Annotated in this window: 43 protein-coding genes and 1 tRNA gene; 20 read left to right on the forward strand and 24 right to left on the reverse strand. The window is 61.8% G+C overall.

Annotated features, from left to right (window positions below; all coding sequences use genetic code 11):
• Nucleotides 1-126: 126 nt before the first annotated feature.
• Nucleotides 127-1,365, reverse strand: a complete 1,239-nt coding sequence (locus tag GX444_17030; GenBank protein NLH50286.1) for an aldehyde dehydrogenase family protein — start codon at nucleotides 1,363-1,365, stop codon at nucleotides 127-129.
• A 191-nt stretch (nucleotides 1,366-1,556) separates the two neighbouring features.
• Between GX444_17030 and GX444_17035 the strand changes: the two genes are divergently transcribed.
• Nucleotides 1,557-2,903: a hypothetical protein gene (locus tag GX444_17035; GenBank protein ID NLH50287.1), complete on the forward strand. Its 1,347-nt coding sequence runs from the start codon at nucleotides 1,557-1,559 to the stop codon at nucleotides 2,901-2,903.
• 64 nt (nucleotides 2,904-2,967) lie between these two features.
• Here the strand turns inward: GX444_17035 and GX444_17040 are convergent, their stop codons facing one another.
• The 3 genes from GX444_17040 to GX444_17050 form a co-directional block, all read right to left on the reverse strand.
• Nucleotides 2,968-3,672: a hypothetical protein gene (locus tag GX444_17040; protein NLH50288.1), complete on the reverse strand. Its 705-nt coding sequence runs from the start codon at nucleotides 3,670-3,672 to the stop codon at nucleotides 2,968-2,970.
• A gap of 129 nt (nucleotides 3,673-3,801) precedes the next feature.
• Nucleotides 3,802-5,892, reverse strand: coding sequence for a S9 family peptidase (locus GX444_17045; protein ID NLH50289.1), 2,091 nt, complete (start codon nucleotides 5,890-5,892; stop codon nucleotides 3,802-3,804).
• A gap of 120 nt (nucleotides 5,893-6,012) precedes the next feature.
• Nucleotides 6,013-6,537 (reverse strand): hypothetical protein, encoded by a 525-nt coding sequence (locus GX444_17050; protein NLH50290.1) that lies wholly within the window; start codon nucleotides 6,535-6,537, stop codon nucleotides 6,013-6,015.
• 123 nt (nucleotides 6,538-6,660) lie between these two features.
• Here GX444_17050 and dinB point away from each other — a divergent pair, with 123 nt between their 5' ends.
• Nucleotides 6,661-7,842 carry a DNA polymerase IV gene (dinB, locus tag GX444_17055; protein ID NLH50291.1) on the forward strand — a complete coding sequence of 394 codons (1,182 nt, stop codon included), beginning with the start codon at nucleotides 6,661-6,663 and terminating at the stop codon, nucleotides 7,840-7,842.
• Nucleotides 7,843-8,211: 369 nt separating this feature from the next.
• On the opposite strand, the gene GX444_17060 is transcribed toward dinB, so the two are convergent.
• Complete coding sequence (locus GX444_17060) at nucleotides 8,212-8,715, reverse strand: flavodoxin (GenBank protein ID NLH50292.1); 504 nt, start codon at nucleotides 8,713-8,715, stop codon at nucleotides 8,212-8,214.
• Between the two features lie 365 nt (nucleotides 8,716-9,080).
• Between GX444_17060 and GX444_17065 the strand changes: the two genes are divergently transcribed.
• The 7 genes from GX444_17065 to GX444_17095 all read left to right on the forward strand — a co-directional run bounded on the left by GX444_17065 (nucleotide 9,081) and on the right by GX444_17095 (nucleotide 17,109).
• Complete coding sequence (locus tag GX444_17065) at nucleotides 9,081-9,725, forward strand: TetR/AcrR family transcriptional regulator (GenBank protein NLH50293.1); 645 nt, start codon at nucleotides 9,081-9,083, stop codon at nucleotides 9,723-9,725.
• Between the two features lie 159 nt (nucleotides 9,726-9,884).
• Nucleotides 9,885-11,129, forward strand: a complete 1,245-nt coding sequence (locus GX444_17070) for a cysteine desulfurase (protein ID NLH50294.1) — start codon at nucleotides 9,885-9,887, stop codon at nucleotides 11,127-11,129.
• 10 nt (nucleotides 11,130-11,139) lie between these two features.
• On the forward strand, nucleotides 11,140-11,589 hold the full coding sequence (locus GX444_17075; protein NLH50295.1) for an Rrf2 family transcriptional regulator: 450 nt from the start codon (nucleotides 11,140-11,142) through the stop codon (nucleotides 11,587-11,589).
• 39 nt (nucleotides 11,590-11,628) lie between these two features.
• The gene (gene nifU, locus GX444_17080; protein ID NLH50296.1) at nucleotides 11,629-12,285 is read left to right on the forward strand and encodes a Fe-S cluster assembly scaffold protein NifU; all 657 of its coding nucleotides are present in this window, start codon (nucleotides 11,629-11,631) and stop codon (nucleotides 12,283-12,285) included.
• A gap of 145 nt (nucleotides 12,286-12,430) precedes the next feature.
• Complete coding sequence (locus GX444_17085) at nucleotides 12,431-12,898, forward strand: hypothetical protein (protein ID NLH50297.1); 468 nt, start codon at nucleotides 12,431-12,433, stop codon at nucleotides 12,896-12,898.
• A 42-nt stretch (nucleotides 12,899-12,940) separates the two neighbouring features.
• Nucleotides 12,941-15,472 carry a TIGR03960 family B12-binding radical SAM protein gene (locus GX444_17090; protein ID NLH50298.1) on the forward strand — a complete coding sequence of 844 codons (2,532 nt, stop codon included), beginning with the start codon at nucleotides 12,941-12,943 and terminating at the stop codon, nucleotides 15,470-15,472.
• Nucleotides 15,473-15,531: 59 nt separating this feature from the next.
• Nucleotides 15,532-17,109 (forward strand): Rne/Rng family ribonuclease, encoded by a 1,578-nt coding sequence (locus tag GX444_17095; protein NLH50299.1) that lies wholly within the window; start codon nucleotides 15,532-15,534, stop codon nucleotides 17,107-17,109.
• Nucleotides 17,110-17,145: 36 nt separating this feature from the next.
• On the opposite strand, the gene ptsP is transcribed toward GX444_17095, so the two are convergent.
• The 11 genes from ptsP to lptC all read right to left on the reverse strand — a co-directional run bounded on the left by ptsP (nucleotide 17,146) and on the right by lptC (nucleotide 25,837).
• Nucleotides 17,146-18,933, reverse strand: a complete 1,788-nt coding sequence (gene ptsP / locus GX444_17100; GenBank protein ID NLH50300.1) for a phosphoenolpyruvate--protein phosphotransferase — start codon at nucleotides 18,931-18,933, stop codon at nucleotides 17,146-17,148.
• Between the two features lie 5 nt (nucleotides 18,934-18,938).
• Entirely contained in the window at nucleotides 18,939-19,208 is a 270-nt protein-coding gene (locus tag GX444_17105) for an HPr family phosphocarrier protein (protein ID NLH50301.1), read from the reverse strand.
• Nucleotides 19,209-19,212: 4 nt separating this feature from the next.
• On the reverse strand, nucleotides 19,213-19,617 hold the full coding sequence (locus GX444_17110; protein NLH50302.1) for a PTS sugar transporter subunit IIA: 405 nt from the start codon (nucleotides 19,615-19,617) through the stop codon (nucleotides 19,213-19,215).
• Nucleotides 19,618-19,631: 14 nt separating this feature from the next.
• Nucleotides 19,632-20,498, reverse strand: coding sequence for an RNase adapter RapZ (gene rapZ, locus GX444_17115; protein NLH50303.1), 867 nt, complete (start codon nucleotides 20,496-20,498; stop codon nucleotides 19,632-19,634).
• Complete coding sequence (gene hprK / locus GX444_17120; protein NLH50304.1) at nucleotides 20,495-21,454, reverse strand: HPr(Ser) kinase/phosphatase; 960 nt, start codon at nucleotides 21,452-21,454, stop codon at nucleotides 20,495-20,497. Before hprK ends, rapZ begins: the two co-directional genes overlap by 4 nt.
• A 123-nt stretch (nucleotides 21,455-21,577) precedes the next feature.
• Complete coding sequence (locus tag GX444_17125) at nucleotides 21,578-21,913, reverse strand: PTS sugar transporter subunit IIA (GenBank protein ID NLH50305.1); 336 nt, start codon at nucleotides 21,911-21,913, stop codon at nucleotides 21,578-21,580.
• A 5-nt stretch (nucleotides 21,914-21,918) separates the two neighbouring features.
• Complete coding sequence (gene raiA / locus GX444_17130) at nucleotides 21,919-22,476, reverse strand: ribosome-associated translation inhibitor RaiA (GenBank protein NLH50306.1); 558 nt, start codon at nucleotides 22,474-22,476, stop codon at nucleotides 21,919-21,921.
• A 21-nt stretch (nucleotides 22,477-22,497) separates the two neighbouring features.
• On the reverse strand, nucleotides 22,498-23,928 hold the full coding sequence (gene rpoN, locus GX444_17135) for an RNA polymerase factor sigma-54 (GenBank protein ID NLH50307.1): 1,431 nt from the start codon (nucleotides 23,926-23,928) through the stop codon (nucleotides 22,498-22,500).
• 17 nt (nucleotides 23,929-23,945) lie between these two features.
• Nucleotides 23,946-24,677, reverse strand: a complete 732-nt coding sequence (gene lptB / locus GX444_17140) for an LPS export ABC transporter ATP-binding protein (protein ID NLH50308.1) — start codon at nucleotides 24,675-24,677, stop codon at nucleotides 23,946-23,948.
• Nucleotides 24,678-24,680: 3 nt separating this feature from the next.
• Complete coding sequence (locus GX444_17145) at nucleotides 24,681-25,283, reverse strand: hypothetical protein (GenBank protein NLH50309.1); 603 nt, start codon at nucleotides 25,281-25,283, stop codon at nucleotides 24,681-24,683.
• Nucleotides 25,280-25,837 (reverse strand): LPS export ABC transporter periplasmic protein LptC, encoded by a 558-nt coding sequence (gene lptC, locus GX444_17150; protein NLH50310.1) that lies wholly within the window; start codon nucleotides 25,835-25,837, stop codon nucleotides 25,280-25,282. The genes GX444_17145 and lptC overlap by 4 nt, the downstream gene beginning before the upstream one ends.
• A gap of 150 nt (nucleotides 25,838-25,987) precedes the next feature.
• On the opposite strand from lptC, the gene GX444_17155 reads away from it, so the two are divergent.
• The 9 genes from GX444_17155 to GX444_17195 all read left to right on the forward strand — a co-directional run bounded on the left by GX444_17155 (nucleotide 25,988) and on the right by GX444_17195 (nucleotide 37,746).
• Nucleotides 25,988-28,054, forward strand: coding sequence for a hypothetical protein (locus GX444_17155; protein ID NLH50311.1), 2,067 nt, complete (start codon nucleotides 25,988-25,990; stop codon nucleotides 28,052-28,054).
• 10 nt (nucleotides 28,055-28,064) lie between these two features.
• A complete protein-coding gene (locus tag GX444_17160; GenBank protein NLH50312.1) occupies nucleotides 28,065-29,558 on the forward strand; it encodes a glycosyltransferase family 39 protein in 1,494 nt (497 codons plus the stop codon).
• On the forward strand, nucleotides 29,555-31,012 hold the full coding sequence (locus tag GX444_17165; GenBank protein ID NLH50313.1) for a hypothetical protein: 1,458 nt from the start codon (nucleotides 29,555-29,557) through the stop codon (nucleotides 31,010-31,012). The genes GX444_17160 and GX444_17165 overlap by 4 nt, the downstream gene beginning before the upstream one ends.
• Nucleotides 31,009-32,010, forward strand: a complete 1,002-nt coding sequence (locus GX444_17170; GenBank protein NLH50314.1) for an SGNH/GDSL hydrolase family protein — start codon at nucleotides 31,009-31,011, stop codon at nucleotides 32,008-32,010. Before GX444_17165 ends, GX444_17170 begins: the two co-directional genes overlap by 4 nt.
• Nucleotides 32,011-32,122: 112 nt before the next feature.
• Complete coding sequence (locus GX444_17175) at nucleotides 32,123-33,283, forward strand: methionine adenosyltransferase (GenBank protein ID NLH50315.1); 1,161 nt, start codon at nucleotides 32,123-32,125, stop codon at nucleotides 33,281-33,283.
• An 80-nt stretch (nucleotides 33,284-33,363) separates the two neighbouring features.
• The gene (locus GX444_17180) at nucleotides 33,364-34,620 is read left to right on the forward strand and encodes an adenosylhomocysteinase (GenBank protein ID NLH50316.1); all 1,257 of its coding nucleotides are present in this window, start codon (nucleotides 33,364-33,366) and stop codon (nucleotides 34,618-34,620) included.
• A 32-nt stretch (nucleotides 34,621-34,652) separates the two neighbouring features.
• Nucleotides 34,653-35,573, forward strand: a complete 921-nt coding sequence (locus GX444_17185) for a prenyltransferase (protein ID NLH50317.1) — start codon at nucleotides 34,653-34,655, stop codon at nucleotides 35,571-35,573.
• Nucleotides 35,570-36,679: an NAD(P)/FAD-dependent oxidoreductase gene (locus GX444_17190; protein NLH50318.1), complete on the forward strand. Its 1,110-nt coding sequence runs from the start codon at nucleotides 35,570-35,572 to the stop codon at nucleotides 36,677-36,679. Before GX444_17185 ends, GX444_17190 begins: the two co-directional genes overlap by 4 nt.
• Nucleotides 36,679-37,746, forward strand: a complete 1,068-nt coding sequence (locus tag GX444_17195; protein ID NLH50319.1) for a hypothetical protein — start codon at nucleotides 36,679-36,681, stop codon at nucleotides 37,744-37,746. The genes GX444_17190 and GX444_17195 overlap by 1 nt, the downstream gene beginning before the upstream one ends.
• A 10-nt stretch (nucleotides 37,747-37,756) precedes the next feature.
• On the opposite strand, the gene GX444_17200 is transcribed toward GX444_17195, so the two are convergent.
• From GX444_17200 to GX444_17230, 7 genes are all read right to left on the reverse strand, one after another.
• The gene (locus GX444_17200) at nucleotides 37,757-38,752 is read right to left on the reverse strand and encodes a beta-ketoacyl-ACP synthase 3 (GenBank protein NLH50320.1); all 996 of its coding nucleotides are present in this window, start codon (nucleotides 38,750-38,752) and stop codon (nucleotides 37,757-37,759) included.
• Between the two features lie 11 nt (nucleotides 38,753-38,763).
• The gene (gene galT / locus GX444_17205; GenBank protein ID NLH50321.1) at nucleotides 38,764-39,756 is read right to left on the reverse strand and encodes a galactose-1-phosphate uridylyltransferase; all 993 of its coding nucleotides are present in this window, start codon (nucleotides 39,754-39,756) and stop codon (nucleotides 38,764-38,766) included.
• Between the two features lie 108 nt (nucleotides 39,757-39,864).
• Nucleotides 39,865-41,985, reverse strand: coding sequence for a DUF1926 domain-containing protein (locus GX444_17210; protein ID NLH50322.1), 2,121 nt, complete (start codon nucleotides 41,983-41,985; stop codon nucleotides 39,865-39,867).
• A 1-nt stretch (nucleotide 41,986) separates the two neighbouring features.
• A complete protein-coding gene (locus GX444_17215) occupies nucleotides 41,987-44,155 on the reverse strand; it encodes a hypothetical protein (GenBank protein ID NLH50323.1) in 2,169 nt (722 codons plus the stop codon).
• Nucleotides 44,152-45,402 carry a glucose-1-phosphate adenylyltransferase gene (gene glgC / locus GX444_17220; protein ID NLH50324.1) on the reverse strand — a complete coding sequence of 417 codons (1,251 nt, stop codon included), beginning with the start codon at nucleotides 45,400-45,402 and terminating at the stop codon, nucleotides 44,152-44,154. Before glgC ends, GX444_17215 begins: the two co-directional genes overlap by 4 nt.
• A 5-nt stretch (nucleotides 45,403-45,407) precedes the next feature.
• Nucleotides 45,408-46,379, reverse strand: a complete 972-nt coding sequence (locus GX444_17225) for an ROK family glucokinase (protein NLH50325.1) — start codon at nucleotides 46,377-46,379, stop codon at nucleotides 45,408-45,410.
• Complete coding sequence (locus GX444_17230; protein ID NLH50326.1) at nucleotides 46,376-46,903, reverse strand: hypoxanthine phosphoribosyltransferase; 528 nt, start codon at nucleotides 46,901-46,903, stop codon at nucleotides 46,376-46,378. Before GX444_17230 ends, GX444_17225 begins: the two co-directional genes overlap by 4 nt.
• Nucleotides 46,904-47,208: 305 nt before the next feature.
• On the opposite strand from GX444_17230, the gene GX444_17235 reads away from it, so the two are divergent.
• Together GX444_17235 and GX444_17240 are read left to right on the forward strand one after the other, a co-directional pair.
• Nucleotides 47,209-48,552 carry a hypothetical protein gene (locus GX444_17235; GenBank protein ID NLH50327.1) on the forward strand — a complete coding sequence of 448 codons (1,344 nt, stop codon included), beginning with the start codon at nucleotides 47,209-47,211 and terminating at the stop codon, nucleotides 48,550-48,552.
• A gap of 51 nt (nucleotides 48,553-48,603) precedes the next feature.
• A complete protein-coding gene (locus GX444_17240) occupies nucleotides 48,604-50,181 on the forward strand; it encodes a hypothetical protein (GenBank protein ID NLH50328.1) in 1,578 nt (525 codons plus the stop codon).
• 64 nt (nucleotides 50,182-50,245) lie between these two features.
• Here the strand turns inward: GX444_17240 and GX444_17245 are convergent.
• A tRNA-Trp gene (locus GX444_17245) sits at nucleotides 50,246-50,318 on the reverse strand.
• Nucleotides 50,319-50,518: the final 200 nt, after the last annotated feature.

A 50,518-nucleotide genomic window follows, 5' to 3' on the forward strand; every position in this document is an offset into this window, starting at 1 on the left:
AAAGCCCGATGCAAAACGGAAAATCGAAAGGGAACAACCAACTGGACGTGGGTCTATCAGGCCTCGGCTCCGAACTCTACGTAACCAAGGGGACATTTTTGCTGCACAGTTGAGGGGACATATTGCCTAAGTATAAACACCGGCTTCCAGCTCACCGGCGATCCGGCGCGCCTTGGCCTGGTTTTGCGTCCACAGCGAGGCGCCCAAGCCGTATGGCGAGGCGTTCGCGAGACGGACGGCTTCCGCGTCGGTCTCGACGACGAGCACCGGCGCGACCGGGCCGAAGGTTTCCTCGGCCGCGACCGGCATTTCGGGGCGGACCTGGGTCAACAGGGTGACCGGATAAAAATAGCCGCGCCCGGCGGGGATTTCGCCGCCCAGTTCAAGCCGCGCGCCGGCGGTCACCGAACGCGTGATCTGGTCGTGCAGCAGAAAACGCAAATCGCCCCGCGCCAACGGGCCGATCGCGGTTGTCTCGTCCAGCGGATCGCCCACCTTCAGTTGCCGCAATTGCGCCTTGAACAGCTGCAGGAACGGTTTGGCGACGGTTTCCAAAACGATGAATCGCTTGGCGGCGATGCAGCTCTGGCCGGCGTTGATCGTCCGCGCCTGCGCACCCGCCGCGGCGGCCCGTTCGAGGTCCGCGTCGTCCAGGACGATGAACGGATCGCTGCCCCCCAACTCCAGCACTGATTTTTTCAAGGCCGCGCCGGCCGCGGCGGCCACGCGACGGCCGGCCGTTTCGCTGCCGGTCAGCGTCACCGCGGCGACCGCCGGATGGGCGATCAGCGTTTCGGCCGTGGCGGCGGAAATGAGCAGGTTGGTGAAAACGCCGTCCGGAAAACGGCAATCCCGAAACAGGTCCTCGATCGCCATCGCGCATTGGGGCACGTTGGAGGCATGTTTGAGCAACGCCGCGTTGCCGGCCAGCAGCGCCGGCGCCGCGAACCGGAAGATCTGCCAGAACGGGAAATTCCACGGCATGATCGCCAGGACAATACCCAGCGGGTCGTAACGGACGTAACTTTCGGCGGCATCGGTCGCGACCGCCCGCGTTGGCAGGAATTCCGCCCCGTGCGCGGCGTAGAATTCGCAGACCCAGGCGCACTTTTCGATTTCGGCCCGCGCTTGCGCGATCGGCTTGCCCATTTCGAGCGTCATCAGCGCGCCCAACCGTTGGGCGTCCTGGCGCAGCCGCGCGGCCAGGCCCCGCAGCAGGGCGGCGCGCTTGACGAAACCCAGCCCGGCCCAGGCCGGAAACGCCCGTTGGGCGCGCGCCAGCCGTTGCTCGATTTCCGCCGGCGAAAGTTCCGCGAAAGTTCTGATCAACTGGCCGTTGGACGGATTGGTGCTGGCGATGGTCATCGAACCGTTTCCTCTCGAATGAATCGGGAATTAACATAGCACCGTCGGCGCGGAAGAAAACCGACGAAATGGATTTTTTCCGATCTTTCGCCGGCGGAAAATAGTTTGCGCCGGGTCTCTTTTTCAACACGGACGGTTGGTCTAGAATCACCGCCTGATTTTTTGTCTTTCAACAGCGAAGGTGAACCTACATGAATATCGGTCCGAACGATCCGTGCCCGTGCGGGTCGGGAAAAAAGTACAAGAATTGTTGCGCCGGCAAGGTCAAGGTGTTGCCGATCCGGCCGATCCCGCGGATCGTGCCGTCCGACGAACGTTGCGTCATTCCGGCGACGGCGAGCGGTAAGGCTTGCCGCGAGGTTTTTACCCGTTTGTGGAAATGGCTCGACGCCGCGGAAAACCAGGCCGAATGGCGGGAAATCTATCAGGACATCCCCGGATTTCTGGATGAGGATTCGGCCGCCGGCGATCCGGTCGGCGATATCCGGCACGATTGGCTGCTCTTTTTCTATCACGATCGCAACGGCCGGAGTTTTGCCGACAAATTCCTCGGCCAATTCGGGTCCGGGCTGACCGCCGAGGAGCGGGCGATTCTCCTGGCGCTGGCGGCCGAGCCGATCCGCCTGGTCGAATTCCGGGCAATCCGGCCGAATGGCGAGGCCCTGATCAGCGACATTTTTTCCGAAGAGGAATTCACGGTGCGGTTCGAAGGCGAACCGGGCCGGTTCCGCAAGTGGGAGCTGCGGCTGGTCCACCTGTGCGTGTTTGCGGACCGGATCGAATTCCTGGCCTGGGAACCGGTCGATCGTTTGTCGCGCGATGTCGTGCTGGACACCATCGAGGATTATCTCTTCGAGCTCGAAAGCGAGGATCCGCACGCCGATCACGTCGATGCGATTCACGAGTATTTCCCGGAAGTGCTGGCCGCGGTTGCCGATGGTTTTCAGGCCCCGGGCCCCGAGGAAGCGGACGAAGCCGCGCTCGACGGGGATCTGATTCTCTATCAAGCTTACTACCAAATGACCGCGGAAGGTGAAATCCGGCGGCTGCTGGCGGAACAGCGCGATTTTTGCCCGGACGAGGAAACCGAAAACGGCTTTTTATGGCTGGAGCGCCCCAAGGCGAAGGGCGCGAAGAGCGCGGAACCGCGCATCCTGGGCCGTGTCGTTTTCGAGGAGGAGGGACTGATCCTGGAAGCACCGTCGCGCGAGGATCTGGTCAAGGGCAAGAAGATGCTGGACAAGACCTTCGGCGATCGCCTCCGCCATGTCGAGGATTCCGAAATGGACCTCAATGAGCTGTTGCAAGAGGACGGCGCGGAACCCGATTTCGAGGATATGAAGCAGTACCTGGCCTCCTGGGTCGATGCGCCCATGGAGGAATTGGACGGCATGTCGCCGCGCGTCGCCGCCCGCGATCCCGAATTGATCGGCGTTTTGCGGGAATATTTGAAAGACCTCGAATACGCGGCCGAGAACCAATCGGATATCGTCGCCGACATCGAGCGGATTCGCCGGGAATTGAATCTCGCGGAGTAAGCCCGGATAAAAAAACCGCCCGCTTTTTCGGCGGGCGGTTTTTCGTTTAACCATCCGGAAGAATTTATTTCGCGTTCGGGAACGCTTTCTTCACTTCTTCCATCTTCACGCGCTTGCCGGTGTTGTCGGCGTTTTCGTTGCGCATTTTCATCATGGCGAGGGTCTTTTTGGCCACCCACCAACGGGTCAACGAGGTGCCTTCGACGATGTTGTAAACGCCGGCGTCGATGTCGTTGCCCTGGACCTGAATTTTCTCGGAGCCTTCGTTCTTGTAGGTGACTTTCACGACCTTCATCTCTTTGAAGCAGAAGATTTTGAATTCTTTGGCCTGCTTTTCGGGCACGTTGTTCAGAATTTCCTGCTCGTCATAGCTGAAATAGTCGAAATCGCCCTTTTTCAACATGATCTTGTTGGCGCCGTCCATGATCTCGTAGCCGCCTTCAACCGGTTTGCCGGTGACGGTCTTGCCTTCGACCTTCATTGTGAAGGAGTGCATCGGCTGGTTGGTCGAACGGACGAATTCCATTTCGACGGTCTTGTTGCCTTTTTTCTCGAACAGGGTGCGGGTGGTTTTGATCGCCGTGGTGCCGTCGACGGTCACCTTGGTGTTTACGTCGTGCTGCCAGCCGGTCGCTTCGCCGGCCTTGTTGCTGTACAGCCACCACCAATTGCCGCCGTCCAGTTCCGAGAGCGGGCCCGCGAACGCCAGGGTGGCAAAACCCAAAACCATCGCGAACGCCATTACCATCGTCAATTTGGACAAACGCATGAATTTCCTCCTTCTTGCTTTTGTGTTGTCGGTACGGATAACAGGTACCGCAAGTTTTTCGGAAAGAGCCAATAGACTAATCGTTTTCACCGTAATTTCAACATCCCTCGGCGACGAGGGCGAGTCGACCTAATTTCCGCCCCCTGGCGGGTTCAAACCCTCGATCAATCCCGGCACCTGCGCCGCACCTTCCGGCACGGCGATGCTCGAACCGGCGAAATCCTTGCCGATCGGCTCGGCGCGGCCGCCCAGGCATCCGGCGAGAAACAGTTCGGTCACCGCGAAAAACGACAGCCGGTTTTCCGGCCGGGCGAAACCGTGTCCTTCATCCGAATAGAGCACGTAGGTCACCGGGATATTGCTCAGCTTCATCGCCTTGACGATCTGGTCCGACTCCGCCTGCTTGACGCGCGGGTCGTTGGCGCCCTGGCCGATCAAAAGCGGCCGGCGGATCTGGTCGGCATGCGTCAGCGGCGAACGCGACGCGAGAAAGAGCACGCCTTCGTCGGTGCGCGGATCACCGACGCGCGTGTAGAAAACGTCGAGCATCGGCTTCCAGTAGGGTGGGATCGATTCCAGCAGCGTCTCCAGGTTGGACGGCCCGACGATGTCGACGCCGCAGGCGAACGCCTCGGGAGTCAGGGTCATACCCGCCAATGTGGCGTAACCGCCGTAACTGCCGCCCATGATCGCGACCTTGGCCGGATCGGCGATGCCCGCCTGGACGGCCCAGGCTACGGCGTCCATGAGGTCGGTCTGCATCTTGCCGCCCCATTCCTTGTTGCCCGCGTTGATGAAGTTCTTCCCGAATCCCGTCGAACCGCGGAAGTTTACGTCCAGCACCGCGTAACCGCGATTCGCCAGCCATTGGTGCATGGAGTTCAGACCCCACGACGTGCGCGACCAGGGGCCGCCGTGAACGTACAACACCAGCGGCAGCGGCGCCGCCGGCCGGGCGTCGCCGTCCGGGTCCGATTCTTGCGGCAGCGTCAGGTAGCTGACCAGCGACAGGCCGTCGCGCGCCGGAATGCTGACCGGATGCATCTTGACCAGCGGCAGATGTTCCAGGGCTTGCAGATTGGTAAAGAGAAATTTCGCCCGGCGGGCGCGATGATCGTAAAGGTAATAGCGCACCGGCCCGTCGTCCTTGACGTACGCCACGATCCAGCGGGCGTCGTCGACGGTGCGGTCGGTTACTTCCACGTCGCCGTCGTCGAGGCCGCGCAGGTATTCCAGGTCGGGGGCGATGGCCTGGTCCAGAGTCCGCCAGTGCTTGCGCTCGAAATTCGCGGCGACGGCCTGTACGGTTTTCTCGGTGGGATGGACCAGCGCGTCGCTGATGTCGGCGCGCGGATCCTCGGCCAGCAATTTCCGTTCGCCCGAGGCGACGTTCTGCCAGTACAACGCGGCGGTGTCGCGCTGGCGGCTGTCGAGCAGGTAAATGCCCGCGGTGGTTTTGTCGAAGCCGACCAGGTGGGTGGTCATCGCGTCGTCCGCCCCGATTTGCAGATACGGCTGCCACTGGCCGTCATCGGCCAATTTCAGGTATTCGAGTCCGCCGTCGGGGGTGATGCGGTCGGCGAAGCGGATGCGGTAATCGTCGTCGGTGACGAAATCGGCGAAACCGGGGTTTTGCATCGCCAGGGACAATTCGCCGGTCAGCAGATCGACGCGGTAGAGGTCGTGATATTCCGGCACGCGATTGTTGAGCGCGATCAGGATCGACGTCGGGAATTTCGGGCTGACGGCCTGGATGTCCGCGCGCACGCCGGGGTAGGGCGTCAGGTCGCGGTCGGAACCGTCGCGCAGATCCACGACGTGGACGCGCCAGTTTTCGTCGCCGTCCTTGTCTTGCAGATAGAGAACGTGCTCGTTGGTGTAGGCCCAGAAATAGTTGCGGATGCCGCGCTTTTTATCGCTCGTCACCGGCTTGGCCGTCGTGAAATCGTCGGCCGGACCGACCCAGACGTTCAGCACGCCGTCCACCGGCGCCAAAAAGCTGATCTTTTGCCCGTCGGCGCTGAGTTGCACGCCGGCGCGATCCGGGTTGCCGAACAACACCTGCCGCGGAATCAGCGGCGGGATGACCGGTTTGGCGGCGATCGCCGGAACGACCGGGGCCGTTTTCGCGGCCGCGCAGCCGAAGGCCGCCACGGCAAGAAGGAGCAACGAGAGCCAAAAAATGATCCGCCGGCCATGACGGCCCGAAAGCAAAGACATCGGCAAACCTCCGCCTGATTCAATGCAGGGTTAGATCAAGGGAAACAACCAGAAGTTAAACCCGTCGCGCCCGAAGCGCAACTTTGGGGATCGGAAGCGACCGGAGTGAGCGGCCGGTTCTTACTCGGGAATCACGGTCGATTCGGTGATCGCCAGGGCGCCGTTGACCCAAGCCTCGACGGTATAAGTTCCGGGGGCAAGGCCGGCGATCCGAGTGGCGACATCGAACGGGCATTCGCACCAGCAGGGTTCGGGAGTATATTCCACCTCGTCCAACCGGATGACATTGCCCGATATTTCCAGGGTGACATCGACGCGTTCCAGGCAGCAGTTGAAAACCGCGTTGACGTGCGTCACGGTCAGAATGCCGCCCTCGTAGCTGAAGACGAGATCCTGCGGCCAGTCCTCTTTGCCGGCTCCCGATCCGTCCTTACAAGAGCCGGTTTGCGTGTCGACGATCGAGGGGCCTTGCGTATCGTCATCGCCGTTGTCGTCATCGCTCTGATTGTCGTCATTGTCGTCGTCAGCGGCGGTGCCGCTGTCGTCATTGTCATCATTGTCGTCATCGTCGCCGCAGGAGAAGACAAACCAACCGATCGCGCCGACCAGCAGGGTCAGGATCAATAAAAAAGATTTTTTATCCATGGTCATCCTCCTGAAGAACGAAACCCTGTTCCTATCAATACTACTTTTTAATCGAAAAACCAATATTCCGGTTCCGGCGCGGCCGTGATAATTTGGCCGGGAGCCAAACGGAAACGAGGAGCCATGCCGCGCCTGATCATGCACCTGGATATGGATGCGTTTTTCGCCGCCATTGAGCAGCGCGATCATCCGGAATACCGCGGCAAGCCGGTCGTGGTCGGCGCGCAGCCGGGCGGGCGCGGCGTCGTCGCGACGTGTTCCTACGAGGCGCGGCGCTACGGCATCCATTCGGCGATGCCGATTTCGCAAGCTTACAAACGTTGCCCGCAGGCCATTTTCGTCACCCCCGACCATCACCGATACGTCGACGTTTCGCGGCAAGTGATGACGCTGCTCGAAACCATTTCGCCGCTGGTCGAACCGATTTCCATCGACGAGGCGTTCGTCGATATCACGGGGCTGGAAAAATTGTTCGGCTCGCCGGCGGACATCGGCCGCCACGCCAAGGAACTGATCCGCCGCGAAACCGAACTAACGGCCTCGGTGGGCATCGGCCCGAACCGGCTGATCGCCAAGATCGGCTCGGACCACCGGAAGCCCGACGGCTTGACCGTGGTCGCGCCGGAAGAGGTGTTGGATTTCCTGGCGCCGCTGCCGGTTTCGCGCTTGCGCGGCGTCGGCCCGCGCGCGCTCAAGGAATTGCAGCAACTGGGCATCCGCACCGTCGGCCAATTGCGCGCCTGGCCGCCGGCGGCGCTGGCCGAACGGTTCGGCGAACGGTGGGCCGCGGAGTTGCACGCGCAATCCCGCGGCATCGCCTCGGCGGAAATCGGCGGCGAGGAACAACGCAAACAGGTGTCGAAGGAAACCACGTTCATGGCCGACGTCGACGAGCCGGCGATCATCCGCGACACCCTGCTGGAGTTGTCCACCGGGGTGGGTCGCGCGGCGCGCGGTGAGGAGCTTTGCGGCCGGGTGGTGACCTTGAAAATCCGCCTGGAAGGATTCGAAACGCATACGCGGCAAACGCGGCTGGATCACGCGACCAACAGCGATCGGCGCATCTTCGCCGCCGCGATGAAGCTGTTCGCCGCGAGCGGTTTTGCCGGGCGGAAAATTCGCCTGCTCGGCGTCGGCCTTTCCGATTGGGAAAGTGCGCCGTGCCGGCAACTCGATCTGGATTTTGTCGCCGATACCAAAGAAGCGAAGTTGTTCGCCGCGGTGGATCGGCTGACCGATCGTTTCGGGCGCGGCGTCATCGGCCTGGGCGGCGCCGGATTGAAAAAGCCTTCGCGCGAGGAATGAACGACCCCTTAAAAAGGAAGCGGGGGTGCGGGACCAAAAACCACACCCCCCTTTGAGGAAGAAGCCTTTGTCTATCTCACCATTGACCTTCGCAGGTCAACAGAACGAAACCGCGAACCAACCTTTATCAAAGGTGGCGAAAAAACATTTCGATTTGATAACAACCCCGTCGATGAGAAGATGCTAGCCGAGTTTCGAAATCGATGTCAATCAATTCCTGGCGAGGCGATGTTTTTTTCGGCGATCGTTCGGCCGGTGGTCGGAGATGCATTTAAAATTGTAACTATCGGTAATGGAAGAATAATAGTCGCATAAGAAAAAATGTAAGGAATGCCCTGGCATCCCTTTTTCGCTTGAATTATTAGGAATTTACTCGGCCAGGGAATTCCTGATTTGCGCTACCCAATTCCGGATGCGAACCGGGGATTGTTCGGGCTGATTGTCCTGATCCAGCGCCAGTCCGACGAAGCGGCCACCGCTCACGGCATCCGAGGCCATAAAGCCGAAACCTTCGGTCGAAAATTTCCCGATGATCGTTGCCCCGCGAGCCAACAGGCGGTCATAGAGATAGCCCATGGTGTTCAGAAATTTATCGGGGTATTCCTTTTGATCGCCGAGACCGAATAAGGCGAATTTGGTGTCGTAGCGCTCCGGATTATCCAGCTTGGCCAGGAAATCCTTCCATTCTTCCACTTCCCCGATATCCCACGTGGATGTCCCCAGGATAACCAGGTCGTAGTCGTCCAGATCTACTCGGTCGACTTCATTGATGTCCTGCACGATGGCATTTCTTCCGAATTCGGATCGAATCGCCTCGGCTATTTCCCTGGTATTGCCGGTGATCGAGCCGAAGAAAACGCCGATGTTTTTCATCTGGCTTCTCCTTTTTTTAAAAGCGGTTTCATTCCCATGAACAACGCCATTTCAAGAAGTTCCCGTGTCGCTGTTTATAATATAGGTGCGGCCGTTTAGCCGGTCAAGCATTGGAGTTGATAAAACATTGTAATATCAATATATTACAGATATTGAGAATGAGTATAAATATTGCTTTTGAATATTTCCCAAAATCCCGGAAGGCTGAATATTTTTGAATCGGTATTGAAAAACCGCTGGAATATTTTTTCAAAATCAAATTAATTCGATGAAGATTCAAGATGTTACAAAATAATGAGGAATGATGTTGCAAAAGCATTTTTCTTGAATAGAATGGGCGCACAATTCATTGAATTGAGGAATCAATGCCAAAAAAACCGTTTGAGCAACTTGCCGCGCGGCAAAAGCAGAAAATTTATAAAATCAGCCTCGAGTTGCTGGCCAATAACGGCTATGACCGGACCAGCATCAAGATGATCACCAAGCGGCTGAAAGTCGCCGACGGCTATCTGCATTATTACTTTTATGGCAAGGAAGACCTGGTCAAATGGGCCTTGGAAAACGGGCTGGATAGTTGGATGGATCACTTCCGAGTCCATGTCGAGCAACGGCATCCGAAAGACTTGTACGAGTTGTATAAATATTCGATCGCGCAGATGATCCGTTTCACGCGGACGCACCACGATCTTTTCGCCGCCTATATGCGGTTGGTGGACGAACCCCATACCGCATTGGCCAAATACCTGTACGAAAAAATCTCCTGGATCGATAAATTGTACATCAAGGCCATCGAGGACGAGATGGAAAAGGGCACCCTGCGAAGCGACGTGCCCGCGCCGTTGATCGCCGCGATTCTCGATGTGATCAACACCCGTTTTCAGGAGTATTGTTACAACCCTGGGCTCGACCCCATCGGGGTGTCGAAAATGGACGATTCCCAGGTGAACGAGCTGACGGATAAAGTGCTGTCGATCCTGCGACACGGTCTGAATCCGCAACCGGCCGGCTGAAATTTTCTTTTGATCCGGCAAGCGGCGGGTCAGATCGAAAAACTCGCCTGGCCCGCGGTAAAAAATCGTCCGACCCTTGACTTGTCTCTTTAATTCAATATATTTGCAATGCCTACCATAAAGGTAGGGATTGTTTTGCAAAGGAAAGGCCTGCCGGGAATGGAATCGATTTATCTGGATCACAATGCCACCACACCGGTCGATCCGCTGGTTCTCGAAGCAATGTTGCCCTACCTTCAGGGCTCGTTTGGAAATGCCAGCAGCATTCACAGCTTCGGCCAGGCGGCGCACAAAGGCGTGGAAGGAGCGCGTGAAAAAGTCGCGCATTATCTCGGCTGCGAACCCAAGGAAGTGATCTTCACCTCCGGGGCGACCGAAAGCGACAACCACGTGCTCGTCGGCGTCTCCGAAGCCATGAAGAAGAAGGGCAAACACCTCATCGTCAGCGCGATCGAGCATCCGGCGATCCTCAGCACGGCCGAGCGGCTCGAAAAAATGGGCTACGAGGTCACGCGGGTCGGCGTCGATTCGCGGGGTGTCGTTTCGCCCGAAGCCGTGCGCGCGGCCTTGCGCGACGATACGATTCTGGTTTCGATCATGTACGCCAACAACGAGACCGGCGCGATTCAGCCGATTGCCGACATCGGCCGGATCGTCAAGGAGCGCGGCATTCTTTTTCACACTGATGCCGTGCAAGCCGCGGGGAAACTCTTGTTGCGGGTCGACGACCTGGGCGTGGATTTCATGAGCCTGTCCGGCCATAAAATTTACGGACCGAAGGGCATCGGAGTGCTGTACATCCGGCGCGGTTCGTTCATCCGGCCGTTGCTGACCGGCGGCCACCACGAATTCAATCGGCGGGCCGGCACCGAAAACGTGCCGGGGATCGTCGGCTTCGGCAAGGCGTTCGAACTGGCGCATGAACGGATGGCGACCGACGGGCCGCGGATCGGGGCGTTGCGCGATCGCCTGCAAAAACGATTGCTGGAGACGGTGCCGAACATCTATCTGACCGCCGCCGACGCGCCGCGCGTTCCCAATACCTTGCACGCGCTCTTCCATTTCGTGGAAGGCGAGGGCCTGCTGCTGAAATTGACGATGCTGCACGGCATCGCCGTCAGCACGGGGAGCGCCTGCACCTCCGGCACCCTGGAACCCAGCCACGTTCTGGCGGCCATGGGCATCAACAAGCAACTCGGCAACAGCGGCGTGCGCATTTCGTTGGGCCGGAGCAACACCGAGGCGGAAATCGATAAAACCGCCGAAGCGCTCGCCAAGGAAATCGCCGGCTTGCGTAACATGAGCCCGTTGTTCGAGGCTTATCGGCGCGGCCGGATGAGCGACACGGATCGCGCTGTCTACGACACCTGGGTGACGCGTCCGGCGCCGAACGTCGGCGGCTGACGGAGCGAGCATGGCGCTGAAAATCTCCACCAAGGGGCGCTACGGCCTGCGGGCGTTGATCGATCTGGTGATGAACAGCACGGGAAAACCGGTGCTGCTGGCCGATATCGCCCGGCGTCAGGGGCTCAGTAAGCGATACCTGGAGCGGCTGTTCACCCAGATGCGGTCGGCCGGCATCATCCGCAGCGTGCGCGGCGCGGCGGGGGGATACCTGCTGAACCGTCCCGAGCAGGAGATTCTGATTTCCGAGGTCATCGAAGCGTTGGAAGGGCCGATTCGCGCGGTCGAGTGCGCGAAAAATCCGAGCCGGTGCGCCCGCGCGGCCGGTTGCGCGACGTTGGAAATCTGGCAGATGGTGGGCGAAGCCATCAAGGAAAAACTGAATGGCATTACGTTGGCCGATTTACACAAACGGCAGCTTGAAAAGGGCTGCTCAACCACCGAGATGTATTACATCTAGCGCCGGCGACGGACGGCGCGCGGGGATCGAGAGGCGGCGATGTACACGGATAAGGTAATGGATCATTTCGGCAACCCGCGCAACGTGGGCGTGATCGAAAACGCGGACGGCATCGGCGAGGAAGGCAATCCCGTTTGCGGCGACATGATGACGTTCTATATCAAGGTGGAAGACGGCCGCCTGAAGGACGTGCGCTTTCAAACCTTCGGTTGCGGCGCGGCGATCGCCGTTTCAAGCATGGTCAGCACCATGGCGATCGGCAAGACGCTGGCCGAGGCGATGCAAATCACCCGCAACGACGTCGCGAAGGAACTCGGCGGATTGCCGGCGCAGAAAATGCATTGCTCCAACCTCGGCGCGGACGCCTTGCACAAGGCCATTCAAAATTACCTGGATAAAAACGCCGCGGCCGACGCGACGGTAAAAATCCCGGAGAAGAGCCGCGAGGATATCTACGCCGAGCGGTTCGGCGGCCCGCTGCCGCAAGCGGCGCCGACCGCGCTGCCAACGGTAAAAAGCAAGGGTTGCTCGGCGAAAGAGGGCTTTGCCTGCTGTCCGTTCTGCGACGCGGAAATCCCGAAGGACAGCCCGATTTGCGAGCCGTGCGGCAAGGAACTGGCCCATTGCCCGAAATGCGGCGCCATCATGCCCAAAGGCGCGCACGACTGCCCGACCTGCGGTTTCGAAATGAACTGATTTCGTGCCGCCGAATATTCGCATTGAATAATCGTCCGCGGACGTTTTCCTTTTCCAAGAAGCTGCTTGACCGGCATCGGGAATCCCCCTAAACTACCGTGTCCTTAAAATGGTCAGAATCACTGAGGAAAGGAGCAGCCGGATCGTGCGTACCCTGCTGACGACCTTGTTATGCCTGGCTCTGCTCGCCAGCCCGCTCGTGGGCTATGCGCAGGAAAGTTCCTTCACCTTCGACGAAGACAACGACCGTTGGCTCAGTAACGCGGCGATCGAGCCGGGGCGCGGCCGGACGCTGGCCTTGGCGACGATGATGGGAACGGTGACCGGCCTGATCTTCAGCGGATTGGTTCTGACTTTCTACTGGAACCCGGAAGCCGACGTCAATTTCGACACGGTATTCATCGTTACGACGATCTGCGGCACCGCGGGCGGCGTCGTGCTCGGCATGACCTTGCCCGTGTCCACCTCGAAACTCGATGCCGCGGCCAGCATCAAATTCGACAAAATGCCCGAATGGAACATGCAAGCGCCGCGGGTTTCGATGATCTCCGAAACCCTGCCGCAGGGCATCAATCGCATCTGGCACACCAATCTCCTCGGATTCAGCTTTTAAGGCGAGTTCGCGCGCCGAACCGGTATACGGAGCAAGTCATCCATGCTGATGGATAAGCTACTCGCCCAGGTCGAGCGCCCGTCGCGGTATATCGGCGGAGAGATCGGCGCGCGCCGCAAGGATCCGGCGAGCGTCGAATTCCGCGTGGCGCTGGCTTTTCCCGACGTCTACGAAATCGGGATGAGCCACCTGGGATATCAGCTTCTCTACGGCATTTTGAACGACCTGCCCTGGTGCGCCGCCGAACGGGTGTATTCCCCTTGGCCGGACATGGAGGCGTTGCTGCGCCGGGAAGGGCTGCCGCTCGGTTCGCAGGAAACCGGGACGCCGCTGGCCGCGTTCGATCTGGTCGGCTTCACGCTGCAATACGAACTTTCGGCCACGGGCATCCTGCAAATATTGGATCTGGGCGGCATCCCTTTACGCGCCGCCGACCGCGGTGAGGACGCGCCGCTGGTCATCGCGGGCGGTCCCTGCGCCGCCAATCCGGAACCGTGGGCGCTTTTTTTCGACGCGGTGTTCATCGGTGAGGGCGAGGACGCCATCGTCGAGATCGCCCGGACCTTGCGCGACGCGAAACTGGGCGGCGCCGACCGGCGGGAAAAATTGGCGCGATTGGCCGCCATTCCCGGCATGTATCTTCCGCAGGCGCGGCTACCGGTGTTTCGTGATCGTCGCCTGGAAGGATTTCAACTCGCGCCGGGGCAGCCCGCGCGCGTCCGGCGCCGCCTGGTGACGGATCTCGGGGCCGCGCCGCGACCGACCGCGCCGATCCTGCCCAGCGCGCCGGCCGTCCACGACCGTCTGGCCATCGAAGTCATGCGGGGCTGCCTGCGCGGTTGCCGCTTCTGCTTCGCGGGATTTTTCTATCGGCCGGTGCGGGAACGCGAGGGCGAACAGGTCATCGACCTGGTCCGCGCGGGACTGGCCGAGAGCGGGCACGATGAAGTGAGCCTGCTGTCGCTTTCCACCGGCGATTGGTCGCCGGTTCAGTCGGTACTGCCGCGGCTCATGCGCGAGCTGGCGCCGGCGCGGGTGGCGTTGTCGCTGCCCAGCCTGCGCGCCGAATCCTTGCGCGGCGAACTGGCCGCCGCCATCCGCCAGGTACGCCGCACCGGTTTTACCATCGCCCCCGAGGCGGCGACGGAGCGGATGCGGCGGGTCATCAACAAACCGATCGGCGACGAACCGATCCTCGAAGCCGTGCGACACGTCTTTACGATGGGCTGGGAGCTGATCAAACTGTACTTCATGATCGGCCTGCCGACGGAAACCGAGGCGGATGTCGCGGCCATCGGCGATTTGGTGCAGCGCGTCTGGCGGACCGGCAACCAGGTGGACCGCCGGGCCCGGGTGAACGTCACCGTGAGCACGTTCGTTCCCAAACCGCACACGCCGTTCGAGCGCTTCGGCATGTTGCCGCCCGCCGACCTGGTCGGACGGTTGAAGCGCTTTCCGTCGAAGGCGCAGCGCGGCGCCATCACGTTCCATACCAATCCGGTGCTGGCCAGCCTCGTCGAGGGCGCGATCACCCGCGGCGACCGCCGGACCGGCGAAGCCATCGAGGCGGCCTATCGCGGCGGCGCCCGGTTCGACGGCTGGCGCGAGCATTTCAAATACGGCGTTTGGGAAGCCGCGTTTCTTCAAGCCGGCCTCGACCTGGTCGCCGAGGCGACGAAGACGTACGCCGACGACGAGATCCTGCCGTGGGACGGCGTGGACATCGGCATCGATCCGGCCTATTTGCGGGCGGAACGGGACCGCGCCTTGCGCGGGGAAACCACCGCCGATTGCCGCGACGGCATTTGCAAGGAATGCGGCAACTGCGCGGCCGAGATTCGGACGCGGTTGGCCGCGGCGGAAATCGCCGCGCCGGCAAGCGAACCGGCCCCGCCGGCGACGACGACAACGCCACCGCCGCTGTTTCGCTATTGGATCTGCTTCGCCAAGGCGGGGACGGCCAAATGGCTGGGCCACCTGGATCTGGTGCGGCTTTTCGGCCGCGCCATGCGCCGGGCGGGGTTGCCGGTCGCCTACAGCCTCGGCTATCACCCGATGCCGCGCCTGTCGTTCGGACCGCCGCTGGCCATCGGCATCGCCGGCGACGAGGAATGGCTGGAAGCCTGGCTGACCGAAACGACGGGCCCGGCCGAAATCCAATCGCGCCTGCAATCCTCGCTGCCGGAAGGGTTCCGGCTCATTGCGGCGAAACAAATGCCCAACGAAGCGCCGAGCCTGTTCGAGGCGATCGCCGGCTGGGAGTACGAGATCGAATTGACCGAACCGGCAGGGGAAACCGCGGCGGCCGCGGCGATCGAGCGGTTTCTGGCGCTGTCCGAATACCCGGTGACGGTGGTGAAAAAAGGGCGCGACCGCGTGCTGGACGCGCGGCAACTGGTGCGCTGGGCGCGACTGGAAAACGGCCGGCTGCGGTTTTTCGCGCTCAATCCGCCATCCGGGATGCTCAAGCCGACGCACCTCGGGGCGCTTTTGCTTGGTTTGCCGGAGGAACGGATTCCGGCTTATCACGTTTTTCGGCGGCGCACGGTGATGGCGGCCGGCGAAAAAACCTAAACTTGCGATTACCGGTCGCTTTGCCTACAATCGGTCGTGCTTTTGGCAATGGGGAAATCATGCCCGGCAGCGAATTAGTGATCAATGTGACGCATCAGGAAAAGCGCGTGGCGTTGTTGGAAAACGGCCACCTGGTCGAGTTGCACATCGAGCCGGTGCGCGAGCGCGGCATTGTCGGCAATATTTACAAGGGAAAGGTCATGCGCGTCCTGCCGGGGATGCAGGCGGCCTTCGTCGATATCGGGCTGGATCGCGCGGCCTTTCTCTACGTCGCCGACGTCCGCGACCCCGAGAAGGAAGTCGATCTCTACGAGGAAAAGGCCGAGGAGGAGGCGGAGGCTTTCGCCGGGATGCAACCGGACGGCGGGGGCGATGCGTTCGATCAGGAGATCAACGCTTCCCCGGTCGCGGCGGCGGTCGCGCCGGCGGCGGTCGGCCAACCGATCGAGGAACTGCTGCGCGAAGGTCAGGAGATCATGGTCCAGGTCGCCAAGGAGCCGATCGGTTCCAAGGGCGCCCGCATCACCAGCCACGTCAGCCTGCCGGCCCGCAACCTGGTGTTGATGCCGTTCATGGATCACGTCGGCGTGTCGCGCCGGATCGAGGACGAGGAAGAGCGGACGCGGCTCAAGCAATTGGTCGACGGCCTGCGCCCGGAAGGAACGGGTTTCATCATCCGCACCGCCGCACACGGGAAGGACCGCGAGACGCTGGCCAACGATGTCGAGTTTCTCAACGGCCTGTGGCAGAACATCCACAAAAAGTACAAATCCTCGCGCGCGCCCTCGCTCATGCACAGCGACCTGAGCATCACCCTGCGGGCGATCCGCGACCTGTTCAACACCGATATCGAGCGGGTGATGATCGATTCGCCGGAGGAATACGAAAAGATTCTCAACTTCTTCGGCAAGCACATGCCGCGGATGAACTGCCGGATCGACCTCTACGAGGGCGAGGAGCCGATTTTCGATTACTACGGGCTGGAAGTCGAAATCTCGCGCGCCTTGCAGCCCAAGGTCTGGCTGAAGAGCGGCGGCTACATCGTCATCGAACAGACCGAGGCGCTGATCGCGGTCGATGTCAACACCGGGCGCTACGTCGGCAAGCACAACCTCGAGGACACCATCCTGAAGACGAACCTCGAGGCGGTGAAGGAAATCTGCTACCAGTTGCGGCTGCGCAATCTCGGCGGGCTGATCATCATCGACTTCATCGACATGGAGAAGGAAGCCAGCCGGGAAAAGGTATTTGCGGCGCTGCAGGAGGAACTGACCAAGGACCGGGCCAAGACCAACATCCTCAAGATTTCCGAACTGGGCTTGGTCGAGATGACGCGCAAGCGCACCCGCGAATCCATCGCGCGGGTGCTCAGCGAACCGTGCCCGTATTGCGACGGCAAGGGCTATGTGAAAAGCAAGATCAGCATCTGCGGCGAGATCTTCCGCGAGATCAAGAAAGAGTTCAAGAAGGCGACCGGCAAGAACATCGTGCTGCAGGTGCACCCGGAAATCGCCGACCTGCTCTACGAAGAGGAGCGGGCGGGGCTCGAATATCTCGAACAACTCAGCGGGCGCCGGATCACCATCAAGGACAATTCCACCTTCCACCTCGAACAATTCGAAGTCATCTATTCCTGATTTCGCCGCCCGGGCGGGCGCGGGAAAACCGGCGGGTCAGTTCCACGAATTGTGTTTCGCTTCCGGGTTGAACTCGTCCGGGAACTCGCGGTGCATATAACTGACGATGAACTGGTCGACCTCGCCGGCGGTGGTCAATTGCAGGGCGCTGGTGGCCAGCGCGCGCGCCTGATCGGTCGTGAACCGGCTGAGCAGCCGTTTCACGTGCAGGGCCTTGCTCGGCGTCATCGACAGCTCGTCGAGGCCCAGGCCCAGCAGCGCCATGACGTATTCCGGCTGGCCGGCCATTTCGCCGCACATCGCCACCGGAATGTCGGCGTTGTGGCCGGCGATGACGACCTGCAGAATCGCCCGCAGGATCGACGGGTGCAGCGGGTGGAACAGGTAGTTGACGTGTTCGTTGCTGCGGTCCACGGCCAGCGTGTATTGGATCAGATCGTTGGTGCCGATCGAGAAGAAATTGACTTCCTTGGCCAGCAGGTCGGCGATCCAGACAGCGGCGGGCGTTTCGATCATGATGCCGATTTCGATGTTTTCGTCGAAGGGAATGCCCTCGCGACGCAGCTCGTCCTTGGCCTTGGCCAACAGCGCCTTGGCCTGTCGCAACTCGTCCATGCCGCTGATCATCGGGAACATGATGCGAGTCTTGCCGTGCGCGCTGGCGCGCAGGATCGCCCGCAACTGGGTGTGAAAGACGTCGGGGTGGGCCAGGCAGAGCCGGATGGCGCGCAGGCCCATCGCGGGGTTGGCCTCGTTCTGGCAATCGGCCGCCGCGAAACTGACCTTGTCGCCGCCCAGGTCGATCGTGCGGATGGTGGTGACGCCGCGCGCACCGAGTTTTTCAATCACGCCGCGGTACACGTCGTACTGCGCCATTTCGTCCGGCAGGTTCGCCGAAAAGAGGAACAGGAATTCGGTCCGGAACAGGCCGATGCGTTCCACGCCGTTGGTGCGCATGATCTCCAACTCGCTGGGCAATTCGATGTTGGCGGCGAGCACGACCGGCACGCGATCGGCGGTTTGGGCGGGGAGGTCGCGAATCTTCCGGAGGTCTTCCTCGAAGCGCTTGTGTTGCCGCCGGCGCGTGTCGAAATCGGTGATCAGTTCCATCGACGGCCGCAGGTAAACCTTGCCTTCGAAGCCGTCGACGATGATCAGGTCGCCGGTTTTCACTTCTGCGGTCACCGCGTCCAGACCGACGACCGTGGGGATCGTCAGCGCGCGCGCCAGAATCGCCGTGTGGCTGGTGGTGCCGCCGAGGTCGGTGACGATGCCCAGGATTTTGTCGCGGTTGATTTGCGCCAGATCGGCCGGCGAAAGGTCGTGCGCGACGAGCACGACCGGGTCGGTGATGCCTTCGAGGCCCGATGAACTGACCCCCATCAGGTTCATGACCAACCGGCGTTCGACGTATTCGAAATCGCGCCGCCGCTCGCGTAGGTAGGGGTCCTCGACGTGATCGAACAGATTGGTCACCTCGGCGATGATCTGGGTGACCGCCCATTCGGCGTTGATCGAAAGATCCTGGATGCGCTGGCGGAGGCGGTGGAAGAATTCCGGATCCTGGTACAGGCTCAAGTGGGCTTCGATGATCTGTTTGTGCTCGTCGAGTTGCAGCTTGCCCGAGGCTTCGACCAATTGGTGCTGCGAGAGGAGGATCGCCGAGTTCAGGCGGGTGATTTCCTGGTCGATTTCGCTGGGCGCCAGCTTGTGGTGCGGCACCCGGATGTTGGGATGGTCGTAGTGATAGGCGCGGCCCAGCGCGATGCCGGGCGCGCCGGAGGCGCCGGTCATTTCCAGCACGTGTTCGTTGTTTTTAACCAACGCCGTTAATCCTCTTCAAACTTGTTGCGGAACAGCTTTTCCAATTCCACGGCGGCGCGATAGGCGTCGGGGCCCGTGGTGCGGAGTTTCAAAACGCTGCCCGGCGGGGCGATCAACTGGGTCAGGCTCATGATGCTTTTCGCATTGGCTTCCCGCCCGTCGAAGAAGATCGTCGCGTCACATTGAAAATCGTTCAGCAATTTGACGATTTTGCTGGCGACGCGCAGATGCAGACCGGCCTGGTTGATCACCGTCAACTCTCGTTCCACGAACATGCGTTCATCCATTCCGCAGATATTCGCTCGCCAGGCGGATGCTGCTGCGCCCGATTTCGGCCAGTTGCTGGCTCAGTTCCCGCAGGGATTTGCCTTCGCGCGAATACACCATGTCGACCAACATGGGAAGATTGAAACCGCTGACGACTTCCACCTTGTCTTCCTTCAGGAAGGAAAGGGCAATGTTGCTCGGCGTGCCGCCGAACATGTCGGTAAACACCATGACGCCATGGCCGGCGTTGACTTCCTTGATCGCCGCCTCGATGCGCTCGCGCACCTCGTCCGGTTTTTCCTGACCGGTGAGCGAGACGCTGCTCACCCCTTGCAGCGGGGAGCCGACGATCAACGAGGCCGTCTTGAGGATTTCTCCGCTCAAATTGCCGTGCGCGACGATCACTACTCCGACCATGATTGCCTACCTGTCTATTTTTTGACGTCCCGATGCTGAACCGTGACGATCATTCCCTGATGCTTCAATTGCCGGGCGACGTTTTCGGTGATGGCGACGGACCGATGCTTGCCGCCGGTACACCCGATCGCCAGCGTTAGATAGCTCTTTCCTTCGCGTTGGTAAAGCGGGAGCAGGAACGAGAGCAAATTAAAAAACTTTTCCAGAAACGAATGGGAGATGTCGTTTTCCAGCACGTACTTCGCGACGTTCTCGTCCAGACCCGAGAACGGCCGCAATTCCTCGATGAAGAAGGGATTGGGCAGAAACCGCACGTCCATCACCAGATCGGCGTCGCCCGGCAGGCCGAATTTAAAGCCGAAGCTGACCAGGCGCATGACCATGGTCGGCTGCAAGTTCCCGGCGGCGAACCGCTCCTGGATCAGGCTCCGCAGTTCGTGCGGCGTGAGGGCGGAGGTGTCCACCACCCAATCGGCGCTTTTTTTCAGCTCGCTCAGGCTTTCGCGTTCCTTGCCGATGCCCTCCAGAACCGAACCGCCGCTCGCCTGCGGATGGCTGCGGCGCGTTTCGGAAAAACGCTGGATGAGGATGCGGTCATCAGCCTCGAGAAAGACGATTTCGAGGTGATAGGCGTCATCGCGCAGCCGCTGGAACGTTTCGGCGGCGCGACCGGGGAAATTCGGATCGCGGGTATCCATGACCACGGCGATCCGGCTGATGTCGCCCGGCCGGCCGAGCGTCGTGAGCTGGATCAGTTTTTCCAGCAGTTCGACGGGCAGGTTGTCGATGCAGAAATAGCCCAGGTCTTCCAGGGCCTTGCTGGCGATCGATTTGCCGCTGCCGCTCAAGCCGCTGATGATGACAAGGCGGGTGTCTCTCATTCGGTTTCCTCTCCGGGTAAGCCCGCTTCCTGGCTCAACTTGGAGAGCAACTGTTGTTGAAATTCCTTCGCCGCGTTGTAGCCTTCCAGTTTGAGCAACTGATTGCGCGCCGCCACTTCGATGATCGTCGAGAGGTTGCGGCCGGGCCGCACCGGCAGCACGATCAGGGGTAGTTCCACTCCAAGGATGGTGTATTTCTTGTCGTCCAGCCCGATGCGGTCGTAATCGATGTCCTTCTCCCAGGTGACCAGCTTGACGACGAGTTGGACCTTCTTCCGGTCGCGGATGGCGCTGATACCGAACAATTCCTTGATGTTGATGATGCCCAGGCCGCGGATTTCCATGTGGTATTTGATGATTTCCGGCCCGCGGCCGTAAATGGCGGTCGGGCCCTGGCGCACCAATTCCACCGTGTCGTCGGCCACCAGGCGGTGACCGCGGGCGATCAGATCGATCGCGCATTCGCTCTTGCCGATGCCGCTGTCGCCCAAGAGCAGAACGCCCACGCCGAAGGTGTCGAGCAACACGCCGTGCAGGCTGGCGCTCTTGGCGAAATGAGCCTCGAGCAGCTTGGTCAGCCGTTCGATCAAGGCCTGCGTCGGCAGCGCGGTGCGCAGCACCGGGGTTTGGGTCCGCTCGGCATGGGCGAGAAAGATCGGCGGCACGGGCAGGTCGCGCGAGATGATGCAGCAGGCCACGTGCTGGTCGAAATATTTTTCGCAGACGCGCTCCTGGTCTTCCGCCGGCAGGCCGGCCAGATACGACATTTCGGTCTGGCCGAACAACTGAACGCGGTTGCGCGCGACGAAGGAAACGTAGCCGGTCATCGCCAGGCCGGATTTCTGCACGTAAGGGGTGCGGATTTTGTTGTCCAGGCCCGCTTCGGAAGTCAGCAGATCCAGCGATAGGTCGATCCGCCGATGCTCCAGAATTTCACGGACGGTGATGGCCGACACTTCTACTCTCCGTCGGTCGCGCCTAACAGCGCGGGCAATTGTTCGGGCGCCGCTTGCAGCAGTCGTTCGCGATTGGCCGGGTCGTGCAGCAACCGCGCCACCCGTTCCAACGCGGCCAGGTAATCAGTGATCTTTCCCTCCGGCGCGACCAGTACGAAAAAAAAGCCGCGTCGGTTCGCCGTCCGGATCGTCGAAATCGATGCCGGCCGGGCTGCGGCCGAAGACCGCGTAAATTCGATGCAGCCCACTGACTTTGGCGTGCGGGATCGCCACCCCGTCGCCGATACCAGTGCTGCCGAGTTGTTCCCGCGCCAGCAGCGCCGCAAACAGCCGGTCTTCCTCCACCTCGGGCGCGGACCAGGCCAGTCGCTGCGTCAACTCCCGGAGTACGCTCGTTTTGTCCGCGGCGCGCAACTCCGGGATGACGGCGCGCGGATCCAGAAATGATGTCAAATCCAAGGGGGTTATTCCCCTTGTGTCTGGATCAGGCCGAAGTCGCCGCTTTTACGGCGGTAGAGGACGTTGATCCGCTTACTGTCGACCTCGGTGAAGACCAGCAATTCGGACGCCGGGTTGGCGTCCATCCAAACGACCGCTTCCTGGACGCCGATGGGTTTGGGCATCGCGCCCTCGGTTACGGCGATCCGTTTCATCCATTCCGGCTGGTGCGCGGCCTCCTCGTCGATGTCCTCCACTTTTTGCACAAAAGCGTCATGTTCCGGCTTGGAACGGCCCTTTTTGGAGCGGGTCTTGTCCTTCTGTTTTTTGATCTGGCGCTCCAACTTCGTCAGGGCGTTGTCGATTGAGCTATAAATGTCGTCGGTTTCCTCGGTGCAGTTGATGCTGCTGCGGCCCGCGGTCAAAGTCATTTCGGCGATGTTGCGGTGCTTTTCGATCGACAAAACGATGTTGGCTTCGATCGGTTCGTCGAGGTAGCGCTTTACCTTCGCCAGTTTGCGTTCGGCGTATTCCTTGATTGCCTCGGTCGGTTCCATGTGCCGGAAGGTCACGCTGATTCTCATGCTCCATCCCCCGTGCCGCGCCTAATACAGGCGCTTGCGTTTGTTAGATGGCAAAATGCCCAGCATCTCGCGGTATTTGGTTACCGTGCGCCGCGCGATGTTGAGCCCCTCACGCTCGGATAACAGTTGAACGATCTTTTGGTCCGAATATGGTTTGCGCGAATTTTCCTCCGCGATAATTTTCGTGATCATGTTCTTGACGCTCTCGGAGGCGACCGAGCCGCCGTCGTCGGAGCCGATGCCGCTGTTGAAGAAGTATTTGAGCTCGAAAATGCCCTGCGGGGTATGCACGTATTTGTTGGTGGTGACGCGGCTGACGGTCGATTCGTGCATGCCGATGTCGTCGGCGACGTCGCGCAGGATCAGCGGCCGCAGGAAATTGATGCCCTTATCCAGGAACTCGCGTTGGAATTTGACGATGCTTTCGGTGACGCGGTAGATCGTCCGCTGGCGTTGGTGAATCGAGCGGATCAGCCAGACGGCGCTGCGCAGCTTGTCCTGGATGTAGTCGTGCTCGATTTTGTTCTTCGTGCCGCCGCCCTGCAAAATCTGCTTGTAGTAATTGCTGATTTTCAGCTTCGGCAGGCCGTCGTCGTTCTGTGTGATGACGTATTCGTCGCCGACCTTCTGGATGTAGATGTCGGGAATGATGTACTGGGTCCGCTCGCTGCCGAAGGGACGGCCCGGCTTCGGTTCCAGTTGCGAGATGATGTGCAGCCGCGCCAGGACGTCTTCCACGGAACAGGACAAGGTCTTGGCGATCTTTTTATAGTCGCGCCGCTCCAGGTCGGGCAGATGATGGGTGATGATCGCCTCGATCAACGGTTCCTCGATTTCCAGGGCGCGCACCTGCAGCATCAGGCACTCGACCAGGTCGCGCGCGCCCACGCCGGTCGGATCGAAGGATTGGATGTGTTCGAGAACCCATTCGGCATTCTCGTATTCCAGATTTTCCTTCTCGCAGATTTCCGCCAGCGGCGTTGCCAGGTATCCATCGTCATTAATATAACCAATTAAAACGGCGCCGACGGCTTTGGTTTCCGGATCCAGGTCGGCCAACTGCAATTGCCATTCGAGATGGGTCGGCAAATCCTCGCGCCGCACCTGGACCGCCTCGGCCGCTTCGCGGTCCTCGTCCTCGAAACCGCCGCCGCCCTGATAATCGGACACGCTGCGGCGGGATAGGTAAGTCGCCCAGTCGATATTTTGGTCGGGACCGGTTTCGGCGGCTTCGACATCGGATTTGATTTCCGGGCCGGAATCGGGCAACTCGCGCGGGTTTTCCACGGCCTCCGGTAATTCTTCAAGTACTGGATTTTCAACCATTTCCTGCTGGATGTGGTCGACCATTTCGAGGTGGTTGAGTTGCAGCAATTTGATGGCCTGTTGCAATTGCGGCGTCATGATGAGCTGCTGCGAGAGCCGCAAATTCATCTTCATTTCGAGGGCCATCGGTCCGTTTTACCTCGTCAAAGCCGGAACTTGTCGCCCAGGTAGATTTCCCGCGCCTGGGGGCTGTTGGCGATCGTTTGCGGATCGCCTTTTTCCAGTATTTTCCCTTGGTGAATAATATAAGCCCGATCGCAGATGGTTAACGTTTCGCGCACATTGTGATCGGTGATCAGTACGCCGATGCCGCGGTCGCGAAGCTGGGCCACGATGTTCTGGATTTCGTTCACTGCGATCGGATCGATGCCGGCGAACGGCTCGTCCAGCAGCAGGAATCGGGGCTGCGTCACCAGCGCCCGGCTGATTTCCACGCGCCGCCGCTCGCCGCCCGACAGCGAATAGGCCTTGTTTTTCCGCAAATGCGTGATGCCCAGATCGCCCAGCAGGGATTCCAGCCGGTTGGCGCGCTCTTCCTTGGAAAGGTCCATGGTTTCGAGAATCGCCAGGATGTTTTCCTCGACGGTCAACTTGCGAAAAACCGACGGTTCCTGCGCCAGGTAGCTGATGCCGTGGCGCGCGCGGCGATACATCGGCATATCCGTGAGATCCAGCTCGCCCAGCAGAACCCGCCCTTCATCGGGGCGGTACAAACCGACCACCATGTAGAAATTGGTCGTTTTCCCGGCGCCGTTCGGTCCCAACAGGCCGACGACCTCGCCCTGGCGCACCTCGATGCTGCAATGATCCACCACCGCTCGTTTGTGGAACGATTTGCAGAGGTTTTCGGTGTGCAAGACGAGTCGTTCCGGCATCGGTTATCGTTCCTGATCTTTCTGATCGGATCCTTTTTGTTTGTCTTGAAGTTTCTTCGCCTCGCCGGGATTGATCGTCACGGTGACCCGGCCCGTGGAAGCGCCCAGAATTTCGATCTGCCGGCTCGGCAGGTGAATCACGATGGCCGACCCGCGCAGGGCGTTGGAACCCTGGGTGACCAGCGGATTGCCGCTCAGGGCGATGGTCTGGGCTTCGTTGTCGAACTCGGCCCGGTCGCAGGTGGCGCGGCGGTCTTCCTGCACTAGTTGCACGCGTCCCAGGGCGATCAGCCGCCGGATCTGGCCGCCGGCCTCGGGCAAGCCGCCCAGCGGTTCGCTTGGCTCATTACCCGTTTCTTTTTTGGCCGCCGGTTGATAGTGGATCAGCAGGATGTCGCAATTGAGCACCGATTTGTCCTGCACGCCGACGACGTTGCCCTCGAAGCGGATGACCTGACTGCCGTTGTCGGCTTCCAGCCGATCGGCCTGGATGTGAATCGGCTTGTTGGGGTCGAAATCCGGCGGCATGACGCCGTTGTTCTGGCTGAAGGCCGCGGCCGGCCACAACCCGAGAAACAGCAACGCGATGAAGGCCCATTTTTTCATGGCTTGCTCGCCGCCCACCAATCGGCTTCCACGTTTTGCTTCAGCCGGATTTTTTGCTCGTCCAGGTCCAACTCCATGCCGACCCCCTTCACGCTGAAAAAGGGCCCGGTCAACAACACTGCCTGATCGGTCGTCGCTCGCCGGGGATCGGCGGTGAAATCCAGCCGCGCGGTGCGGAAAACCATCCCGTCGTCGGTTTCGCCATGGACATCGCCTTCCATCCGACCTTGGCGGGATTGCACGTCAACATTGGCGCGTTCGCCCTTGATCTCGATCCGCCGGCCGTTTTCCCAGAGCAGGGCGTCCACCTGGTTGAATCGCGCCTCATTCGCCACGGCAAAGTATTGCGCTTGCGCGGCTCGCACCTGCCACCGCATTTGGCCGTTCATCGTTCGAGTATAGATGAAGTCGTCCATTTTACCGAAGGGGGATTCTTCCTTGTTGTCGCCGCGCGGCAGGTCGGTCTTGTCCGGCATCGAGGCCCACCAAACCAGACCGGCGGCGATCAGCAATCCGACTAGAATCCCAAGGTGTTTGGCCGGGTGATTTTTCATTGGCGCGTCTATTATAGCATATTCTGTGCCAAGGCAAGATGAAACTTTATCGCCGCGCCGCTTCCGGGCGGGTGAAAATACAAATTGCGGTTCCGGTTGTGAAGCGGTAAACTACTAGAAATTTATAGATTTTTCACTGGAGACGTCGGCTTGGGCGACAACCCTCGGGCGACACGTATTATCCTTTGGACACTGGGCCTGACGGTGATCTTCCGCCTGTTGTTGCCGCGTCTTTTCGGCCTGCTGGACGGCGACAGCGTCAGCCTGTTCATCGACGCCGAAAAACTACTGCGGACCGGCGTCCCAAGCATCACATCCACCCTGCAGGTTTATCTGATTTCCCTGGCCTATCGGATCGGCGGCATGAAACTGACCGTGGCGCGTTACGTGCCGCTGCTCGCCGGTTGGGGAACGATGTTGTTGCTCTATCTGCAAGGCGACGACCCGAAGGAACGAACGGGCATCTGGGCGGCGCTGCTTTACGGCGTTTTGCCGATTTCGGTTTTTTTCAGCGTCAGCGAGTTGCCTTACGGCACCATGACCTTTCTGGCGGTGCTGGCGCTTTGGTCCCTGGTGCAAGCTCAAGGGAAGGGGATGGCCTGGCTGGGGATCGTGGCCGGGCTCGCGCTCGGCGGCGCATTTTTATGCAAGACCTTCGCCGCGGTTTTCGTCCTGCCGGTTTTTTATTCGCTGGTTTCCCATTTACGAAACGAACGGGAGCGGCGGGAGAAGCGCTGGACGCCGGACTGTCTGGCCCTGGCGGTTTGGGCCTTGATCGTCGGCGGAGTGATCGTCTGGCGATTACCGGTTTTCGGCTGGTCGATCTTCAACGATTACCCGACCGATTGGCGATTCGACCTGGCGACCCAGATCTGGTCGGCGCGTTGGTTCGACCTGATCAATCTGCATTCGCTGGCGCTGCCGATCCTGGCGCCCGGCGTGGTCCTGGCGATTCTCCGCCGCAACGCCGAGCCGTTCGTCCGGCTGAGCGTCTGGCTGATCGCGGCCGACGTGGCCGTCTATCTGTTCAACCCGGTCAATCATTTCCCGCGGGTTCTGCTGCCGGCGATGCCTTTCCTGGCTTACATCGCCGCGGTAGAAATGACACACGCCGTGGAGGCCAAACGCTTTCGGGTATTGGCATCCTGGGCTTTGATGGCTTTTCTGCTGCTGGTGGTCCGGCTTTCCTGGCCGGATTGGTGGCTGAACGCGCGGCCGTGGACGCTCGTTGCGGAAACGCTGGCCGGCCTCGCGGTATTAGCGATCCTGGCGGTTCTTTGGCCGCGCCGGGTGGAGATCGACGGCGAATCGGCGGTGGCTTTTCTCCTGGTCGCGACGAGCATTTTCGGTTTTACGGCAGCGTACCGCGATCTGGATCGGGTCGAGCGGTTGTCGATGGCCCGGATCGAGGCGGTGCGCTATGCGGATGTCACCAGCGGCCTGCTGGGCGGCGGTGACGTCGTTTACCTGCTGATGCGCGATCTGCCGAACGTTTCGATTCTTACCGATCTGCCGCGTGAACGGCTGCTGCAAATGCTGCGCGAAGGATTGCCGGCGACCATGCGCGCGCTGGGGATGACGACGGCGATCGAGGATCGCGCCGACACCGAGGGCATTCTGGCCATGGTGAAAAACCTGGCCGCGGAAGAGGGCATCGCCCTGCCGCCGGACTATTCGCCCTTTACCAAGCTGGCGGCCGATCCGCTGACCGAACGGCTGTTCGACAACGGCCTGTTCAGTTTGTACCGCCTGACCGACGTTCCGCCCGCCACGACCGCCGCCTGGCCCGAATGGAGCCGCGTGGAACCGGAACTGGATCGCTCGGGCCTGGGACTGATTCAACCGCTGCCGGCGCGATTGGCGGTGACGCAGCGTCCCGGACCGCGGACGCCGGGCGGCGCCGTCGATCGCTTGATTACCGCCGAATTGACCGTCTGGCCTGATCGCCGGAGGTTTTTCGAGATCCGCGTGCGCGCCTTGAATCAAGCCAATGAAGCGCTCTGGGAGCAACAGGAGGTCGTCGCCTTTCCCGCCGCGCCCGATTCGCCGGGGGTCCATTGCCGGATCATCGCGGTCGATCGCGAGCCGGTCGCGGGCCAGGAGACCGTCATCGTGCCCAAGGGCATTCGCGATGTCGCGACCATGGAAATCAGCGTGCAGCCGGAAGAGAGCGACCAGCCTTTGATCGCCTTGGTGCGCACACCCTCGTGGTGGTAGGATCGACGCCATGCGCCGACTGTCCTTTTCCTGCTTCTGGTATCCGCTGCTCCTGTTCGGACTGGCGTTGGCGGCGCGTTACGTCTTTTTCCGCTACTTCGGAAACGAATTTTCCCATGAAGGCGAGAGCTACAGCAAAATCAACCTCGTGCGCGTCTGGCTCGATCAGGGTAAGCCGTATCCGGACCCCAATTTCGGGCCGCTGCACACCTGGCTGATTTACCTGCTGGTCCGGATCGGCGGCGATTGGATTCTGCCGGTGCGCGTTTTCGGGCTGCTGGTCGGTTCGCTGACCGTGCCGATCTATTATTTCTTCCTGCGCGCGGCGACGGACGAACGAACGGCGATCCTCGCCGCCCTCCTGTTCGCCTTGTTCCCGACTCATCTGCGCGCCAGCCCGACCGGCTTGGCGGAAGTGCCGTACCTGTTTTTTTTCGTCGGCGGCCTCTGGATGTATTTTCTGGCCTGGAATCGGCGCGACCGCCGGACGTGGGTCTATTTCTCACTGGCGGCCCTGGGTTGGACCGCCGCCGGAATGCTGCGCTTCGAGGCGTGGCTGTATTACCCGGTGCTGTGCCTGGCGCTGCTGGGGCGGCGCCGCATCGGCGAGGCCTTCGGCTTCGGGGCGATGCTGGCGGTCTTTCCCCTGATCCACATGGGGATCTCCTGGCACGATTTCGGCAACCCGACCAATTTCGCCGCGACCAGCGCGTCGTCGTTCCTGCAGTACATGCCCGACATGCCGTGGGCGGACAAGGCGTTCGGTTGGTTTTATTCGCTCGAACTGGGCATGGGCTGGCCGGCGGCGATTCTGGCGGCGGCCGGCCTGGTGTCGGCGTTGATCCGGCGGCGTTTTCTACTGCCGGCCGCGCTCCTGATTTTCCCGCTTGCCCTGCTGGAATACAAAGCGATCAGCAATACGCTGGACCCCAGCCTGGAGCGATACATCGTCGGCCTGGCGGCGCTGCTCTACGCCTTCGCCGGATTTGCCCTGTCGTCCTTCGGAGAGCATTTGCAGCGGATTCGGACGCCGCTCCGGCACGCGGTGACGGTCGCCCTGGCGGCCATCCTGGTATTTCAGGTGGTGCATGCCTGGAACGAGGCGGTGGAGAACCGCTATCCGGCTGACGTCAGGCAGGTGGTCGATTGGCTGCGGCGTTACACGGGCCCGGCGGATCGGGTGCTGCCAGATCAGCGGTTTCATCCGTACGTCGAACTGGAAAGCCGGCTGCCGATCGGCGCTTTCGTCAATTTGCAATGGCGGCCGGATCGCAAGGCGCTCGATCCGCAGGCTTTCGCGCTGCTCCTGGCCGAGACGCCGCCGACGATCGTCATTTTCGACTACCTGCTGGCCGATACGCCGTACGTCAATTCCAATCTCGACGTTTTTCCGGTGCCGCGCGACGCGCCGGAATACGAGCAGTACGGCTTGCGGCTGACCAAGGTTTTCGCGGCGGGCGATTTCGTGATCTACCGTTCGACGAAGAAGGAAGCGGACTCGTGAAGCGGCGCGCCGAAATTTTCGCCCTGGCGCTGATTCTGGCGACGGCCTTGGGAGTGCGGCTCTATTTCCTGACCGCCGGTCCCAACGCGCTCTCCGACGAGTACGAGGGCTTCAGCAAACTGCATCTCATGCTGCAATGGGCCGATCAGCCGTCTCATTACCCGGACGTCAATTTCGGCCCCTTGCACACAGTGCTGTTATGGCTGCCTTATCGCTTGACGGGCCACGTGGTTTTTCCCGGCCGCTTGCTGACTTTGTTGTTCGGCCTGCTGCTTTTCCTGCCGGCCTATCGGCTGATCGGCCGCCATTGCGGGCCGGTCGCGGCACTGGCGGGCGCGTGGCTGCTGGCGTGGCTCTATCCGCTGGCGGCGGCCAGCGTCGTGACGTTGGCCGAGGTGCCGTTTGTCTTCTTCACTCTGCTGGCGATCGATCTGTTGGACGATTTCACCGCCGATCCGGCGGGCAAACGGCCGCTGTTGTTCGGGGCGGCGCTGGCGGCGACTGCGGCGGCGGCCTGTCGCTTCGAGGGCTGGCCGCTCCTGCCGCTTTACGCGGTTTATCTGGGCTGCGGCCGGCGGCGGCGCGAGTTCTGGTGGTTCGCCGCGGCATTGGCCGTTTTTCCGTTGGCGCACCTGGTTGTTTCCTACCGCGATCACGGCGATCCGCTCGGCTTCATCAAGATCAGCGCCGCCGTGACGGCGATCAACGCGGCTCGCGTGCCGCTGGCTGATCGCGTCTGGCTGTTGCCCAAGGCTTTGACGGAGACGATCGGGTGGCCGGGCCTGGTATTGGGCGCGGCCGGCGCGTCGGCGGCGCTGTGGCGGCGAAAGATGATCTTGCCGTTGGCGGCGCTGGTCGTGCAGTTCGCCCTGCTGGAAAAGAAAAGCATCGACGCCTCGCTGGATCCGACCTTGCTGCGCTACACCACGCTGCTGGGCGCGTTGCTGGCCCTGTTCGTCGGGGTTTTGCCGGCGGCGGGGCGCTGGTCGACGGACCGCGGCCGGCGGCTGGCGGTCGTGGCGGTGTTCGTCCTGGCCGGTTGGGCGGCGTGGGCCACCCAGCAGAATGCGCTGCGGGAATCGCATCGCCTGGCGCAATCTTTCGAGGTGTTCGAACTGACGGCCCGTCTGCGCGCCGAGTTATCGCCCGACGACCGCGTCCTGCTGGGCGACGAATACCATCCGGTGATCGTCGTGGATTCCGAGCGCTCCTGGCGGTGCTTCCGGCGGCTGGTGGTCACGAACGAGGGGCATGATGTGCCGCCGCAGATTTCCCTCGCGGACGTCGCGGCCTGGGCGCCGACGGCGATTTTGCTCGATCGCACGGAAGCGAAATTTCAAAACGCGTTGCGGATCGGCGACGAACCGGAAATCAATCTGGGCGGCCGGACCTACCGACGTCTCTGGCAGATCAAACGCTGGTCATTTTTCCGCGTGATGGAGGGCGGGGCGTGAAGATCGGCAAACGACTGTTTTTCGCCGGTTGCGCCGTCCTGATGGTTTTGGGCGCGGCGGAACTGGCGGTGCGGCTGCTTTTTCCGGGAATCGCGGCCAAGGCGGCGTCGATGCAATTCGCCAATCCGCACCGCGACCAGCCCGAGAGTTTCGTCCGCGATCCGTTGCTGTTCTGGCGGTTGAAACCCGACAACGCGGCCTGGGAAGTCAATGCGGACGGCTATCGCGGCCCCCGGCGCGCCAAGGACAAATCCGCGGGGACGCTCCGCGTCTGTTGCCTGGGCGATAGCTGCACCTTCGGCCTGAGCGCCCGGCCGCTCGCTTACGCCGATACCTACCCGGCGGTCCTCGAAAAATTGCTGGCGGCGCGGTTGGGCCGGCCGGTCGAGGCACTGAATTTCGGTTGCCCGGGTTACACCAGTTGGCAGGGGCTGCGCCAGTTGGAAACGGTCGTGCTTTCCTACCGTCCCGATATCGTCACCGCCTATTTCGGCACCAACGACGGTTACGAGGCGATCGGTTATCCGGACGCCGAGCAGCGGCCGCTGGACCGAATCCCCGGCGGCCGAATCGCCGGCCTGCAGGTGATTCTCTGGCACAGCGCGAGTTACACCCTGCTGACGCGCGGCGTCACCTGGGCCAAGCGGGCGACCGCCGCCGCCGGGTTGCCGCGGGTCAGCTTCGAGGCGTTTCGCGTCAACGCCGCCGCGATGCGGTCCGTGGCGCGGGAGCGGGGTTTTCGACTCTACTTCATTCCTACTTACTATATCGAAAATAACGGAGTGTTGACGCGCGAGGAAATCTCGGCGGTGGAGCCGCTGGTCGATCCACGGGAGGCGTTCTTCGGCCGCGGCTATCCGCCGGACGCGCTTTTCTCGCCGCCGCCGGATCGCGTACACCCGACGCGCCTGGGGCATCTATTAATAGCCGAAGCCGTGGCCGATCGGTTGGTAAGCGATCTCAACAACGCGTCATCGCAAGACAAAGTGGTCGATTGAGCGAAATTTGGGAGTCGATTGACACCGGGTTTTGCGTTCTGTAAGTTTCCCTTGCCTTTTACTTTGGCGGCCCGAATGCCGCCAAGGATTTTTTTGAGGGAAGGAGTATTTCATGCCCGCGAAAGACTATCTGTTTACTTCCGAATCCGTGACCGAAGGTCATCCCGATAAAGTGGCGGATGCCGTTTCCGATGCCGTGCTCGACGCGATCATCGACCAGGATCCCGGGGCGCGCGTCGCGTGCGAAACACTGGTGACCACCGGCATGGCCGTGGTCGCCGGCGAGATCACCACCAATTGCTACGTCCACCTGCCGGATATCGTCCGGAACACGATCAAGGACATCGGATATACCAGCTCCTACATGGGCTTCGACGCCGAGACCTGCGCCGTGCTGTCCAGCGTCGACCGGCAGAGCCCCGACATCGCCATGGGCGTCGACGCCAACATGGGCTTGCACAAGGAGCAGGGCGCGGGCGATCAGGGCATCATGTTCGGCTTCGCGATCAACGAAACCGACACCCTGATGCCGGCGCCGATTTACTACGCCCACGCGTTGACCATGGGCCTGTCGATGGCGCGGCGGCAAAGCCGGCTCGACTTCCTGCGCCCCGACGGCAAGAGCCAGGTGACGGTGGAATACCGCGACGACAAGCCGGTGCGCATCCACACGGTGGTCATCGCGGCGCAGCATTCGCCCGACGTCAGCCATCACGACCTGGTGGAAGGCATCAAGGCGGAAGTCGTCAACAAGTGCCTGCCCGCGAATCTGCTCGATAAAAACACGGTGTACCACATCAACGCCACCGGCCGGTTCGTCTTCGGCGGCCCGATGGCCGACGCGGGCGTCACGGGCCGGAAGATCATCGTCGACACGTACGGCGGCATGGGGCGGCACGGCGGCGGCGCGTTCTCGGGCAAGGACCCGTCGAAGGTGGACCGCACCGCCAGCTACATGGCGCGGCACATCGCCAAGAACATCGTCGCCGCGGGGCTGGCCGACAAGTGCGAATTGCAGCTCGGCTACGTCATCGGCGTGGCCGATCCGGTTTCGGTGAACATCGACACCTTCGGCACCGAAAAAACCGACCCGGCGAAGATCGTGCAGGCGGTCCGCGACCTGTTCCCGCTCAAGCCGGCGGCCATGATCAAGTACCTCGACCTGCTGCGGCCGATTTACCGCAAGACCACCGCGTTCGGCCACTTCGGCCGCGAGGGCTTCTCGTGGGAAAAGACCGACAAGGCGGCGGAGCTGAAGAAGATCCTGGGCTGAACCGACCGCGCATCAGCGATCGCAATCGAGTGGGCCGGCTGCAGGGCCGGCCCCCGTTTTTCAAGGAGAGTGGATTCATGGTGAAGCACGACGTGAAAGACATCAAGCTGGCGGAACTGGGACGCAACCGCATCGTCTGGGCCGAACATTCCATGCCCGTACTGCGCCAGATCCGCGAACGTTTCGCCAAGGAAAAACCGCTGCAGGGTCTGACCATCGCCGCGTGCTTGCACGTCACCACCGAGACCGGCAACCTCGCGCGCACCCTGAAAGCGGGCGGGGCGACCGTGGCCCTGTGCGCCTCGAATCCGTTGTCGACCCAGGACGACGTGGCCGCGAGCCTGGCGTTGCATGACGAAATCAGCGTCTTCGCCATCAAGGGCGAGGATCACGAAACGTATTACCGGCACATTCACGACTGCCTCGATTTCCATCCGCAGATCACCATGGACGACGGCGCCGACCTGGTGAACGTGCTGCACAGCAAGCGGCAGGAGCAGATCGCCGAGGTGCTCGGCGGCACCGAGGAAACCACGACCGGCGTGATCCGGCTGCGCGCCATGGCCCACGACGGCGTCCTGCGCTTTCCGGTCATCGCGATCAACGACGCCAAGACCAAGCACCTTTTCGACAACCGCTACGGCACCGGCCAATCCACCATCGACGGCATGATCCGGGCCACCAACCGGCTGCTCGCCGGCAGCAACTTCGTGGTCTCCGGCTACGGCTGGTGCGGCCGCGGCGTCGCCCTGCGCGCGCACGGCATGGGCGCCAACGTGATCATCTGCGAAATCGATCCGCTCAAAGCGCTAGAAGCGGTGATGGACGGCTACCGCGTGATGCCCATCGGCAAGGCCGCCGCGATCGGCGATTTCTTCTGCACGCTGACCGGCGACATCAACGTCATCCGCCGCGAACATTTCCAAATGATGAAAGACGGCGCGATCGTCGCCAACAGCGGCCACTTCAACGTCGAACTCGACCTGAAGGGTCTGGCGGCGGACGCCAAGGAGCGTCACGAGGCCCGGCCGTTCGTCGAGGAATTCAAACTGGCCGACGGCCGGCGGATCTACGTGCTCGGCGAGGGCCGGCTGATCAACCTGGCGGCCGCCGAGGGACACCCCAGCGCCGTGATGGACATGAGCTTCGCCAACCAGTCGCTGACGGTCGAATACCTGTTCGCCAAGCGGCCGGTTCTCGAAAAAACGGTCTACTCGGTGCCGCAGGACATCGACCAGGAAATCGCCCGCCTCAAGTTGAAGGCGATGGGCGTGGAAATCGACACCCTGACCGACGAGCAGGTCGCGTACCTCAATTCGTACGACATGGGCACCTGATCGTTCGGCCTTAACCCGATAACGGCACTTCCATGAAAAGATGGTTGCGCGCCATCGGCTTCTACCGCGGCTTCCTGCTGGTCAGCTTTATGCCGATGGGCCTGGGTACCGTGCTGGCCTGGCAGGCGGGCGCGCCTTTCAACGGCCGGATTTTTCTCGCCACGATGGTCGGCGTCTGGCTGCTGCATGCCGGCAGCAACCTGTTGAACGACTACTTCGACCACCTTTCGGGCACCGACGATCGCAACCCGATCCAGACGCCTTTTTCCGGCGGCACGCGGGTGATTCAGGAAGGCTTGCTGCCGCCGGCGGCCATTCGCACCGCGGGTTTCATCGCTTACGGGGCGGGGATTGTGGTTTTTCTGGCGCTGGCGCCGTGGGTCGGCTGGCGCTTGCTCGGGCTGGCCGCGTTCGGCTTGCTCGTCGGTTGGAGTTACACGGCGCAGCCGATCCGCCTGGCGTACCGCGGCTGGGGCGAGCTGTTCATCGGGCTGGTGTTCGGCCCGGCGATCGTCCTGACCGGCTACTACGTGCAGGCCCGCGAATTTTCCCTCGTCGCCGGCTGGACGGGCGCGATCCTGGGCTTGTGGACGGCGGCGATCATCACGATCAACGAACTGCCCGATTACGACGCGGATCGGCAGGCGGCGAAGCGCAACCTGGTAGTGCGGTTCGGCCGCCGTTTCGGACTGCGCTTGTGGGCGGCGCTGCTGTATGTCGGTTTCGCCGCGCTCGTGGCGGGAATTTTTCTCGGCGTGCTGCCGGCCGGCATGGTCCTGGGTGTCCTGGCGCTGCCGCTGGTCGTCCGCCTGGTGGACGGCGCGAACCCGGCGCTGGACAATCTGGACGACAACATCCGCGTCTGCGCGCGCACCATCCAATATGAAATCGTTTTTTGGGCCTTGCTGGTCGGCGGGTTGATCGTCGGCCGCCTGTTCGGAGCCGGGGCATGAAAATCGCGGTGGTCGGAGCCGGACCGGCCGGTTCCTTCTGCGCTTACCACCTCGCCAAAGCCGGCGCCGACGTCACCTTGATCGATCAATTCCCCGCCGCCTGGGAAAAACCCTGCGGCGGCGGCGTGCCGCCGAAGGTCCGCGAGCGCTTCGCCGAAATCGACAGCTACGACGGGCCGCGCCGGCCGGTGGCGGTCGGCAATTTCGTTTCGCCCGACGGGCAGGCGGTGCGACTGGTCAGCGGCCGGCCGATGTGGGTCGTCGCGCGGCGCGATTTCGACGGTTACCTGCGCCGCCTGGCGCTGGGGGCCGGCGCCAAATTCGTGCGCGGCCGCGTGCGACGCGTCGCGCGGGAAGGGGCGGCGTTTCGATTGGCGGTCGGTGAGGGCCTGCAGTGCGATTATCTCATCGGGGCCGACGGCGCCAAATCGGTCGTCCGTCGCGACCTCTTCGGGCCGATCCCGCGCCACCTGCTGACCTCGACAGTCGGCTATTTTTTGCGCGCCGCGGCGACGGACGCCACGAGCTGGTTTCTGCCGCGCCCCGGCTACATCTGGGCGTACCCGCGGCCCGATCACTTGTGCCTCGGCGGCGGCAGCGCCGACACGGCGCTCGACATCTGGGGCCAGGTCGACGAGATCCGCCAGCGTCACTTCGCCGCCGATCCGATCCTGAAAAAATGGGCGGCGCCGATCCCGTTCATCCGCGAACCGGACTTTTACGACGGCCCGACGGCCGGCGAAGGCGCGGCGGTGATCGGCGATGCGGCGGGACATGTCGACGCGCTGACGGGCGAAGGCATCCTCTACGCGCTGTGGGACGGCAAACTATTGGCCGAAGCGTTGCTGGCCGGGCGTCCCGGCGACTACGACCAGCGCTGGCGCGCCGAATTCGGCCGGGAACTGGGCAAGGCGACGAAGCTGTCGCGCTGGTTTTACGATCCGCCGACGATCCGCCGCGTCTTTGGAGTGGCGACGCGCAGCGAGACCATGCGGCGCTTTTTGATGGCCATCATGACCGACCAGCCGAGTTACCTCCAGACCGGCAATCTGTTCCTGCGCCAATTGCCCGCCATCGGGTGGGAAGTGCTGCGGAGCCTCTGGTAATGCGCCCCGCCGGCCGCACGGCTGCCGCGGGTTGGCTGGCAAGCGCCTGGTTGCTGGGCGCCAGTTTTTTATTTTATGTCACCTTCGTGCAATACGGTTTGCTGCGCCATGCCCAACTGAACCTGGGGTTGGCGGAGAGCGACCTCATGCCCGGGTTCGGCTTGTTGGCCGGGCTGGGCATCGCCGGCAGTCTGCTGGCGGGATGGCTCATCGATCGGCTGCGGCCGGCGGCGTTCCGGCTGGCCTGGCTGGCGGCGACGCTGTCGGGTCTGCTGGCGGTCGTCGCGTCGCTCTCCCTGCTGGCGACCAGCCGGATGTGGTTGATCGTCTGTTTCGCGCCGCTCGGCCTGCTGCTGGGATTGCTGATCGTCGTTTTGCTCTACTTGTTCACGTGGTTTATTCCGCCGGCGGCGCGCGGCTGGTGCGCCGGCGGCGCGGCGGCGTTTGCCTACCTGGCGGCCAACGTGATCGCGATTTTCAGCGAACGGCCGCAGATCATCGGCCGGTTCGACATTCTGCTGATGGTCGTCAATATCATGATCGTGCTCTTCTGCGGCCGCGCCTGGCGGCGGCTGGCGCCGGTGCCGGCCGGCCGCGCGGTCGGGCTTTTCGCCATGCTGCGCGGTTTGTGGCCCCTGGCGCTGGTCGTGCTGATCGACACCGCGCTGTTCGTGCTCGTCTCGCGCGATCCCGGTCCGACAGCGATTCTCGCCGGCCCCGGCGACTGGCTGGCCAACGGGGGCGAACATTTCCTCGCGGCGCTGCTGGCGGGCGGTCTGTATTCGCGCCTGGGCTGGCGAAAAATCACGCGACTGGCCGCGGGGGCGCTGGTGGTGCTGGTGGCGCTGTACGCAGTCCATCGCGGGAGCGCGACGGATTTGTCCGTGGCGATCCAGGCGGTCTACAGCCTGATCGTCGGGTTTTACACCGTGTCGCTGTTCACGTTGTTCGGCGAGGAAATTCCCCGCGACCGGCCGGCGCTGGGCATCGCGGCGGGGATGGTGTTCGTCGGCTGGCTGGCCAGCCCGGCGGGCATCGCGCTGGGAACCGCGTTGTTGCCGCGCTGAGCGGCGGCGCCTACCAACGCATCAGAATGGTGCCCCAGGTGAACCCGGCGCCGAACGCCGAGAAACCGACCAGCATTCCCGGTTTGATCAACCCTTTTTCCAAGGCTTCGGTCACCACGGTGGGCAGCGTGGCGGCGGTGGTGTTGCCGAATTTTTGGATGTTGTGCAGGGTTTTTTCGGGGGGGATGTTCAGCGCCTGGCAAGCGAATTCGTTGATTCGCAAATTGGCCTGGTGGAAAACCCAGAAGTCGACGTCGGCGACGGCCACGCCGGCCTTGTCGCAGCACGCCTTGATGGATTCGGGCAGGCGGCGGATCGCGTGGGAAAAGACCAACTGGCCCTTCATCTGCGGGTAGATGCGCCGCTCGTCGAGCATTTTGTGGGTCAGGCGCGGGTGGAAGACCGAGCCCTCGGCCTCGACCCAGAGCGCCTTGAAGTATTTGCCGTCGCCGTGCAGATCGGTCGCCAGGATGCCTTTGCCTTCCTCTTCGGTCGCCTGAACGATAAAGACGCCGGCGCCGTCGCCGAAGATGACCGTCACGTCGCGGCCGCGGGTGCTGAAGTCCAGCGCGGTCGAATGAATTTCCGTGCCGGTGATCAGAATCGTCTTGTACAGGCCGGTTTTGATCCAGGCGTCGGCGATGGCCATGGAATAGAGGAACCCGGTGCACTGGTTACGGATGTCGACGATCGCGCATCCGTTGAGGCCGAGCTTGTCCTGGATCAGCGGGGCCATGCCGGGGAAGGTGTGATCGGGGCTGAGGGTCGCGGCGATCACGGCCTCGATTTCCTTCTTGTCGATCTTCGCCTGGGCGAGCGCGGCCAGGGCGGCCTTTTCGGCCATGTCGGTGCCGGTCATGCCTTCGGGAATATAGTGGCGTTCCTTGATGCCGGTGCGTTGCTCGATCCACTCGTCGTTGGTGTCCATGATTTTGGACAAGTCGTCGTTGGTGACCACGCGGTCCGGAATGTACATGCCGGCGCCGATGACTTTCATGCTGGGCATCTCGGGGCTCCCTATAATTTGATGTTCCGCAAGTACTGGGCCACTTCCTCCGGCGGGGTGGGGTTGATGAAGAACCCGCTCGCCGCCTCGAAACCGCCGAACCGGGTCAGGCGCGGCGCGATTTCGATGTGCCAATGATAATAAGAGAGGAAGCCGACTTGAAGGGGGGCAGTGTGAATCGCGAAATTGTAGCTGAAGTTGCCCAGCGCTTTGGCCAGAAGGCGCATGGTGCGCGAGAAAATCTTCGCCAGGAAGGTGAGCTGGTCGTCCCGGATGTCCTGGTAGGACGGTTGATGATTGCGCGGCAGGATGGTCAGTTCGAACGGGACGCGGCTGGCGAAGGGCGCGACGACGATGAAGTCGGGGTTCTCGGTCACCAGCCGTTCGCCGTAGCGCAATTCCTGGTTGATGATGTCGAGGTAGACGTTGCGCTCCTTGAATTCGTAGTAATCGCGCGCGCCCTGCAATTCCTCCTGCACGTTTTTCGGGATGATCGGCAAGGCGATGAGCTGGCTGTGGCTGTGTTGCTGCGTGGCGCCGGCCAGCCGGCCCTCGTTTTTGAAAATCAGGATGTACTTGAGCCGCACGTCGTTCTGCAGATCGCGGATCCGGTCGCGGTAGGCCCGCATCACCAGCTCGATCTCGTGCTCGTTGAACGCGGCGAAATCGCGCCGGCCGTCGCGCGTCTCGATGATCACCTCGTGCGCGCCGATGCCCGACATCTTGTCGTAGAGGCCGACGCCCTCGCGGGTCAGTTCGCCTTCCACCCGCAGCGCCGGAAACTTGTTGGGGATCACGCGCATGATCCAGGGCCGCTCGGGCTGACTGTCGTCGCGGTAGGTCAGGATGTCCGGCGGCGTCAGGTGTTCGTTGCCCGGCGCGAACGGATCCACCTCCAGTTGCGGCGGCTCCGGTTCGAGACTCAGGCCCAACGGACGCTTGGCCCGCTCATCGGAAATGATCACCCAGCGACCGGTAATCGGGTCCTTGCGCAACTCGTGCATAGTGCTTGTTCCATTCCCTGGGGAACCTCGCGGTTCCGCGTATTTACATCCGTTTCCAACCGACGCCGTGGGCCGCGCGAACGGCCGTCGTCCCGCCACGCCGGCGAATTACCGCCTTTCCGTCATTGAAATTTCCACCGTCAGGGTCCGCGCTTCGCCTTGCCGCAGGAAGAAGCGGTTGGAGAGCGCCACCGCGGTTCCTTGATAGGTGCGCTCGAACCCGCCTTCGCTCTGGCTGACGGTCTCCACCGGGAAGTGCCACAACTCGAACGGGTCGGGGCTGCGGAATTCCGCCCGCAGGTTCTGCCAGTCATCGTGGACGGCGAAGGCCGACACGCTTTCGTGCAGGCCGCTTTCGTTCATTTTGAATTGCTTTTCGCCCACCGCCAGCCAGCGGTCCGGCGCGTCGGCCGCCAACAGGGTCAGGTTCCATTGGCGGGCGAGCCAGAATTCGAGGTCGCCGCCGTGATTGGTGACGGTGGTGGCGACGCTCATCGCCGCGCGGTCCAGCGGAATGACGAACCGCTTGTGCAGCGTGACCGGCGTCTTGACGCCGCCCGGATACAGGCCGCCCTGGCGCTCGAATTCGACGACCAGTTCGTCGCCCTCGCGCGCGGCGCGCAGCACGCGGAAGGGTTGATTGATGAAGTCGCCCAGCTCGCCGTAGCGGCAGGTGGCGAAGCTGGCGGCGTTCGACCACGGCGCCAGGAAGTGGTCCAGTGAACTGTAGCGCGTGAACCAATCGTAGAAGAGGAGGTTGGCCAGCCCTTCTTCCTTGGTGCGCACGATGTCGTGAATGCTTTTCGGCTGCCCGTTGGTCGTCGGCGTGATGGTGATCTTGTCGTGATAAATTTCGCGCCGGCGGGTGAGGACGTCGGTCAGGTTGTGGCCGGTGCGGCGATCGACGAATTCGTAGACGCTGCCGCCGTATCCCGGCTTGAGCACGACCAGCAGGTGCGGCGTGTCGATCACGATCTCCGGCACGCCGTCGCCGTCGTGATCGACCGTCTCGAGGTTGGGCAGGCCGAGGATTTGATCGGCCTTCTTTTCCGCCGCGTACAGTTCGCTGGCGACGCCGCGGCGCAGATAGTTGAGATACAGGCCACCGAACAGGCCGTGCCAGTAGGCGCAATTGCATTGGCCGCGCAGGGCGTCGCGGCGCGCGGCCAGCGCCGCCGGATCCTGCGGCGCTTTTTTCAGCGCGGCGACCGTCTTGCGCGAGGCGCGGACCATGCGTTTGTGCAGGCGGTTGGCTTCCTGATATTTCGAAAGGAAATTGTCCCAGAAGCCGCCGCGGATGAACGGGGAAATGTGTTCCCAGGAGCCGTCGCGCTTGGCCTCCTGGTGCAGCTTGTTCAGTTCGATGCCCGCGTCGACCGGCAGCGACCACTCGGTCATTTCATGATAGCTGGCCGTCGGCAGGTACATCCGGCCCGTCGGCGGATCGTTGTCGAGCACGGTGGAAAAATGCACGGTTTCCAGGTCGCCCGATTCCTCGACCGCGGTGAGAAATTTCTCGAGCCAGCCCTTTCCGTAGACCCATTCGTAGGTTTCCGGCCAGACGCCGAATTTTTCACCGTCGTCGGCGTAGGTCGCCACGGGATTGTTGAAGCGGTTTTTCAGGTCGCGCAGGTAGGCGACGATCTTGTCGGGCATGTCGAAGGGGATCTTGTAGCGCAGTACGCGGTCGATCGGGAAAATGGCCGTCGTGTAGCCGTGCCGCTCGGTGACGTAATAGCCGATGATTTTTTCCTTGGGGATGCCGGCGAAACGGAAATGGGTTTCGTCGACGATGGTGAATTCCACACCGGCCTGCCGCAGCAGGACGGGCAGGGAAGGCTCCCAAATGCGCTCGGTCAGCCAGATACCGCGCACGTTGTGCCCGAGCCGTCGCTTCGCCCAATCGTTCATCAGCGTGAGCTGCTCGACGGCGTCGTCGAAGGGGACGGCGGAGAGAATCGGCTCGTAAAAGCCGCCGCCGAGGATTTCGACCTGGCCGTTTTCGACCAGTTCCGCGAGGCGATCCACGTATTCGGGATGATTCTGCTCGATCCATTCGAGCAGGCAACCGCTGTGATGCAGCGAGGTGCGGATGGTCGGATGAAGCTTCAGAATTTCCAGAAAGGGCCGGTAGCATTTTTCGTAGGCGTCTTCCAGGACGTGGCCGAAATTGCCGACCGGCTGGTGATCGTGGATGCCGAAAGTCAGGCGAATCTTGTCATTCTGCAATTTATACGCTCCAGTTGATGCTGTCGTAATTGCGGTCGGGAACCTTCAGATTGATCCGGCCGTTTTTCGGGAAGCGGTCTTCCTCCACGCTGCCTTTCATGATCCGGACCACGAAGGAAAGGGGATCGCCGGCGGCGATCTGCAGGAACGAGATGGGCAACGCCAGTTCGATGATTTCCTGCATGCCCAGTTCGTGGTGTTCGCCGATGCTGCGCCAATCCTCGCCGGAATCGGGCGCCCAGATCTGGTAGCGGGTCGCCGCCCGGGCGCCGAAGCGCAAGGGGAAGCGGATTTGCCGCTCGACGCGGCCGGCGATCTGCACTTGCACCTGCAATTCGCTGCCGAAGGCCAGCAGTTCGTCGGACGGGTCGAGCCGCAGGTAAAGTTTTTGTTCGTCGAAGCCGAACATCAACCGCGCCAGCAGGTTCTTCGAAAGGTGCATGCTGCCGCGGACGCGGGTCAGGTCGATGTAGCCGGCGTCGGCCCATTCGTAGAAATTGGTGATGTGGCCGTCGATCGTCGGGTGCAACAGGGCGAGCGGCTGGGTGATCAGCAGGTTCGCCTTGTCGACGTGAATCGGCTCGGACAGCACCGCCGGCGGGTTCTCGTCGAGCGCCAGGTAGACATTGACCAGCTTCTGGCGGAACAGCCGGTCGAAATCGGAATCGTTTTCGCTGTTGAAATCGTCGTCGTACCACCAGAACCAGTCTGAACCTTCGGCCTGGAAAAGCTGGCGGCGCGCCGCGGCGATTTTTTCCGGCGGCATGTTGCCGGCCTGGCGGACGGTTTCGAAATGGCTGCGCGTCCGGTCGACCAGCGACCAGGCGCGGTTTTCCTCGGGCCCGCCGATCCAGATCCGGTAATTGGCATTGATCCAACTGCCGCTGTGCAGCTTGGTCAGGGTCTGTTTCGGCGGCGCCTCGCGTAGCGCCTGGCCCATCGACACCGGCCGGAAGCGCTTGTCCTGCAACAGCGTCTGATACAAACCGTCGAGGAACGCTTCGCCGCCGTCGCGGTAGTATTCCCAGGGGTTTTCGCCGTCGAGCACGACGTTGACCAGGCCGTCCGGCGCGCTTTCCGCGATGCGGCCCAAATGACCGGCGAAATCGAGAATCGCCGTCCGCGGATCGTTTTTCGCGTAAGTGAAGCCGATCAAATCCGACAAGTAACGATCGCGGAAAAAGACGCAGATCTGCGAGCCCTTGTATTCGGCCCGGTACGGCTCGAACAACCGCTGTCGCGAGGAGCCGTCGCCCAGGCTGCGGAAGAGGATGGCCTCGTCGGTGGCGATCCATTCCAGACCGGCGTCGGCGAGGTGTGGAATGATTTCCGGGCAGACCGAACCTTCGCTGGGCCACATGCCGCGGGCGGCCTGGCCGAAAATGCTTTCGTAGTAGGCGACGCCTTCGCGGATCTGGTCGCGCGCGTCTTCCTCGAAGGAAAAATCGCCGTGCAGGGTGACCTCGGGCATGCTGCGCCGGACCACGTGCGAACCGACGAGAATCGGCAGGATCGGGTGGTAGAACGGGCTGGTGGAGATTTCCACGCGCCCGGCCTCCAGCAGTTTTTTCCACAGCGGAATGATCTGCTTGAGGATTTCCAGCTGCACGTCGAGCAGCAGGCGCTTGTCGGGCTCGGTGAAACTCATGCCCTTTTCGAGCAGCGGGACGATGCGCGGATCGCGCCGCGCGGTAAACCCGAACCACGCCAGGTTGAACCAGACCTGCAAGTCCAGAAAATCCTGGTTCGAAAACAGCTTGAGCGCCCGGTCGAGCGATTCCTCGTCGGTGCGGATGCCGCGCCGGTCCAGTAGGCGCGAATAGCCGGGGTAGGGGCGGATCAGCGTTTCCCAGTTGGCCATGAAGAAATAGCGCAGGACGAACCGGCGCTCCTCGTCGTCGAGTTCGGCCGCCGGCTTGCGGGACAGGGCGAGGAACGAATCGTCGATGTCCGGCCGCTCCGCGTAGGCCTTGAGCTGCGCCAGCAGGCTGGGCACTGCATTGATGGTGCAGGCCATCTCGGGATGGCGCAGCAGCATCGCGCTCATGTCGTAGTAGGCCTTGGTGGCGTGCAGCCGCACCCAGGGTAGGATGATTTTTCCGGAGGTATCATCCAGGTAATAGGGCTGGTGCATATGCCACAAAAAGGCGACGCGTAACGGCTTGCTCATTCGATCTTGGCTCCTCGCGGCACGACGGTAATGCCTTCCGGGGTCACAGTAAAGCCGCGTTCGAGATCCAGTTCGTGATCGTAACCGACTTCCACGTGCGCGGGGATCTTGACGAATTTATCGATGATGGCGCGCCGTACCCGCGCGAAGCGGCCGATTTCGACGCCCTCGAACAGTAGGCTTTCGTCGACCTGGGAGTAACTGTTGATCCGCACGAACGGACCGAGAATGGTCCGGTCGATGTGACCGCCGGAGACGATGCAGCCCTCGCTGACCATGGAGTCGGTGGCGATGCCGATGCGGCGCGATTTCTCGTCGGCGAAGACGAATTTCGTCGGCGGCCCCTGGCGCGAGTAGGTGTGCAGCGGCCAGTGGCGGTTGTAGAGGTCGATGACCGGGGCCACGCTGACCAGGTCCATCGAGGCGCGATAGTAGGAATCGATGTCGCCCACGTCGCGCCAGTAACCCCGCTCGCGTTCGCTTTGCCCGGGAACGGCGTTGGTGGCGAAGTCGTAAACGAAGACTTTCTTGTTGCGGCCGACCATCGGGATGATGTTTTTGCCGAAATCGTGCGCGCTGTTCGGATCGCGGCTGTCGGTCTCGACCGCTTCCATCAGGCTTTCGGTGGTGAACACGTAATTGCCCATGCTGGCCAGCGCGCGCGTCGGATCGCCAGGCATGTGTTTGGGTTTGGCGGGTTTTTCCGCGAAGCCGACCAGCCGCCAGTCGGCGTCGACCTCCATGATGCCGAAGGCCGGGGCCTCCTCGATCGGCACCGGAATCGCGGCGATCGTCACATCGGCTTCCTTCTGCAGATGGTAGGAGACCATCTGCCGCACATCCATTTTGTAGATGTGATCGGCGCCGAAGACGCAGACCTGGTACGGGTTTTCGTCCATGATCGCGTGGAAGTTCTGGAAAATGGCGTCGGCGCTGCCCTTGTACCAATCGGGGCCGGTGCGCATCTGCGCCGGGGAGATATCGGTGAAGTAACCGAATTGCGAATTGAGGCGGTAACCGCGGGTGACGTGCTTGATCAGGCTGTCGGCTTTGTATTGGGTCAGGATCTTGATTTTGAAGAAGCTGCCGTTGATGAAATTCGACAGCACGAAATCGACGATGCGGTAGCGGCCGCCGAAGGGCACTGCGGGTTTGGCGCGGTGCGCGGTCAACGGCATCAGGCGTTTGCCCTCGCCGCCGGCCAGGATCATCGTGAGGATGCGGTTTTGGTTGAAATTGGGCGCCATGTCCGTTACCTCCCTTCCGCCGGCGTCAATTCGGCGAAAGCCAGCATTCCCGCGCCGATCATGCCCGCGTCGTTGCCGAGAATCGCGCGTTGAATGGCGACGTTTTCACCCGGAATGCGGTAGGCGCGGCGGCGAATTTCGTCGCGCATCGGTTCGTAGAGCAGATCGAAAGAAGCGCTGACGCCCCCGCCGATGACGAACAAGGGCACGTTCAGCAGATTCAGCACCGACGCCATCATATTGCCCAGATAGCGCGACGCCTTTTCGAAAACCGCCCGGCTGACCGGGCAGCCCTGTTTCGCGGCGTCGTAGATCAGCTTGGGCGTGATCCGGTCGGGATCGCCGCCGGCCAATTGCAGCAGCGGCGCTCCGGGTTCGCGCGCCAGCGCTTCCTTCGCCTGCCGGACCAGCGCCGGCCCGGACGCGTAGGCTTCGATGCAGCCGCGGTTGCCGCAGCCGCAGAGCACGCCTTCGGGTTCGATAGTGATATGGCCGATTTCGCCGGCCATGCCCCATTGGCCGCGCCAGATGCGGCCATCCAGGATGATCCCGCCGCCGATGCCCGTTCCCAGGGTGATCAAAACCATCGAATCGACCGCCTTGCCGGCGCCGAATTCGAACTCGCCGAGCCCGGCCACGTTGGCGTCGTTGTCGATCGCGACCGGCAGGCCCGTTTTCTGCATCAGCGGGCTGACCAGATCCACGTCGTACCAACCGGGGAAATTGGGGGCCTGGCTGATTTTTTTCGAGTCGGGATAAACGCCGCCGGGAACGCCGATGCCCACCCCGAAAGCCGCGCCGCCCGCCGTCTTTTGCAAGCCGTCGATCAAATCCGCCAGCCGATCCACGACCTTGGCCGGCGAGCGATCCTCGCCGGTCGGCACTCGGCGGGGCGAATGCAGACGCCCTTCGCGGTCGAGCAGCGCTCCCTTGATGTCGGTTCCGCCCAGGTCGATGGCAATGGCTACCCGGTTCACGTGTGATTCTCCTTCGCATAGATGTCGGGCAGATGGCGAAAGCGGCCTTCCCAATCCAGACCGTAACCGATCACGAAACGATCCGGGATGGTAAAACCGATTAATGGCTCTTCTATTTGATAAGCGTAACCACGATTTTTCGCAAGCAGGACAACAGGTTGGACGCGGGCCGCGCCCAGCGAAAGCAGGTGCTCGATGCAAAAGGCGAGGGTCTTGCCGGTATCCAGAATATCATCCACCAGGACCACGTTCCGGCCGTGCAGATTCCAGGTCAGGCCGTCGACCAGCTTCAGCTCGCCGCTGCTCGTCCCGCCGCGGTAACTGCTGACGCGCAGGAAGTCGATCTGGACGTCCAAATCGATCGCGCGGATCAGATCGGTCAGGAAGAAGAGGGCGCCGTCAAGAATGCCGACGAAAGTGACCGGTTTCCCGACCAGGGCGGGTCGCAGACTGTCGGCGATCTCTCGAACCCGAGAGCGGATTTTGTCTTGGTCAATGATTATGTTAAAATCGTTTGGAATCATTATGTTAACATCTTACAATTAAAGTAGTGGTTTAGGCAATCCGTTGGCCGGCAACGATCTCGCACAACAGGCCTCGCTGATAAAACTATAAGTATTTTCGACGCTTTCTACTAAAACTTAATCATTTTTCCGCGAACTAGCCAAACTTTCAAGGAAAATTCAAAAATTCCGAACGGTCGCCATTGCGAATAGCCGGTGTTCGTTCAAGCAGTTTTCGATTGCTTGTCTCCGCGACGGCGACAGGGTAAAAATGGCGAATCCATTCGAGGTGGACCATCGATCATCGCGCCAATGAAACGCCTCCAGTGAAATCGCCGGCGTCCGGCATCCGCCGCCGCGTCGCCGCGTTTGTTTTCGGTTTGATTCTGGCTTTGTTGCTCGGCGAATTATCGCTGCGCTGGTTCGTGCCGGCGCCGAGCGTCACCCGTGTATCCGCCGGATTGGTTCATCTATCCGACGACCTGGCGCTGCGCTATGAATTGACGCCGTTCGGCACGGACGGGAAGGTGGCGATCAACGGCGAGGGGCGGCGCGATTTTCATTATCCCCAAACAAAGGAGCCCACCGTTTTTCGCCTGGCCTTGCTCGGCGATTCGGTGACTTTCGCGGCGGCCGTGCCGCTGGCCGAGACGTTCGCCAAGCGCCTCGAGTATCTGCTCAATCGCTTTCAGGCTTCGCCGCGCATCCGGTTCGAGGTCTGGAATTACGCGGTTCCCGGTTACGGTATTCGCGAAGAAGCGCGGTGTCTGGAAAGCAAGGTCGGCCGCGATCGGCCGGACCTGGTGCTGCTCGCCTACTGTTTGAACGACCCCGATCCGTTCACGATCGACCTGGCGCTTTTGTACCAGAACCTGAAGGCGGCGGACAAACGGCGGATCGGCCGGTTGCTGGGCGCTCCCTCGGATTTCGGATCGGTCCTCGTCGAGCGCAGCCGGCTGCTGCAGCTCGTCGCCCCGTTGTTTTTGCCCGCCGGCCATCGCGCTGCCGAACGGCAGGCGAACGAATACATTCGCGGCTTCTGGGAAGCCGATCGGCGGTCTCGCGAAAGCAACCGGTCGCGGTCCTACCAGGAGTATGTGCGCGTGGTGACCGACCGGAACTGGTCCGCGGTCGAAAGCGGGATGCGGCAACTGCGGTCGTTTGCCGAGGCGAACCGCATCGCGGCCGGCGTCGTGATTTTCCCGGTTCTGTGGCATCTGCCGAACTACGATTTGCAACCGGTGCACGAGCGGGTCGCCGCCGCGGCCGAAAAAGAGGGGCTGCCGGTGCTTGATCTGTTACGCCTGTTTCAGGATGCGGCGGTGCGGTTGCGCTGGCCGGACGAGCCGCCGGACCCGATTCACCCCGATCTGGCCGGAAACCGCCTGGCCGGCGCCGGCATCGCCGCTTGGCTGGTGCGGCGGAATCTGCTGCCGATTCGCGAAGCGGACATGCAAAGCGGCTTTTTCGAGCTGGCGACCGTCACCGCCGCTGCGCCGCCCGATTGGTGGAACCGCTACGATATGCTCTGGCTGGAGCAGGCGGTGCGGCAGGCCGCCGCCGGCCGCTGCCGGGAAGCGCAAGAATCCTACGCCGCGGCGGTGAATCTCAACCCGGCCGTCCAGGCGTTGCGTCCGGCGGTCAACCGCTGCCGGCCGGTTGCCGAATGATCAATCGCCGACGGGCGTCGTCGTCGAGCGGTTGGTCGATTGGGGTGGGGGATGCGGCACAATTTCATTCGTTTCATTTTCTGGCTGTCGATCGGTCTTTGCCTGGTCATGGCTCTGGCTTGCTCGGGATCCGGAAACGAGGATGACGCCGAGAACCAGGCCGGCGACGACGAGAGCCCGGGGCCGGAGCAAGATGACGACAATAACGACAACGACGACAACGACGACAACAACGACAACGATAATGACGCATTGTCGGCGGATGTGATCGTCGACCCGGATTCGCCCGGCGCGACGGTTCCGAACACCTTCCTCGGCATTTCCGTCGAATGGACGCACATCGTCGATTACCTCGGCGAAAATTCGGGCGAGGCGCGTGCCGCCACCGTGCAGTTGCTGCGCAATTTCGAAGCCGAGGGGCACCGGCCGGTCGTGCGGATCGGCGGCAACAGCCAGGATCGAGCCTGGTGGAATCCGGACGGCCTGCCGCGGCCGCCAGGCGTCGAAGTCGATCTCGATCCCTTGCCGGTCTCGATTCTGGCGGCGCTGAACGAGGCGGCGGGCACTTCCTTGGTGTTGGGTTTGAACTTGGTGCTCGGCGACGCCGCCAACGCGGCGGCCGTGATTGCGGGCCTCGATGACCGGATATCTCGCGACGCCGTCGCGGCTTTCGAATTGGGCAACGAGCCGGATTATTACTGGACCGAAGGGCTTCGCCCGCTGTTCTATCGTTACGACCATTACCGCGGCGAACTGGAAACCTTTCACGACGGGCTTGCCGCGTTGGTCTCGCCGGTCCCGCCGTTTGCCGCGCCGGCGTTGGGAAGCACTTTCTGGCTTCGCCGCCTGGCCGATTTTTTCTCCGCGGAAAGTGACTGGGTGGCGATGATCACCACGCATGTCTACCCATTTACCGTTTGCTACGACCTGCCGCCACCGGCGCCGGCCAGGTTGCTCGACGATTTTGCCACCGTGGACATCGGCGTCGTTTACGAACCGGTCGCGACGGCTGCGCACGCCGCGGGGTACACCTATCGGATGGATGAACTCAACAGCGTTTCCTGCGGCGGCGCCGACGGGGTGAGCAATGCCTATGTCGCCGCTCTCTGGAGCGCCGACGTGGCTTTCCGCCTGGCTGCCGCGGGCCTCGACGGCCTCAACTTTCACACCCCGGGAACCTATTACGGAGTTTTCAACTACGACGAGACCGGCGCCTTGGTCGTGATGCCGCTTTACTATGGGATGCGCTTGTTCTCATTGGCGACCGCCGCCAACGGCCGATTGCTGCCGGCCGTCAGTTCGCTGTCGAAACGGGTCCGGGTTTGGGCCACGCTCGGCGATGACGGCGCGGTGCGTGTTTTATTGCTCAACGAGGAACTGACCGGCGATTCATTGGTGAAGGTGCGGGTGAAAGGCCGCCCGGCAGCGGCGAAACTGATCCGTTTGCGGGCGCCGGCGATCGATGCCCAGACCGGGCTGACGCTCGGCGGACAGACCTGGGACGGTTCGAGCGACGGCCTGCCGCTCGGCGATCCGGAATACGAAACGCCGCCGCGGAAGGGCGACACCTATTATATTTCGCTGCCGGCGTTGCAGGCGGTGGTGGTGACGGTTCCGCCGGTCGAATAAAATTCGTGACGCGGTAAAAAACAAAAACCCCGTACCTTGACGGTAAACGGGGTTTTGCCTGTCGCACGAGTGGAGGGAATCGAACCCCCAACCCCCGGTTTTGGAGACCGGTGCTCTGCCAATTGAGCTACACTCGCTCAAAAAAAGCGGCTTATTGCTATCATAAATGACTAGGTCCAGCAATAGGAAAATGTCACGCTGTATTAGCTTAGCGACTTTGTCCCCTGTAACTGCTTAGCGATTATGTCCCCCATGAAGAAGGACATGATTTCGATGACTCCCAAGGAGTTACAGCGGATGAGGTTGCTGGTCTGCGTCCTGGAGGGGCAGCTGCCCC

Source organism: Myxococcales bacterium, from assembly GCA_012517325.1.
GTDB lineage: Bacteria > Lernaellota > Lernaellaia > Lernaellales > Lernaellaceae > JAAYVF01.

Excerpts from the sequence above, each read along its gene's own strand:
- raiA (NLH50306.1), bottom strand. The coding sequence starts at position 22,476 with ATGAGAATCAGCGTGACCTTCCGGCACATGGAACCGACCGAGGCAATC.
- dinB (NLH50291.1), top strand. The coding sequence starts at position 6,661 with ATGCCGCGCCTGATCATGCACCTGGATATGGATGCGTTTTTCGCCGCC.
- GX444_17035 (NLH50287.1), top strand. The coding sequence starts at position 1,557 with ATGAATATCGGTCCGAACGATCCGTGCCCGTGCGGGTCGGGAAAAAAG.
- GX444_17040 (NLH50288.1), bottom strand. The coding sequence starts at position 3,672 with ATGCGTTTGTCCAAATTGACGATGGTAATGGCGTTCGCGATGGTTTTG.
- GX444_17200 (NLH50320.1), bottom strand. The coding sequence starts at position 38,752 with ATGCCCAGCATGAAAGTCATCGGCGCCGGCATGTACATTCCGGACCGC.
- lptC (NLH50310.1), bottom strand. The coding sequence starts at position 25,837 with ATGAAAAATCACCCGGCCAAACACCTTGGGATTCTAGTCGGATTGCTG.
- GX444_17110 (NLH50302.1), bottom strand. The coding sequence starts at position 19,617 with ATGGTCGGAGTAGTGATCGTCGCGCACGGCAATTTGAGCGGAGAAATC.
- GX444_17240 (NLH50328.1), top strand. The coding sequence starts at position 48,604 with ATGCGGCACAATTTCATTCGTTTCATTTTCTGGCTGTCGATCGGTCTT.
- glgC (NLH50324.1), bottom strand. The coding sequence starts at position 45,402 with ATGGCGCCCAATTTCAACCAAAACCGCATCCTCACGATGATCCTGGCC.
- GX444_17215 (NLH50323.1), bottom strand. The coding sequence starts at position 44,155 with ATGAGCAAGCCGTTACGCGTCGCCTTTTTGTGGCATATGCACCAGCCC.
- GX444_17195 (NLH50319.1), top strand. The coding sequence starts at position 36,679 with ATGCGCCCCGCCGGCCGCACGGCTGCCGCGGGTTGGCTGGCAAGCGCC.
- GX444_17185 (NLH50317.1), top strand. The coding sequence starts at position 34,653 with ATGAAAAGATGGTTGCGCGCCATCGGCTTCTACCGCGGCTTCCTGCTG.
- GX444_17105 (NLH50301.1), bottom strand. The coding sequence starts at position 19,208 with ATGTTCGTGGAACGAGAGTTGACGGTGATCAACCAGGCCGGTCTGCAT.
- lptB (NLH50308.1), bottom strand. The coding sequence starts at position 24,677 with ATGCCGGAACGACTCGTCTTGCACACCGAAAACCTCTGCAAATCGTTC.
- GX444_17065 (NLH50293.1), top strand. The coding sequence starts at position 9,081 with ATGCCAAAAAAACCGTTTGAGCAACTTGCCGCGCGGCAAAAGCAGAAA.
- GX444_17050 (NLH50290.1), bottom strand. The coding sequence starts at position 6,537 with ATGGATAAAAAATCTTTTTTATTGATCCTGACCCTGCTGGTCGGCGCG.
- galT (NLH50321.1), bottom strand. The coding sequence starts at position 39,756 with ATGCACGAGTTGCGCAAGGACCCGATTACCGGTCGCTGGGTGATCATT.
- GX444_17230 (NLH50326.1), bottom strand. The coding sequence starts at position 46,903 with ATGATTCCAAACGATTTTAACATAATCATTGACCAAGACAAAATCCGC.
- GX444_17070 (NLH50294.1), top strand. The coding sequence starts at position 9,885 with ATGGAATCGATTTATCTGGATCACAATGCCACCACACCGGTCGATCCG.
- GX444_17190 (NLH50318.1), top strand. The coding sequence starts at position 35,570 with ATGAAAATCGCGGTGGTCGGAGCCGGACCGGCCGGTTCCTTCTGCGCT.
- GX444_17095 (NLH50299.1), top strand. The coding sequence starts at position 15,532 with ATGCCCGGCAGCGAATTAGTGATCAATGTGACGCATCAGGAAAAGCGC.
- GX444_17060 (NLH50292.1), bottom strand. The coding sequence starts at position 8,715 with ATGAAAAACATCGGCGTTTTCTTCGGCTCGATCACCGGCAATACCAGG.
- GX444_17045 (NLH50289.1), bottom strand. The coding sequence starts at position 5,892 with ATGTCTTTGCTTTCGGGCCGTCATGGCCGGCGGATCATTTTTTGGCTC.
- rapZ (NLH50303.1), bottom strand. The coding sequence starts at position 20,498 with ATGAGAGACACCCGCCTTGTCATCATCAGCGGCTTGAGCGGCAGCGGC.
- GX444_17145 (NLH50309.1), bottom strand. The coding sequence starts at position 25,283 with ATGAAAAAATGGGCCTTCATCGCGTTGCTGTTTCTCGGGTTGTGGCCG.
- GX444_17175 (NLH50315.1), top strand. The coding sequence starts at position 32,123 with ATGCCCGCGAAAGACTATCTGTTTACTTCCGAATCCGTGACCGAAGGT.
- GX444_17160 (NLH50312.1), top strand. The coding sequence starts at position 28,065 with ATGCGCCGACTGTCCTTTTCCTGCTTCTGGTATCCGCTGCTCCTGTTC.
- GX444_17075 (NLH50295.1), top strand. The coding sequence starts at position 11,140 with ATGGCGCTGAAAATCTCCACCAAGGGGCGCTACGGCCTGCGGGCGTTG.
- rpoN (NLH50307.1), bottom strand. The coding sequence starts at position 23,928 with ATGGCCCTCGAAATGAAGATGAATTTGCGGCTCTCGCAGCAGCTCATC.
- GX444_17090 (NLH50298.1), top strand. The coding sequence starts at position 12,941 with ATGCTGATGGATAAGCTACTCGCCCAGGTCGAGCGCCCGTCGCGGTAT.
- GX444_17030 (NLH50286.1), bottom strand. The coding sequence starts at position 1,365 with ATGACCATCGCCAGCACCAATCCGTCCAACGGCCAGTTGATCAGAACT.
- nifU (NLH50296.1), top strand. The coding sequence starts at position 11,629 with ATGTACACGGATAAGGTAATGGATCATTTCGGCAACCCGCGCAACGTG.